The 56782-nt window shown below is 72.1% G+C and carries 55 protein-coding genes (2 of these 55 cut by a window edge); 21 read left to right on the forward strand and 34 right to left on the reverse strand.

Features of this window, described 5'->3' with window-relative positions:
- The 3 genes from AB0878_RS03715 to AB0878_RS03725 form a co-directional block, all read right to left on the reverse strand.
- Positions 1-415, reverse strand: the 5' portion of a protein-coding gene (locus AB0878_RS03715; RefSeq protein ID WP_366576169.1) for a hypothetical protein. The gene continues 212 nt to the left of window position 1, outside the view; only the first 415 of its 627 coding nucleotides appear in the window; the start codon lies at positions 413-415; its stop codon lies off the left edge, out of view.
- A 75-nt stretch (positions 416-490) separates the two neighbouring features.
- Entirely contained in the window at positions 491-1414 is a 924-nt protein-coding gene (locus tag AB0878_RS03720) for an aldo/keto reductase (RefSeq protein ID WP_366576171.1), read from the reverse strand.
- A gap of 92 nt (positions 1415-1506) precedes the next feature.
- Positions 1507-1848 carry a hypothetical protein gene (locus tag AB0878_RS03725; RefSeq protein WP_220240784.1) on the reverse strand — a complete coding sequence of 114 codons (342 nt, stop codon included), beginning with the start codon at positions 1846-1848 and terminating at the stop codon, positions 1507-1509.
- 117 nt (positions 1849-1965) lie between these two features.
- On the opposite strand from AB0878_RS03725, the gene AB0878_RS03730 reads away from it, so the two are divergent.
- The gene (locus AB0878_RS03730) at positions 1966-2898 is read left to right on the forward strand and encodes a DMT family transporter (RefSeq protein ID WP_366576173.1); all 933 of its coding nucleotides are present in this window, start codon (positions 1966-1968) and stop codon (positions 2896-2898) included.
- Between the two features lie 23 nt (positions 2899-2921).
- Here the strand turns inward: AB0878_RS03730 and arc are convergent, their stop codons facing one another.
- Positions 2922-4724, reverse strand: a complete 1803-nt coding sequence (gene arc / locus AB0878_RS03735; protein WP_366576175.1) for a proteasome ATPase — start codon at positions 4722-4724, stop codon at positions 2922-2924.
- A 351-nt stretch (positions 4725-5075) separates the two neighbouring features.
- On the opposite strand from arc, the gene AB0878_RS03740 reads away from it, so the two are divergent.
- Positions 5076-6089, forward strand: a complete 1014-nt coding sequence (locus AB0878_RS03740) for a hypothetical protein (protein ID WP_366576178.1) — start codon at positions 5076-5078, stop codon at positions 6087-6089.
- Positions 6090-6099: 10 nt separating this feature from the next.
- Positions 6100-6552 carry a hypothetical protein gene (locus AB0878_RS03745; protein ID WP_366576180.1) on the forward strand — a complete coding sequence of 151 codons (453 nt, stop codon included), beginning with the start codon at positions 6100-6102 and terminating at the stop codon, positions 6550-6552.
- Between the two features lie 3 nt (positions 6553-6555).
- On the opposite strand, the gene AB0878_RS03750 is transcribed toward AB0878_RS03745, so the two are convergent.
- Together AB0878_RS03750 and AB0878_RS03755 are read right to left on the reverse strand one after the other, a co-directional pair.
- Positions 6556-7386 carry a tRNA (adenine-N1)-methyltransferase gene (locus AB0878_RS03750; RefSeq protein ID WP_366576181.1) on the reverse strand — a complete coding sequence of 277 codons (831 nt, stop codon included), beginning with the start codon at positions 7384-7386 and terminating at the stop codon, positions 6556-6558.
- An 81-nt stretch (positions 7387-7467) separates the two neighbouring features.
- The gene (locus AB0878_RS03755; protein ID WP_366576183.1) at positions 7468-8625 is read right to left on the reverse strand and encodes a M50 family metallopeptidase; all 1158 of its coding nucleotides are present in this window, start codon (positions 8623-8625) and stop codon (positions 7468-7470) included.
- Positions 8626-10268: 1643 nt separating this feature from the next.
- Between AB0878_RS03755 and AB0878_RS03760 the strand changes: the two genes are divergently transcribed.
- The 3 genes from AB0878_RS03760 to AB0878_RS03770 all read left to right on the forward strand — a co-directional run bounded on the left by AB0878_RS03760 (position 10269) and on the right by AB0878_RS03770 (position 12952).
- Complete coding sequence (locus tag AB0878_RS03760) at positions 10269-11162, forward strand: RecB family exonuclease (protein ID WP_366576185.1); 894 nt, start codon at positions 10269-10271, stop codon at positions 11160-11162.
- On the forward strand, positions 11162-11953 hold the full coding sequence (locus AB0878_RS03765; protein WP_366576187.1) for a thioesterase family protein: 792 nt from the start codon (positions 11162-11164) through the stop codon (positions 11951-11953). Before AB0878_RS03760 ends, AB0878_RS03765 begins: the two co-directional genes overlap by 1 nt.
- 63 nt (positions 11954-12016) lie before the next feature.
- A complete protein-coding gene (locus AB0878_RS03770; RefSeq protein ID WP_366576189.1) occupies positions 12017-12952 on the forward strand; it encodes a ParA family protein in 936 nt (311 codons plus the stop codon).
- 71 nt (positions 12953-13023) lie between these two features.
- Here AB0878_RS03770 and hisG read toward each other — a convergent pair whose 3' ends face one another.
- From hisG to AB0878_RS03785, 3 genes are all read right to left on the reverse strand, one after another.
- On the reverse strand, positions 13024-13869 hold the full coding sequence (hisG, locus tag AB0878_RS03775) for an ATP phosphoribosyltransferase (RefSeq protein WP_366576191.1): 846 nt from the start codon (positions 13867-13869) through the stop codon (positions 13024-13026).
- A 35-nt stretch (positions 13870-13904) separates the two neighbouring features.
- The gene (locus tag AB0878_RS03780; RefSeq protein WP_184778231.1) at positions 13905-14168 is read right to left on the reverse strand and encodes a phosphoribosyl-ATP diphosphatase; all 264 of its coding nucleotides are present in this window, start codon (positions 14166-14168) and stop codon (positions 13905-13907) included.
- A 65-nt stretch (positions 14169-14233) separates the two neighbouring features.
- Positions 14234-14920 (reverse strand): HAD family phosphatase, encoded by a 687-nt coding sequence (locus AB0878_RS03785; protein ID WP_366576193.1) that lies wholly within the window; start codon positions 14918-14920, stop codon positions 14234-14236.
- Positions 14921-15261: 341 nt separating this feature from the next.
- Between AB0878_RS03785 and AB0878_RS03790 the strand changes: the two genes are divergently transcribed.
- Positions 15262-16176, forward strand: coding sequence for a PAC2 family protein (locus AB0878_RS03790; protein WP_366576194.1), 915 nt, complete (start codon positions 15262-15264; stop codon positions 16174-16176).
- Between the two features lie 69 nt (positions 16177-16245).
- On the opposite strand, the gene AB0878_RS03795 is transcribed toward AB0878_RS03790, so the two are convergent.
- Genes AB0878_RS03795 through AB0878_RS03810 form a run of 4 tightly spaced genes read right to left on the reverse strand, consistent with a single transcriptional unit; the run spans position 16246 to position 19842 of the window.
- Positions 16246-17193 (reverse strand): phosphotriesterase, encoded by a 948-nt coding sequence (locus AB0878_RS03795; protein WP_366576196.1) that lies wholly within the window; start codon positions 17191-17193, stop codon positions 16246-16248.
- Positions 17190-18020: a metallophosphoesterase gene (locus AB0878_RS03800; RefSeq protein ID WP_366576197.1), complete on the reverse strand. Its 831-nt coding sequence runs from the start codon at positions 18018-18020 to the stop codon at positions 17190-17192. Before AB0878_RS03800 ends, AB0878_RS03795 begins: the two co-directional genes overlap by 4 nt.
- Positions 17984-19258, reverse strand: coding sequence for an MFS transporter (locus AB0878_RS03805; RefSeq protein WP_366576198.1), 1275 nt, complete (start codon positions 19256-19258; stop codon positions 17984-17986). The genes AB0878_RS03800 and AB0878_RS03805 overlap by 37 nt, the downstream gene beginning before the upstream one ends.
- Entirely contained in the window at positions 19255-19842 is a 588-nt protein-coding gene (locus AB0878_RS03810; RefSeq protein WP_366576200.1) for a helix-turn-helix domain-containing protein, read from the reverse strand. The genes AB0878_RS03805 and AB0878_RS03810 overlap by 4 nt, the downstream gene beginning before the upstream one ends.
- Positions 19843-19998: 156 nt before the next feature.
- On the opposite strand from AB0878_RS03810, the gene AB0878_RS03815 reads away from it, so the two are divergent.
- A complete protein-coding gene (locus AB0878_RS03815) occupies positions 19999-20484 on the forward strand; it encodes a MarR family transcriptional regulator (protein ID WP_366576202.1) in 486 nt (161 codons plus the stop codon).
- 154 nt (positions 20485-20638) lie between these two features.
- Positions 20639-22264, forward strand: a complete 1626-nt coding sequence (locus AB0878_RS03820) for an ABC-F family ATP-binding cassette domain-containing protein (protein ID WP_366576204.1) — start codon at positions 20639-20641, stop codon at positions 22262-22264.
- Positions 22265-22330: 66 nt separating this feature from the next.
- Here AB0878_RS03820 and mshC read toward each other — a convergent pair whose 3' ends face one another.
- The 3 genes from mshC to AB0878_RS03835 form a co-directional block, all read right to left on the reverse strand.
- Complete coding sequence (mshC, locus tag AB0878_RS03825; RefSeq protein ID WP_366576205.1) at positions 22331-23569, reverse strand: cysteine--1-D-myo-inosityl 2-amino-2-deoxy-alpha-D-glucopyranoside ligase; 1239 nt, start codon at positions 23567-23569, stop codon at positions 22331-22333.
- Between the two features lie 126 nt (positions 23570-23695).
- On the reverse strand, positions 23696-25654 hold the full coding sequence (locus tag AB0878_RS03830; protein ID WP_366576206.1) for a VWA domain-containing protein: 1959 nt from the start codon (positions 25652-25654) through the stop codon (positions 23696-23698).
- Entirely contained in the window at positions 25654-27051 is a 1398-nt protein-coding gene (locus AB0878_RS03835; protein ID WP_366576208.1) for an ATP-binding protein, read from the reverse strand. Before AB0878_RS03835 ends, AB0878_RS03830 begins: the two co-directional genes overlap by 1 nt.
- Before the next feature lie 100 nt (positions 27052-27151).
- On the opposite strand from AB0878_RS03835, the gene AB0878_RS03840 reads away from it, so the two are divergent.
- The gene (locus tag AB0878_RS03840) at positions 27152-27949 is read left to right on the forward strand and encodes a hypothetical protein (protein WP_366576210.1); all 798 of its coding nucleotides are present in this window, start codon (positions 27152-27154) and stop codon (positions 27947-27949) included.
- Positions 27950-28056: 107 nt separating this feature from the next.
- Here AB0878_RS03840 and AB0878_RS03845 read toward each other — a convergent pair whose 3' ends face one another.
- On the reverse strand, positions 28057-29100 hold the full coding sequence (locus tag AB0878_RS03845) for a ferrochelatase (RefSeq protein ID WP_366576985.1): 1044 nt from the start codon (positions 29098-29100) through the stop codon (positions 28057-28059).
- An 86-nt stretch (positions 29101-29186) separates the two neighbouring features.
- On the opposite strand from AB0878_RS03845, the gene AB0878_RS03850 reads away from it, so the two are divergent.
- Both AB0878_RS03850 and AB0878_RS03855 read left to right on the forward strand, forming a co-directional pair.
- Positions 29187-29771: a TetR family transcriptional regulator gene (locus tag AB0878_RS03850; RefSeq protein ID WP_366576212.1), complete on the forward strand. Its 585-nt coding sequence runs from the start codon at positions 29187-29189 to the stop codon at positions 29769-29771.
- Positions 29772-29892: 121 nt separating this feature from the next.
- The gene (locus tag AB0878_RS03855) at positions 29893-31104 is read left to right on the forward strand and encodes a Cmx/CmrA family chloramphenicol efflux MFS transporter (protein WP_366576214.1); all 1212 of its coding nucleotides are present in this window, start codon (positions 29893-29895) and stop codon (positions 31102-31104) included.
- A 58-nt stretch (positions 31105-31162) separates the two neighbouring features.
- Here AB0878_RS03855 and fabI read toward each other — a convergent pair whose 3' ends face one another.
- Positions 31163-31930, reverse strand: a complete 768-nt coding sequence (fabI, locus tag AB0878_RS03860) for an enoyl-ACP reductase FabI (RefSeq protein WP_360601602.1) — start codon at positions 31928-31930, stop codon at positions 31163-31165.
- Between the two features lie 57 nt (positions 31931-31987).
- The gene (locus AB0878_RS03865) at positions 31988-32692 is read right to left on the reverse strand and encodes a beta-ketoacyl-ACP reductase (protein ID WP_285966883.1); all 705 of its coding nucleotides are present in this window, start codon (positions 32690-32692) and stop codon (positions 31988-31990) included.
- Positions 32693-33040: 348 nt separating this feature from the next.
- Here AB0878_RS03865 and AB0878_RS03870 point away from each other — a divergent pair, with 348 nt between their 5' ends.
- From AB0878_RS03870 to AB0878_RS03895, 6 genes are read left to right on the forward strand one after another with little or no spacing between them, the layout of a single operon-like run.
- A complete protein-coding gene (locus tag AB0878_RS03870) occupies positions 33041-34375 on the forward strand; it encodes an MFS transporter (RefSeq protein WP_366576217.1) in 1335 nt (444 codons plus the stop codon).
- 14 nt (positions 34376-34389) lie between these two features.
- A complete protein-coding gene (locus tag AB0878_RS03875; protein WP_366576219.1) occupies positions 34390-35055 on the forward strand; it encodes a response regulator transcription factor in 666 nt (221 codons plus the stop codon).
- Positions 35056-35058: 3 nt separating this feature from the next.
- Complete coding sequence (locus tag AB0878_RS03880; RefSeq protein WP_366576221.1) at positions 35059-36444, forward strand: HAMP domain-containing sensor histidine kinase; 1386 nt, start codon at positions 35059-35061, stop codon at positions 36442-36444.
- A complete protein-coding gene (locus AB0878_RS03885) occupies positions 36441-37382 on the forward strand; it encodes a TAXI family TRAP transporter solute-binding subunit (RefSeq protein ID WP_366576223.1) in 942 nt (313 codons plus the stop codon). The genes AB0878_RS03880 and AB0878_RS03885 overlap by 4 nt, the downstream gene beginning before the upstream one ends.
- A 23-nt stretch (positions 37383-37405) precedes the next feature.
- Positions 37406-37840, forward strand: coding sequence for a thioesterase family protein (locus tag AB0878_RS03890; protein ID WP_366576225.1), 435 nt, complete (start codon positions 37406-37408; stop codon positions 37838-37840).
- A 16-nt stretch (positions 37841-37856) separates the two neighbouring features.
- A complete protein-coding gene (locus tag AB0878_RS03895) occupies positions 37857-38324 on the forward strand; it encodes a tRNA (cytidine(34)-2'-O)-methyltransferase (protein WP_366576227.1) in 468 nt (155 codons plus the stop codon).
- A 6-nt stretch (positions 38325-38330) separates the two neighbouring features.
- On the opposite strand, the gene AB0878_RS03900 is transcribed toward AB0878_RS03895, so the two are convergent.
- The 3 genes from AB0878_RS03900 to AB0878_RS03910 are packed head-to-tail and all read right to left on the reverse strand — an operon-like array spanning position 38331 to position 41325.
- Entirely contained in the window at positions 38331-39311 is a 981-nt protein-coding gene (locus tag AB0878_RS03900) for a VWA domain-containing protein (RefSeq protein WP_366576229.1), read from the reverse strand.
- Positions 39308-40255 (reverse strand): DUF58 domain-containing protein, encoded by a 948-nt coding sequence (locus AB0878_RS03905; RefSeq protein ID WP_366576231.1) that lies wholly within the window; start codon positions 40253-40255, stop codon positions 39308-39310. Before AB0878_RS03905 ends, AB0878_RS03900 begins: the two co-directional genes overlap by 4 nt.
- A gap of 5 nt (positions 40256-40260) precedes the next feature.
- Positions 40261-41325 carry a MoxR family ATPase gene (locus AB0878_RS03910; RefSeq protein ID WP_366576233.1) on the reverse strand — a complete coding sequence of 355 codons (1065 nt, stop codon included), beginning with the start codon at positions 41323-41325 and terminating at the stop codon, positions 40261-40263.
- Between the two features lie 379 nt (positions 41326-41704).
- Between AB0878_RS03910 and AB0878_RS03915 the strand changes: the two genes are divergently transcribed.
- Complete coding sequence (locus tag AB0878_RS03915; protein ID WP_366576234.1) at positions 41705-42487, forward strand: GNAT family N-acetyltransferase; 783 nt, start codon at positions 41705-41707, stop codon at positions 42485-42487.
- Here AB0878_RS03915 and AB0878_RS03920 read toward each other — a convergent pair.
- Positions 42441-43106 carry a hypothetical protein gene (locus AB0878_RS03920; RefSeq protein ID WP_366576236.1) on the reverse strand — a complete coding sequence of 222 codons (666 nt, stop codon included), beginning with the start codon at positions 43104-43106 and terminating at the stop codon, positions 42441-42443. The genes AB0878_RS03915 and AB0878_RS03920 overlap by 47 nt on opposite strands.
- A gap of 19 nt (positions 43107-43125) precedes the next feature.
- Positions 43126-44400 (reverse strand): NlpC/P60 family protein, encoded by a 1275-nt coding sequence (locus AB0878_RS03925; RefSeq protein ID WP_366576237.1) that lies wholly within the window; start codon positions 44398-44400, stop codon positions 43126-43128.
- Between the two features lie 424 nt (positions 44401-44824).
- Between AB0878_RS03925 and acnA the strand changes: the two genes are divergently transcribed.
- A complete protein-coding gene (acnA, locus tag AB0878_RS03930) occupies positions 44825-47635 on the forward strand; it encodes an aconitate hydratase AcnA (RefSeq protein ID WP_366576239.1) in 2811 nt (936 codons plus the stop codon).
- 180 nt (positions 47636-47815) lie between these two features.
- Here acnA and AB0878_RS03935 read toward each other — a convergent pair whose 3' ends face one another.
- The 6 genes from AB0878_RS03935 to AB0878_RS03960 all read right to left on the reverse strand — a co-directional run bounded on the left by AB0878_RS03935 (position 47816) and on the right by AB0878_RS03960 (position 53730).
- Complete coding sequence (locus tag AB0878_RS03935; protein ID WP_364048815.1) at positions 47816-48286, reverse strand: nitroreductase family deazaflavin-dependent oxidoreductase; 471 nt, start codon at positions 48284-48286, stop codon at positions 47816-47818.
- Positions 48279-49250 (reverse strand): L-histidine N(alpha)-methyltransferase, encoded by a 972-nt coding sequence (gene egtD / locus AB0878_RS03940; protein ID WP_366576241.1) that lies wholly within the window; start codon positions 49248-49250, stop codon positions 48279-48281. The genes AB0878_RS03935 and egtD overlap by 8 nt, the downstream gene beginning before the upstream one ends.
- On the reverse strand, positions 49247-50011 hold the full coding sequence (egtC, locus tag AB0878_RS03945) for an ergothioneine biosynthesis protein EgtC (RefSeq protein WP_366576243.1): 765 nt from the start codon (positions 50009-50011) through the stop codon (positions 49247-49249). Before egtC ends, egtD begins: the two co-directional genes overlap by 4 nt.
- 5 nt (positions 50012-50016) lie before the next feature.
- Positions 50017-51366 carry an ergothioneine biosynthesis protein EgtB gene (gene egtB / locus AB0878_RS03950; RefSeq protein WP_366576245.1) on the reverse strand — a complete coding sequence of 450 codons (1350 nt, stop codon included), beginning with the start codon at positions 51364-51366 and terminating at the stop codon, positions 50017-50019.
- A complete protein-coding gene (locus AB0878_RS03955; protein ID WP_366576247.1) occupies positions 51363-52625 on the reverse strand; it encodes a glutamate-cysteine ligase family protein in 1263 nt (420 codons plus the stop codon). The genes egtB and AB0878_RS03955 overlap by 4 nt, the downstream gene beginning before the upstream one ends.
- A gap of 178 nt (positions 52626-52803) precedes the next feature.
- A complete protein-coding gene (locus tag AB0878_RS03960) occupies positions 52804-53730 on the reverse strand; it encodes a LysR family transcriptional regulator (protein WP_285966861.1) in 927 nt (308 codons plus the stop codon).
- A 120-nt stretch (positions 53731-53850) separates the two neighbouring features.
- Here AB0878_RS03960 and AB0878_RS03965 point away from each other — a divergent pair, with 120 nt between their 5' ends.
- On the forward strand, positions 53851-55050 hold the full coding sequence (locus AB0878_RS03965; RefSeq protein WP_366576249.1) for a Glu/Leu/Phe/Val dehydrogenase dimerization domain-containing protein: 1200 nt from the start codon (positions 53851-53853) through the stop codon (positions 55048-55050).
- Between the two features lie 96 nt (positions 55051-55146).
- Here AB0878_RS03965 and pip read toward each other — a convergent pair whose 3' ends face one another.
- The 4 genes in view from pip to AB0878_RS03985 are tightly spaced (at most 35 nt apart) and all read right to left on the reverse strand, a layout consistent with a single transcriptional unit that may run on beyond the window.
- Positions 55147-56088, reverse strand: coding sequence for a prolyl aminopeptidase (gene pip / locus AB0878_RS03970; protein WP_366576251.1), 942 nt, complete (start codon positions 56086-56088; stop codon positions 55147-55149).
- A gap of 35 nt (positions 56089-56123) precedes the next feature.
- Positions 56124-56255, reverse strand: coding sequence for a hypothetical protein (locus AB0878_RS03975; protein ID WP_366576253.1), 132 nt, complete (start codon positions 56253-56255; stop codon positions 56124-56126).
- 35 nt (positions 56256-56290) lie between these two features.
- Positions 56291-56422 (reverse strand): hypothetical protein, encoded by a 132-nt coding sequence (locus AB0878_RS03980; RefSeq protein ID WP_366576255.1) that lies wholly within the window; start codon positions 56420-56422, stop codon positions 56291-56293.
- 35 nt (positions 56423-56457) lie between these two features.
- Positions 56458-56782, reverse strand: the 3' portion of a protein-coding gene (locus AB0878_RS03985; protein WP_366576257.1) for an ESX secretion-associated protein EspG. It continues 425 nt past the right edge of the window; the window shows 325 of its 750 coding nt (coding positions 426-750); the start codon falls outside the window, past its right edge — the gene reads right to left on this strand; the stop codon is at positions 56458-56460.

Here is a 56782-nt window from a genome sequence, read left to right on the forward strand (position 1 = left end):
CACCGGACACCACCTCCGCGCCCGACCCACCCGCGTACGCCGTGACCTCGTGCGTGATCCCCGAACCACTCGGGTACACCCAGCTCGCCGAGCGCCGCTCCCCCTGAGCCAGCCCCGACAGGCACCCCGACGCCTTGCCCGGCCCCGGAGCCACGCCCTCCTCCGCAACGTCCTCATCGGACAGCAGCGCGGCCGAAGCCGCCGCAGCGGCCAGGATCCGGGGATCGGGCGAGGGAGACGCGGGAGTGCTCGGCGGCGCGGCAGGCGGCGGAGTCACCGCCGCGGACGACGTCGCGTCACTCGTCGGCGTCGGATCGTCGTAGTACGTCTCGAGGTTGTTGGGCCGGTTGCCACACGCGGTCGTGAGCCCTACGAGCGCGACCGCCGCCACCGCGAGCACCTGCCGATGACGCACCTGCCGCCCCTCCGGAAGATCCGAGAACCGCGGCCCACCCACGGGCCCGCGCTGCAGCGAGGGTAGTGCAGGCCCTCAGTCCCACCCGAGGTGGGACCGGTGCCGCCAGTACTCCTCCGGCGCCTCGGCCAGACCCGCCAGCTCGGCCACCTGGTCCGCGGTCAGCGAAACCCGCGGGGCGGCCAGGTTCGACGCCAGCTGCGCCGTGCTCGACGGACCCACCAGAGCCACCGAAACCCAGTCGTTCGCCAGCACCGCGGCCACCGCGACCGCGTCCGCACCCACGCCGTGCGCGGCAGCGATGCGCGCGAGGGACTCCGGCGCCTCCACGACCAGACGGCCGTTGGCCAGCGTCTCCTTGACCAGCACCCGTTTCCCCGCCGCATCGGCCTCCGCCAGCGCCTCACCGACCGACGGCTCCAGGACGTTCCAAGTGGACTGCACCGACGAGAACACCGGCCGCCCCGCCGCTTCCAGCTCGAACGCCCGCCGCACGGCGTCGGCCTGCGCCGGCCCGGATGTCGAGAACCCGACCTCGACGCCCTGGTCGGCCAATCCCGCCAGCGCATCGATCAGCGCCGCGTCGGAGAACAGCGGACTGTCCACAGTGAGCGAATGCACCTGGTACAGGTTCACGTGGTCGCCCAGCAACGCCCGCGTCTCGGCCCACTGCTCGGCGAACCGCGCGGCCGAGTGCTCCTTCACCTCGTGCACGGGCGCGTCGAGCCGCCACTCGCCGACGTAGCGGTAGCCCCACTTGCTCGACACCGTCACGTCCGTGTGGCCGGTCTCCGCGAGCCAGCTCGCGAGGAAGTCCTCCGCCAACCCGTAGGACCGCGCGACGTCGACCCAGCGCGCCCCCGCCGCGTAGGCCGCGTCGAGCACCTCGTGGGTCGCGGCGCGCATCGCCGGGACGTCCCGCGTCCCCGGCAGCTCCCGGCCCAGGTTGATGTACGCGGGCCGGCCGAGAGCGGCGAGCCCGACCGCGATGCGCTCCATTCGGTGTCCTTGTCTGTGCTGTTTCTCGGGTGGTGAGTGAAATGCGTTGCCGGCCGCGGATTTTTTCGACCCCAGGCCAGCTGTATAGGTCGTTATACAGTTTGTTTGTGCCGGAGGATGGCCAGCCATTGTCCGGAGTTCTGGGCTTGTCGGTGGAGTTTTTCCAGGCGGGCGGCGGGTGCCCGGACGTAGCCTTTGCCGAAGACGGGGGCGATCTGGCGGAGGCTGGCGCCCTCCTCTCGGGCGGCGAGCAGGGCCCAGTCGGACGCGTCGGCGCAGGCGGCGGACGCGCGGCGCAGCTCCCCCAGCAGGTCGATGAGGTCGTTGGCGTTCAGCTCCCCCGCTTGGACGGCGGCCGCGGTCGTCTCCAGCCAGGTGAGGACGTCGGCTTCGGTGATCGGGGCGCGCGGGCGCGGGGTGTCGTCGGTGCTCACAGCCGGGAAGTATAGGGCGTTATACACCGAACTTCAGTGACATGACCGAAAACCGCTGGCCTCGCGGCGTGGCGGGCCCGTTGACTGGCCCCCGGGAGTCAGTCGATCAGGAGGGTCATGACCGGGCGGTTCGGTATCGGTGCGCGATTCGTCGCGCTGGCGGTGGTGTGGGGCGCGAGTTTCCTCTTCATCAAGGTGGGCCTCCAGGGCCTCTCCCCCGCTCAAGTCGCGCTGGCGCGCGTCGGCTTCGGCGCGCTGGCGCTCGCCGTGGTCCTGGCGGTGCGGCGCCGGCCCCTCCCCCGTGATCCCGCGCTGTGGGGCCATCTCGCGGTGGTGTCGGTGCTGCTGTGCACTGCACCGTTCCTGCTCTTCTCCTGGGCCGAGCAGTACATCCCCTCCGGCCTGGCCAGCATCTTCAACGCGACCACGCCGTTGCTGACGATGGTGTTCGCCGCGGCGGCGCTGCCCGCGGAGCGCCTGACCGCGCCACGCGTGGCGGGGCTGCTGCTCGGGTTCGCCGGCGTGCTGACGCTCGTCGGCGTGTGGCAGGGCGTGGACCTCTCGCACGAGCTCACGGCTCAGCTGGCCTGCCTGGGCGCCACGACGTGCTACGGCGCGGCTTTCGTGTACCTGCGCCGGTTCGTGTCCCCGAAAGGCGCCGATCCCGTGGTCGTTGCTTTCGGGCAGGTCGGGTTCGCCACGGTGCTGCTCCTGGTGCTGGCGCCCGTGGTGGCGAGCCAGCCGATGCACCTGAGCGCCGCCGTGGTGGTCAGCATGCTCGCGCTCGGCGTGCTGGGAACGGGGATCGCGTACGTGTGGAACACACGCGTAGTAGCGGCCTGGGGCGCCGCCCACGCTTCGTCGGTGACTTACCTCACACCGGTGGTGGGAGTGGCGCTCGGCGTGCTCGTGCTGAACGAACCCGTGCACTGGAACGAACCCGTCGGTGCGCTCCTCGTCGTGCTCGGAATCCTCGCCTCACACGGGAAACTCGCACGTCGCGCGGTGCGGGTTTCAGACGAGAACGTGGGGCCACCGGCGAACCGGTAGCCCCACGTTCCGAATCGGATCCCTTACAGGTACTGACCCGTGTTCGTGGCGGTGTCGATCGCCCGCCCCGAATCCTGGTTCTTGCCGGTGACGAGCGTGCGGATGTAGACGATCCGCTCGCCCTTCTTGCCGGAGATCCGGGCCCAGTCGTCCGGGTTCGTGGTGTTCGGCAGGTCCTCGTTCTCCGCGAACTCGTCGACGATCGCGTCCAGCAGGTGCTGCACGCGCAAGCCGGGCTGCTGGGTCTCCAGCACCGACTTGATGGCCGACTTCTTCGCCCGGTCCACGATGTTCTGGATCATCGCGCCCGAGTTGAAGTCGCGGAAGTACAGGACTTCCTTGTCCCCGTTGGCGTAGGTCACCTCGAGGAACCGGTTTTCGTCGCTCTCCTCGTACATGCGCTCGACGGTGTGCTGGATCATCGCGTCGAACGTGGCCTTCTGGTCCCCGCCGAACTCCGCCAGGTCGTCGGCGTGGATCGGCAGGCCTTCGGCCAGGTACTTGGAGAAGATGTCCTTCGCGCCTTCGGCGTCCGGACGCTCGATCTTGATCTTCACGTCGAGCCGGCCCGGCCGCAGGATCGCCGGGTCGATCATGTCCTCACGGTTGGAGGCGCCGATGACGATGACGTTCTCCAGCCCTTCCACACCGTCGATCTCCGACAGCAGCTGCGGCACGATCGTGGTCTCCACGTCGGAGGACACGCCCGAGCCACGGGTGCGGAAGATGGAGTCCATCTCGTCGAAGAACACGATGACGGGAGTGCCCTCGGAGGCCTTCTCCCGAGCCCGCTGGAAGATCAGGCGGATGGACCGCTCGGTCTCGCCGACGAACTTGTTGAGCAGCTCGGGACCCTTGATGTTCAGGAAGTAGGACTTCCCGTCCGCCTTGTCGCCCCGCGCCTGCGCGACCTTCTTGGCCAGGGAGTTGGCCACCGCCTTGGCGATGAGCGTCTTCCCGCAGCCCGGAGGCCCGTAGAGCAGCACGCCCTTCGGCGGCCGCAGCTGGTACTCCTGGTAGAGATCGGCGTGCAGGAACGGCAGCTCCACCGCGTCGCGGATCTGCTCGATCTGCCTGCTCAGGCCACCGATGTCCTCGTAGCGGACGTCGGGCACCTCCTCCAGCACCAGGTCCTCGACCTCGGCCTTCGGCACGCGCTCGTACGCGTACCCGACCTTCGAGTCGACGAGCAGCGAGTCGCCCGGCTTGAGCGGCTGCTCGGCCAGCGGTTCGGAGAGCAGGACGACCCGCTCCTCGTCCGCGTGCCCCACCACGAGAGCGCGGGGAATGCCGCCCTCGTCCTCGGGTGCGAGCACCTCACGCAGTGCGCACACCTCACCGGTGCGCTCGAAATCGCCGCCTTCGACGACGGTGAGTGCCTCGTTGAGACGCAGCGCCTGACCACGGCGCAGCGACGAGATCTCCACGGCCGGCGACACCGAGACCCGCATTTTGCGGCCCGCGGTGAAGACGTCCACCGTGTTGTCCTCGTACGAGGTGACGAAGACCCCGTAGCCGCTCGGCGGCTGGGCCAGCCTGTCGACCTCTTCGCGGAGGGCGAGCAGCTGACCACGCGCCTCGCGCAGGGTCTCGACCAGTTTCGTGTTGCGCTCGGTGAGCTGGCTCACCCGTTCGGACGCCTCGGCGAGGCGCTGTTCGAGAACTCGGTTCTGCCGCGGCGAATCGGTGAGTTTGCGACGCAAGAGCGCCACTTCCTCCTCGAGAAAACGGATCTGCCGGGCTTGTTGTTCCGCCGTAAGCCCAGCTCCGCCTGTTGCTGAAGGGTCGGCCTCCTCGCGCCGACCTCCGGGAAGGTCATGATGCATCGGGCACCTCCTCGGAGTGCTTTTCATTCCACGGTACCGGCGATCACCGACAAGAAAAGGCCTTTCCGCATCACAAGATCGGCGCGTCGCGATTTCCGTACCCGCTCAGCACGGTCGTCACAGATGCGCAAGCGGCCGATTCGGTGCCCGGACACCGGAGGCCGTCACGCCGTGTTCCACCAGGCGAAAGCGAGCACGGGGCAGGTACCCCGGGGACCCCGCCACCAACCCTCGTTTCGCCGGATTCCGGCCTGAGCGCACGGATCCCGGGCGGCCTGGCTAGCATCCCCCGGGGTTCACCTCACCCGGTGGCCAGGTCGGCACGCGAAGGAACGCTAGGGGGCACCACACATGACCTACCCGCCGCAGCAGCCCGGTGGTCACGGCCAGCAGGGCGGTGGCTACGGAGGTTACGGGCAGCAGCCGAATCCCTACGGACAGTCCCCGCAGGGCCCAGGTCAGCCCCAGTCCGGCCCCCAGCAGCAGCCCGGCTACCCCGGCGGGCAGCCCTACGGCGGGCAGCAGCCGAGCACCTGGCCGCCGCAGAGCGGGTACCCGCAGTCCGGTCCGCAGCAGCAGCCGGGCTACCCGGCGCAGCAGCCCCCGTCCTTCGGCCGGCAAGATCCGTATGCCCAGCCGGCGCAGTTCGGACAGCAAGATCCCTATCAGCAGCAGGGCGGGCCCCAGCAGTACGGGCAGCAAGATCCGTACCAGCAGGGCGGAACGCAGCAGTTCGGGCAGCCCGAGAGCTTCTCGCAGGGCGGTTTCGGCGATCAGTACGGCCAACCGGGTGGTTATCAGTCCTTCGGCAGCTACACCGAGCAGCCTCCGAAGAAAAAGAAGACCGGCCTGATCGTCGGGATCGCCGTCGGCGTGGTGGTCGTGGTGGGTGCCGCGATCGGTCTCGTCATCGGGCTTTCGGGTGGCGACAAGGGCAAAACCGACACCGCGGCTCCGCCGGCGCCCCCGGCCGTGACCGGCCAGGGTGGCGGCGCGCCGAACACCGGCACCCCGAGCCTCCCCCGCAGCTCCGCCCCGTCCACCGGCTCGTCGGGCGGCACCGACGCGCCTGCGCCGGGCGGCACGCAGAGCGCGCAGGAGCTGTTCCAGGCCGCCGCGGCCGACTTCAGCAGCGGCGACGGCTCGGCGCTGGCCGGACTGGCGTGCCGCAGCCTCTACAACGGCGGCGCCGTGGACATCCCGAAGACCGACGTCCAGCTCACGGGCGCCGCACAGGAGAACGGCGACACTGCGTCCGTGCGGTACAAGGCCACGCAGGGTACGAAGACGGCCAACGGGACGATGACCTCCAAGCGCGAGGCCGGCGTCTGGTGCCTGGTCGACGCCCAGGCGGACAAGCAGTGAGACCCCGGCGGTGAGTGGCAGACTCACCGCCGGGCTCGTCGTGCTCGGCGCTCTCGTGGCCGGCGCGGTGCTCGGCCTGGTGCTGGTCGCACCGGCCGGGCCGTCGGCGCCACCGCCGCCCGTGACTTCGCCGCCGACGCGCGTTCCCACCGCTTCCCCACCAGCGAGCGACGCGGACGTCGCCGCCACGGACGTGCTCGCCAACGCGATCGTCGACGCCATCAAGCGCGGCGACGCCACGGAGTTCGGCCGGCTCACGTGCGAACCACAGACTTCCCAGGCCCTCGCCGACCTGCAGGCCAAGTGGGACGCCGCGGGACCGCTCACTGTGACCCTGGCAGGGCCGCCGGACGTGGCCGGCGATTCGGCCGGCGTCACCGTGCACGTGGAAGGCGCGGGCGGGCGCAAGGACACGCCGTTCCCGATGCACCGCGAAAACGGCCGGTGGTGCGTGCCGGGCTAGACCTCAGCCCTTGCCCTTCGCGGGCCGGCGCGACACGCGCGGGGACACCGTTCCGTTGGCGAGGCGGCGAGCGGTGAGCAGGAAGGCCGTGTGCGCCACCATCCGGTGGTCCGGCCGCACCGCGAGGCCGACGACGTGCCACGGGCGCATCAGCGTCTCCCACGACTCCGGCTCGGTCCAGCACTGCTGTTCCCGCAACGACTCCGTCACCCGGGAAAGCTGTGTGACGGTCGCCACGTACACCGTGAGCACGCCGCCCGGCACGAGGTGCGCGGCGACGTTCGGCAGCTGGTCCCACGGTGCGAGCATGTCGAGCACGACCCGGTCGACCTCACCGGTGTGCGTGGCCAGGTCGGCGACGGTGAGCGTCCAGTTGTCCGGCTTCTCGCCGAAGAACTTCACGACGTTGCGCTCGGCGTGCTCCGCGTGGTCGTCGCGGATCTCGTAGGACGACACGTGCCCAGCCGGGCCGACGGCGCGCAGCAGCGAGAGCGTCAGGGCGCCCGAGCCGGCGCCGGCTTCGAGCACGCGGGCGCCCGGGAAGATGTCGCCCCACATGACGATCTGCGACGCGTCCTTGGGGTAGATCACCTGGGCGCCGCGCGGCATGGAGAGCACGTAGTCGGGCAGCAGGGGGCGCAGCGCGAGGTAGTTGCTGCCGCCGGCCGAGGTGACCACGGAGCCCTCGGGGAGCCCGATCAGCTCGTCGTGCGCGAGCGCGCCGCGGTGGGTGTGGTACTCCCCGCCCTCGGCGAGCGTGAGGGTGTAGTGCCGGCCCTTCGAGTCCGTCAACTGAACCCGGTCTCCTGCGCGAAACGGTCCGCTGACCGACAACTTCTTCCTCCACCTCACACGCGAAACGCTGGCGTCAGATCCTCGCAGGTCGTCCGCGTGGGTCGCCGGTCGGGTGCACTCTCAGTGAGCGTGGCGGCCGCGCACGAGCGCGGCCCGGAGGTCTTCGCGGCGTAGCACCCCGGCGGGGCGGCCCTCGTCGTCGACCACGAGGAACTGCCACGCGGGGGTTTCGCGCACGCGTTCGGCGATCTCCTCCCCCGGCTCCGAGGCCAGGAGCACCGTCTCGGCGCGGATCGGCTCGGCCGCGAGCTCCGCCGGGGCGTGCGGGTGGGTTCCGGCCAGCTGCTCGGCGGCCTGTTCGTCGAGCAGCCCCGCGGCGACCCCGTCGGCTCGGACGAGGACGACCCCGCGGCCGGCCGAGGCGGCGAGCGCGTCGGACACCGGGCTTTCCGCGGGCAGCTGCAGCACGGGCCGGACCAGCTCGGTCAGCTCGAGGCCGTCGGGCCAGCTGCGCCGGGCTTCCGCCGCGAGCTCTCCGCGGGCACCGAGGATCACGAACCACGCCGTGACCACGCAGACTCCGAGCCGCAGCCAGCGGTCCTCGCTCTGGGTCGCCAGGCCCCACAGCGCCCACACGATCAGGCCGGTCGCCACCACCGCGCCCCCGGCCACGGCGGCGCGCGTGCCCTTGGCACGCAACCCCGTCGCGGCCCACACGCCCGCGCGCACGAGACGGCCGCCGTCGAGCGGCAGCCCGGGGAGCAGGTTGAACACACCCACCGCCAAGTTCGCCACGGCGCACTCCGCGACCAGCAGCCACACGGCCCCGTCCGGCGGCACGGCCAGCATCAGCAGGGCGCAGAACCCACCCAGCACCAGCGACACGGCCGGCCCCGCCGCGGCCACCAACCCCTCCTGCCCGGGCCGGCGCGGCGTCCGCGCGACCTCGGACAGCCCACCGAGCAGGAACAGCCGCAACCGCCGCACGGGAATCCCCAACCGCAGCGCCACCAGGCAATGCCCCAGCTCGTGCGCGAGCACCGACAACCCCAGCAGCACCGCGAACGCGGCCGCCAGCAACCACGACGTGGGCGTCGACGCCTCCGGCAGCAACCGCCCCACCAGCGGCGCGTACAGCACCACGATGATCAACGACCCGATCCACCACGACGGCGCCAGCAACACCGGCACCCCGGCCACCCGGAACAGCAACAGCCCGCCGTCGCCGGGCGTGACGCGCCGGGACGGCCCGGCACCGTGCTGTCGGGTCGCGGCCATGCGGGCAAGAGTAAAGGGCAGGGTGTGGGAAGCGGGTGATCTGTGTTGTTTGCCCCGGCTCCGCCGGGGCGTGCGAGATCGCCTGGAAGCCGGCTTCCCGATTGTGCGGTCGGATCGGCCGGGGGCCGATCGCACCGCACAATCGGGAAGCCGGCGCGATCTCGCTGGTGGGTCGACTGGGCGTGGTGAGCTGGGTGGGAACGTGCGCTTGGTCGGGGGCCGGGAGTGTCGGGGTTGGTGGTGACACCGGGCGCGTCCGGTGCGTCGGGCTCGGCGGCACCGGGTGCGGTGGGGCGGTGATGAGGCAAGGGTGGCGGGCCTGGTCGCGAGATCGGGTGAGTCGGTCTTGGGTGCGAGGCCCGGGCGTGTCGGCCTCGTCGCGAGTCCCAGGCAGGTGAGGTTTGGTCGCGGGCCGGGGGTGTCGGACATCGCCGCAACGCCACGCATGTCGCACTGCGCCGCGAGACCCAGGCAGGTCGGCCTCGTGTCGAGCCCCAGCCATGTCGGGTTTGGCCGCGGGCCGGCCATGTCGGACTTCGTCGCAAGGCCACGCATATCGGACGGCGCCGTGAGTCCCGAGCATGGCGGGCTTCATGGCAGGGGCCAGCCGTGCGGGACTTCGTCACAAAGCCATGCGCGCCGGACGGCGCCACGAGATCGAGGCATGTGAGCTCCGTCGCGAAACCCGCCGTGCCGGACTTTGTCGCGAGACCCGCCGGGCTCCGTCGCCGGGGCGGCCGTGCCGGAATTGGTTTCGAGACCCGGACGGGTCGGGCCTGTTCGCGCGACCGCGTGGGTCGGGTTTCGGCGCAAGGCCCACTCGTCGCGAGGGTCGTCGTGAGACCCGGGTGTGTCGGGATTGATGGGGAGGGCCGGGCGTGTCGGGCTTCGTCCCGAGGCCGTGCAGGTGGGGCTTCGGCGCCGGGCCGCCGTGTCGGACTTGGTCAGGGGGCCCGACATGGCGGGCTTGGTCGCGATGCCCGGATGTCGGACTTGCACGTGGGGTCAACCGAGTCGGACCTCGTCGCGAGGCCGGCGTGGTCGGTTCGGTCGTGGGCTGGGCGTGTCGCAGTTGGTCCTCGGGCCGGCGTGCCGGAATTGGCACTCGGCCCGCGAGTCGGATCTCGTCACGGGGCCGGGCGTGTCGGGATTGATGTGAAGGCTCGGGCGTGTCGGGCTTCGTCGCGAGGCCGCGTATGGCGGGCTCGGTCATGGGACCGGGCGAGTCGGCCCTGATCAGAAGGTCCGGCGTGGACATGGTCGTGGGTTCGGGCATGGCGGGCTCGGTCGGAGGATCCGGCGCGGCGGGTCTAGTCGTGGGGCGGCGCGCGGGGCTTCGTCGCCGGGGAAGGCGAAACACGCCTTGCGCTCGGAACCAGCCGTGGTGCCCCCGCGCAGCCAACCTGATCACGTCAACCCACCTCCTCCGCGGCGACCACCTCGCGACCGCACCGTCCCCACCCATGGTCACCCCGGCAGCGGGGACCCGGCCGCGAGATCGCGCCGGTGTTTCGACTGGGCGGTGCGATCGGCGCCCGGCCGATCAGACCGCCCAGTCGAAACACCGGCTTCACGGCGATCTCGCCGCCTCGGCGGAGCCGAGGCAATCAAATCCTGTCGGTGCCCGGCGTTACGCTCTGACCATGCCCGACACCGCTACGGTCACCACCCCACCGGGAAACGGTGACGCGCCCGTCCGCAGGCGGCCGGCGCTGTCGCCGTCACGTGCCAGCGATTTCAAACAGTGTCCGCTCCTCTACCGATTCCGGGCCGTCGACCGGCTGCCCGAGGTGCCTACGAAGGCCCAGGTGCGCGGGACGCTCGTGCACGCCGTGCTGGAACGGCTGTTCGGTCTGCCCGCGGGTGAGCGCGTGGCGCCGCGGGCGAAGGATCTGCTGGCGCCCACGTGGGCGGAGCTGTCGGCCGCGAGTCCGGAGTGGACCGAGCTGTTCACGGACGCCGAGGAGGGCGAAACCGACAAATGGCTGGCGTCCGCGGAGAAGCTGCTCGACGCGTACTTCGAGCTGGAGGACCCGCGCCGGCTGGAGCCGGAGGCGTGTGAGCTGCACGTGGAGATCGAGCTGGGCTCGGGGGTGCTGCTGCGCGGGTACATCGACCGCGTGGACGTGGCGCCGACGGGCGAGATCCGCGTGGTGGACTACAAGACCGGGGCCGCGCCGCGTGAGATCGGCGAGGCCAAGGCGATGTTCCAGATGAAGTTCTACGCCGTGGTGCTGTGGCGGCTGCGCGGCATCGTGCCGCGACAGCTGAAGCTGATGTACCTCACCGACGGCCAGTCGCTCGCCTACACGCCCGACGAAGCGGAACTGGTGCGGTTCGAGCGCACGCTGGAAGCCATCTGGCAGGCGATCCTCAAGGCGGGCAAGACCGGCGACTTCCGGCCCAACCCCGGCAAGCTGTGCTCGTGGTGCGACCACCAGGCCCACTGCCCGGAGTTCGGCGGCACGCCGCCGGAGTACCCCGGCTGGCCGGAACCCGACGCGGGTGAAGAGACCGCGCTGGACCGGGCGGACTGATGGCCGACGCGTTCTACGTCCCGCTCGGCGACGAGCGGTACGCCGCGACCGAGCACACCAGCGGCCCCTGGGCGCCCGGCGCGCAGCACTTCGGCCCGCCGTCGGCTCTGCTCGCGCGCGGGCTGGAGCGGCTCCAAGCGCCGCACCCGGCGCTGATCGCGCGCGTCACCATCGAGATCCTCGGGCCGGCGCCGGTCGCGGAGCTGGACCAGCGGTCGTGGATCGAGCGGCCGGGCCGGTCGGTCGAGCTGCTGCAGTCGGAGCTGTCCGCGGACGGCAAGCTGATCGCGCGGGCCAGCGCGTGGCGCATCGCGACCACCGACACCACGACCGTCGCGACCGACGCCGGTCCCCTGCTGCCCCCGGCGGATGCGGGCACGGAGACGACGTTCCCCGCCGACTGGCGCGGCGGTTACCTCAACGCCGTCGAGTGGCGGGCCGTGCGCGGCAGCATCTCGGCGCCGGGCCCGGCCGCGGTGTGGGGCCGGCAGCGGGTCCCGCTCGTCGACGGCGAGGAGCCCACCGGGCTGCAGCGGCTGTTCGCGGTCGCGGACTCGGCCAACGGCGTGTCCCACTTCCTACCCACCGATGACTGGTGGTTCATCAACTCGGAGCTCACCGTCCACCTGCGCCGGGCGCCGGAGGGCGAGTGGATCGGACTCGACGCGGTGACCCTGGTCGGGCCGCACGGCGTCGGCACCGCCACGAGTACCCTGCACGACGGCTCCGGTCCGGTCGGCACCGGCGCGCAGGCTCTGCTCGTCCGGCCACGACAGGCCGGGGGCGGATAACCGCGCGCCCACGCCCCGGATCCAATAACCTTCGCGGAACGACCGACAAGGGAGCGCTCCGGCATGCAGATCACCTCGGTGGTCAACCAGAAAGGCGGGGTCGGCAAGACCTCACTCAGCGTGGGCACGGCTGCGGCGTTGGCCGAACGCGGCCGGCGCGTGCTGCTGATCGACCTCGACCCGCAGGGGCACGCCACCACCGAGATGCTCGGCCTGGCCGAGGTGTCCGGTGACGCACCCACGCTCGCGAAGGCGCTCACGAAGCTCTGGAAGGGCCCGATCGAAGAGCTCGCGGTGCCGCATCCGCGCAGCAACCTCGGCCGCGGCGGCGCGTTCGACGTGATCCCGACGTCGCCGGGCATGTTCGACCTGATCCGCCGGCTGGACTCGTTCCGGGTGCCCGGCTGGCAGCTCGCGCGCGTGATCCAGTTCGCGAACTACGACCACGTCGTCATCGACTGCCCGCCCGCGCTCGACGTGCTGACCAACAACGCACTCGCGGCGTCCCACGGGATCCTGGTGCCGGTGCAGCCGGACAAAACGAGCATCCGCGCGCTGCGGCTGCTCGCCGACCAGGTGCGCTACGTGGAACAGACCACCGGCCGCACGCCCATCGCGTGGTACGGGATCGTGCCGGGGCTCTACCGTCGCCCGATCTCCCACTACGCGGCCGCGGCTCTGCAGGAGATGTACAACTTCGGCGTGCCGATGCTCTCGCACGTGCCCCTCGGCGTCGTGATGAACGAGGCCGCGGCCAACGGCGTACCCGTCACCACCTACGCGCCGGAAACCCTGCAGGCCCTGTCGTTCCGCGAAATCGCCGGAACCCTCGACGGCTACCTCGCTCAGAACCTCGGCCCCACCGAGGTCCCGGCCGACGACGAGTTCGTCTTCGAGGACTTCATCTCCGAAGTCGCGATGACCCGCAACGCCAACGACAACGGCGCCCGCAAAAAACTGTATGACCTGATGCCGAAGCGTCCAAACAGGCCGCGGTGAGCCGCAGCATCCAGTGTAGACAGACAAGAGGGCGCCTCCCGCAACGGGAAGCGCCCTCGTCCGTCGTTCGGTTACAAGCGGCAGGAGCGGATGTCGGAGGCGAGGATCGCCTTGGCACCGACCTCGGCCAGTTCGTCCATGATCTGGTTGACCTTCTTGCGCGGCACCATCGCGCGCACGGCGACCCAGTCCTCGTCGGCCAGCGGGGCGACCGTCGGCGACTCCAGGCCCGGGGTGATGGCGATGGCCTGCTCCAGCAGGGTGCGCGGGCAGTCGTAGTCGAGCATCATGTACTGCTGCGCGAACACCACCCCCCGCAGCCGGGCGGCCAGCTGGCTCTTCGCCTTCGCCGAGTCGCTGCCCGCGCGCTGCAGCAGCACGGCTTCCGACACGCAGATCGGGTCGCCGAAGGCCACCAGGTTGTGCTGGCGCAGCGAGCGGCCGGACTCGACCACGTCGGCGATCGCGTCGGCGACGCCGAGCTGGATCGAGATCTCGACGGCGCCGTCGAGGCGGATCACCTCGGCCTCGACGCCGTGGCGGGCCAGGTCCTCGCGCACGAGCCGCGGGTACGAGGTCGCCAGGCGCTTGCCCTGCAGGTCGGCCGGCTTCCAGTCCTGGCCGGCCGGGGCGGCGTAGCGGAACGTGGACCCGCCGAAGCCCAGCGCGAGCATCTCGTCGACCGGCGCGCCCGAGTCGAGCGCGAGGTCGCGGCCGGTGATGCCGAGGTCGAGCTCGCCGGAGCCGACGTAGATCGCGATGTCCTTGGGACGCAGGAAGAAGAACTCGACCTCGTTGACCGGGTCGAGCACGGTCAGGTCCTTCGAGTCATGTCGCTTGCGGTAGCCCGCCTCGGAAAGCATCTCCGCCGCCGCCGCGGCGAGGGCTCCCTTGTTAGGCACGGCAACACGCAGCATTTCGCTCTCTCCTCGATCTCCGGTGCGCGAACGCGTCACAGGTAGCGGTACACGTCCTCGGTCGAGATCCCCCGGCCGAGCATGAGCACCTGGACCCGGTACAGCAGTTGCGAGATCTCCTCCGCGAGGCGGTCGTCGGACTCGTGCTCGGCGGCGATCCACACCTCGCCGGCTTCCTCGAGCACCTTCTTGCCCTGGGCGTGCACCCCGTCGTCGAGGGCGACGACGGTGCCGGACCCGTCGGGACGGGTGCGGGCGCGCTCGGCAAGCTCCGCGAACAGCTCATCGAAGGTCTTCACGGTCTGCAGATCCTTCCATCCCGCACGGGCGGGCGCTGCCCCGGGTGACCCCGATGCCGCAGGGGTCACACTCCCGGCAGCAACGCGGCCAGCGCGGCCACGTCGACGCCGGCGAGCGACTCGCGGAACACCCGCCGCGTCCCGGCCGGGACCGCCACGTCGTTCGGGATCACGAGCACCGCGCAGCCGGCGCTCTCGGCCGACTGCGCGCCCGGCGGCGAGTCCTCCACCGCGACGCACCGCTCCGGCGGCACGCCGAGCAGCTCGGCGGCCTTGAGGTAGGGCCTCGGGTGCGGCTTGTTCAGCCCGTCGACCTCGTCACCGCACACCGTGACGTCGAAGAACTCGCGGCCGATCGTCTGCAGCGCCAGCTCGGTCAGCGCGCGCTCGGTCGAGGTGACCAGCGCCGACGGGATGCCGGCGGCCTTCACCGCGGCCAGCGTTTCGCGCGCACCAGGGCGCCACGGCAGCGCGTCGTCGAACAGGCCCGCCGTGCGCCGACGGATCCACGCGCCGGTCTCGGCCACCGACTCCGGCGTGACCTCCCGTGCGGTGACCTCCAGCAGGTAGGTGGCCGTGGCGTCCATGTTGGACCCCACGAGCGTCATCCGCTGCTCCTCCGACAGCGTGCCGCCGAGCGCTTCCGCGCACTCGTACAGCGCGACGTCCCAGAGCTTCTCGGAGTCGACGAGCGTGCCGTCCATGTCCCACAGGACGGCGCCCAGTCCGTCCGAAGAGGACGGTGCAGTCACGGTTTTCTCCTTGTCGGTGCTTCGGCGGGTGGCCGGACGGACGGCCGCGGAGCACCGGGCACGAATCCGCCCCGAAAGTGTGGGCTTGCGCCGCGCCGGCGACGGCCCCGGACCGTCCACCGGGGGGACCGGGCACGACGACGGGCCGGATCGTCTCCAGTATCCCATTCGCATCGCACCGCCGGGCGCGGGCGCCGCGCCCCGCCCGCAGGGCTGTGAGCTGCGACTCCCCGGCGCGTCCCGCACACCGGGACCCGGCCGCCGCGCGCGGGCGGCGATGGTGACGGCGCGCGGTCGGACATGCTGCACAGGTTACGGGCGAAGGGTCGTAGGCTGGGAAGGTGAGTGAGCCAGTCGAGGAGACCCAGCGACCCGGAGACCCGGATCGCGCCCGCCCGGAATCGAAGCGCCCCCTGATGGTGGTGGCCTTCGAAGGCTGGAACGACGCTGGTGACGCGGCCAGCCGCGCGATCGAGCATCTGCAGCTCAACTGGGACGCCACCCCGCTGGCGGAGCTGGAGCCGGACGACTACTACGACTTCCAGGTCAGCAGGCCGACCATCAGCATGGTCGACGGCGTGACGCGGCAGGTGGAGTGGCCGACCACGCGCCTGTCCATCTGCCGGCCCGAGGGCCTCGACCGCGACGTGGTGCTGGTCCAGGGCCCCGAGCCGAACATGCGCTGGCGCGCGTTCTGCGCGGAGCTGCTGGAGCACATCATGCAGCTCGACGTGGACACGGTCGTCGCGCTCGGCGCGCTGCTGGCCGACACCGCGCACACGCGGCCCGTCCCGGTCACCGGGACCGCCTACGACAAGGACACCGCGAGCCGGTTCCGCCTCGAGCTGAACAACTACCAGGGGCCGACCGGGATCGTGGGCGTGCTGCAGGACTACTGCGTGCAGGCCGGCATCCCCGCCGTGTCGATCTGGGCGGCCGTGCCGCACTACGTGTCGCACCCGCCGTCCCCCAAGGCGACGCTGGCGCTGCTGCACAAGCTCGAAGACGTCCTCGACGTCGAGATCCCGCTGGGCGCGCTGCCCGAGCAGGCCGAGGAGTGGCAGCGGACCGTCAGCGAGATGGCCGACGAGGACGAGGAGATCAGCGAGTACGTCCGCAGCCTCGAAGAGCGCGGCGACGCCGAAACCGACTTCACCATGGAGGAGGTCTCCGGCGACAAGATCGCGGCCGAGTTCGAGCGGTACCTGCGCCGGCGGCGTCCGGGCCAGGAGGGCGGGGGCTTCGGCCTCCGCTGAGCCGCCATCCGGCCGGAGGAGGCCCTTGCCGCACTCGCGGTCGGGGCCTTTCCCGTCTCGAGGCTCGGTTCAGCGACGCCAGCGGGCCGCGAACGCGCGGGCCGGGTTCGAGACCAGCATCGCCTGCACCACGTCTTCGCCGAGAGCTCGGACGAGCCGGGGTCGCAGCGTCGTGAGCAGGTACGGGATGCCGGGGCCGCCGCCGGAGGACAGCCTCGCCGCGGCGGTGGTCGTGTCGCCGCCGAGGAGCAGCTGGCCGGTGTGACCGGAGGTCGCGAGCTCGTACAGCAGGTCGGTGAGGCGCCAGTCGGTGGCGTGGTTGGCGCGCGACGGGCCGTCGAAGCCCAGGAAGACGCCGGTGTCGGCGACCTCGCGCAGCACCCGCAGGTCGGGGTTGCGGTTGAGGTGGCCCAGGATCACGCGCGACGGCGGCACGGCCAGCTCGCCGCACAGCAGGTCGGCGACCTCCCGGGCCGCGGTGCCCAGCTCCAGGTGCACGGCGATCGGCGCGCCCGTCTCCTGGTGTGCCTGCGCGGCCGCGACCATCGTCCAGCGGGCGTGCCGGTCGACGACGTGGAACGCGCCCGCCACCTTGATCAGGCCGGCGCGGGGTCCGGTCCGCCCGGCGTCCGGGTCGTCACCGGCCGGGATGCCTTCGAGCAGGTCGGCCACGAAGATCTCGGCCAGTCGGTCGGAGACGCGGTCGAGGACTTCGGCCGGGTAGTGCTCGGCGCGGTGGAAGCCCGTCGCGGCGACGACGTGCACGCCGGTCGCCTCCGAAAGCGCGGCCAGGTCGGCCGCGCGACGGTTGAGGCCGAACGGTGTCCACTGGACCACCGCGCGCCCGCCCGCCGCCGCGAAGGCGCGCAGCTCGGCGTTGGCGGCCGCCGCGTCGTCGAGCTCCTGCCCGGCGAGCTGCCGGGAGGCGAAGAACAGGTGGTCGTGCGCGTCGCACACCTCGAGCGACGAGGGCGTGATGTCACCGAGGACGGTGCGGACCCGCGGTTCCCCGGTCACGCCGTCAGCAGCTTCCGCAGCGGCACGGCCCCGCGGGCGCGGCGGCTCCACTCGCGCGGGTAGCCGAGCGACACCTCCTCGAACCGCACGCCGTCGGCCGACGTCGTGCGCGGGATGTGCAGGTGGCCGTACACGGCGAGCTCGGCACGGTAGCGCAGGTGCCAGTCCTCGGTCTCCGTCGTGCCGCACCACAGCGCGAAGTCCGGGTAGTGCAGCGGCGCGGTCGGGTGGCGGTGCAGCGGCCAGTGCGACACGAGGATCGTGCTGTGCCCGGCCGGGATGGCGTCGAGGCGGTCGGTGCTGACCTTGAGGCGGTCGGCGCACCAGGCCTGGCGGCTGGGGAACGGGTCGGGGTGCAGGAAGTACTCGTCCGTGCACACCACGCCGTTCTCGCGGGAGATCGCGAGCGCCTCCTCGATCGTCTTGCCCTCGGCGGCCGGGGTGCGCCAGCTGTAGTCGTAGAGCACGAACAGCGGCGCGATCGTCAGCGGCTTGGCGGCGTGGTCCCACACGGGGAACTCGTCCTCGGGGGTCAGCACGTCGATCTCCCGGCACTGCTCCACGAGGAACTCGTAGCGGGCCTGGCCGCGCAGCTGGGACTCGTCCTTCGGCGTGGTCCACAGCTCGTGGTTGCCCGGCACCCACACGACCTTGGCGAACCGCTCGCGCAGCGTGGCGAGCGTGTCGCGGATGACGGACGAGCGTTCGGCGACGTCACCGACCACGAGCAGCCAGTCTTCCGGCGAATCCGGCACGACGCGGTCGAGGATCGGCCCGTTGCCCTCGTGGGTCACGTGGAGGTCGCTGGTGGCGAAGAGAGACGGCACTCCTCCACCGTAGCCATTTCCCGACCGGCAGATCGCCAGAACCGCCCCTTACGCCACCCCAGCAGCACCAGCCCGGCCACGACGTAGATGCCGGCCTGCACGTCGAGCAGCACCGCAGGACCGGACACGGCCACCAGCGCCCCAGCGAGCAGCGCCCCGGCGGCCTGGGCCGCCGCGACCACGGCGAACACCGTGCTCAGCACCCGGCCCGCGCGGTCGGGCGCCGCCACGCTCTGGACGTGCGCCAGCAGCCCGGCGCCGGTGACCACGGCGGGCCCGCCGGCCGCCGCGAACAGGCCCACGTAGAGCCCGAGCGCGGTCGTGAGGGCCGCGGCGTTCCAGATCAGCGCCGACACCAGTCCGGTCGCGAGCGAGCCCCACGCGAGCAGCGTCGCGCCCGCCACGCGCCGGGCGAGCGTCGCCACGGCGAAGCCCGCCGCTAGCCCCCCGATCGCCTGCACGCCGCGCAGCAGCCCCGCGTCGGCCTCGCTGCCACCGAGCACGTCCAGCACGAAGACGACGAACAGCACGAGGAACATCCCCTGGGCCACGGACACGAGCACGGTCGCGATCCCGGTGGCCCGCAGCCGCGGGTCCCGCGTGAGCTCCCGCAGCCCGGCCAGCCACGCGGCGACGACCGGCTCCCGGCGCGGCTTCCGGGCCCGCGGCGCCGCCGGACCCGGGAACGGGCGCGCGAGCAGCACCGCCGCGACGGCCAGCGCGCCGAGGTACCCGAGCACCACGCGGTCCAGCCCACCCCAGCCGAGCAGCACGCCGCCGGCCCAGCCGCCCGCGAGCCGGGCGACGCTGCCGTTGACGCTCATCAGGCCGTTGGCGCCGGTCACCTCGGCGACCCCGACCAGCTCCGGCACCAGCGCGTTGCGCGCCGGTTCGAATACCGACGCCAGCCCCGCCTGCGCGGCCATCACCAGGTACACGAGTGCGACGGGGATGCGGTCGCCCGCGAGCAGCGGCAGCGCGACCACCGCCTGGCCGACGCACACGGCGGCGAGCACGACCCGGCGGTCCCACCGGTCCGCGACGACCCCGGCGACCGGGCTCAGCAGCACCGCCGGCAGCAGGCCGAGCACCACGCTGAGCGCCGTCGTCGCGGCCGAGCCGGTGGTCGCGAAGAGGAACACCGGCAGCGCGACCTGCAGCATCCACTCGGCGGACTCGCCGAAGAACGCGGCCAGCCACAGCCGCACGAACGCGGGCACGCCCAGCAGCTGTCTCACGACACCGGCTCCCCGTCCAGCCCGAGCCGCAGGAACGAGCGCAGGCCGACGTGTACCGGCAGCGCCCCGTCCGGCGCGTCTTCGCGGATGGCGCCGACGTACGGGCGGACCAGCGCGTCGACCGCCTGCAGCAGCCGGTCGAGCTCCGCCGGCGTGACCTGCAGCGTGTACGAGCTGAACCCACCCACCGCGCGCCAGGCCGGGTCGAGCGTTTCGAGGGAGTCCAGGTAGCGCCGGGTGAGGTCCTGTTCCTCCGCGAGCTGGGTGCCCACGACGGCGAGCTGCGCCCGGTTGAGCGCCGGGTCGTCCCCCAGGTCGCCGAAGTCGAGGCCGACCTGGAGGGCGCGCCAGGGCCGCTCGCGTCCGTCGGTGGCGTCGGCGCGTTCCACGAGGCCGTGCTGCGCGAGCCGGCGCAGGTGCCAGCTGCAGTTGGACGCGGTGGAGCCGACGGCTTCGGCGCATTCGCTCGCCGTGCGGGGCCCGACGGCCATCAGGTGGTGCAGCAGCGCCGAACGCAGCGGGTGCGCCAGCGCGCGCAGCAGCTCGGCGTCGTCGACGCGTTTGCGCGGCGGCAGCTCGGCCATCGGTCCTCCGATTATCTAAAAGGCTTCTTTCGAAACTCCCCTTTCAGAGTTGCAGCCGCCTGACCTGCTGTCAACGGGCTTCGCTACCATCACGGACAGTTACTGCTTCGTGCAGTCGTTGTCTCCACCAGCCACTCCCGCGCCGAGGACGGTCCGTTGCCCCACCAGCGAGAACTCGCCACCGCCGCCGCGCTGGCCCTCCCCCGGTTCGTGAGCGCGACGGTCCGCTTCCACACCGCGGTCGCCGACCGGCTCGGCGTGACCCCGGCCGAGCTGCACTGCCTGCAGCTCGTGCACAGCGGCGCCACCGACTCCCCCACGGAGCTGGCGCGGCTGCTCGGGATGACCACCGGCGCGTTCACGCGGATGCTCGACCGGATGGAGCGCGCCCGGCTCGTGGAGCGCGCACCCGACCCGGCCGACCGCCGGCGGCTGCGCGTGCGGGCACTGCCCGACCGCATGGCGGAGCTGACCGAGCTCTACGCCCCGCTCGCCCAGCGGTTCGGCGAGCGCCTGGCCGGGTTCGACCGCCGCCAGCTCACCGCCCTGGTGTCGTTCCTGACCGACGGCGAGACCGCCGCCGACCTGGCCACACAGCAGGTCGAGGAGGCCGCGCGGCCGCCCCGCGAAATTCGGGGTTGACTAACCCTACTGGTGTTGCGTTAACCTCCTCCCATCATGGACAACTGAGCCCAGCCCTTTCCCGCACCGAGGCAGCTCCCGGTCGAGCCCCGCTCCCGCGAGCCACGAGTCCCGTCGGGGAACCCGCTTCACCCACCAGGGCCGGTGATCCCTCATGTCTTTGTCCCTCATAGCCACCGACGTCGTGTTCGGCTACGGCGCCAGGACCGTCCTCGACGGCGTCTCCCTCACCGCGTCGGCCGGGCGCCGCCTCGGGCTCGTCGGCGAGAACGGCACCGGCAAGTCCACGCTGCTGCGCCTGCTCGCGGGCCTCGAACAGCCGCGCTCGGGCGAGATCGTGCGCGGCGACGACGTCGGCTTCCTGCTGCAGGAGCTGCCGTTCCCGGCGTCGGCGACCTTCGCCGATGTCCTCGACCACGCGCTGGCCGACATCCGCGCGGCCGCCGCGCGGCTCGACGCGCTCACCGCGGCGATGACCGACCGGCCCGACGACGCGGGCGTGCTCGACGAGTACGGGAAGCTCCTGGAGTGGGCGCAGGTCCACGACCTCTGGGACGCCGACCGCCGCGCCGAGCTGGTGTGCGACGGGCTGGGTCTCGGCGCGCTCGGGCGCGACCGGCGTCTCGGCGAGATGTCGGGCGGGCAGCGGTCGCGGCTCGGGCTGGCGGCGCTGCTCATCCGCCGCCCCGCCACGCTGCTGCTCGACGAGCCGACCAACCACCTCGACGACACCGCGATGGAGTTCCTGGAGCACCACCTCGCGGAGCTATCCGGCATCGTCGTGCTGTCGTCGCACGACCGCGTGTTCCTCGACGCGGTGTGCACCGACATCGTCGACCTCGACCCGGCGCCGGCCGACCGGCTCGTGGGCGGGGCGACGCGCTACGGCGGCACCTACAGCGACTACCTCGACCACAAGCGGGCCGAACGCGCGCGGTGGGAACAGCGCTTCGCCGAAGAGCAGGACGAGCTGAAGGAGCTGCGGGAGTCGGTCGCGGTCACGGCGCGGCGGGTCGCGCACAACCGCGCGCAGTCCGACGGCGACAAGAGCCTCTACAACTTCAAGGGAGGGCGGGTGCAGAAACAGGTGTCCCGCCGCGTCCGCAACGCCCAGTTGCGGCTCGACGAGCTCGAACAGGACCAGGTGCGCAAACCGCCCGCGCCGCTGCGGTTCCGGGCGCGCCTCACGGCCGCCGCGTCAGGCGAAGGACCGGCGATCTCGGTGCGGGACCTGGACGTGCCGGGCCGGCTGGCCCTCGACCGGCTGGACGTGAGCGGCACGGCGCGGCTGCTCGTGACCGGCGGCAACGGCGCGGGCAAGTCCACGCTCCTGTCGGTGCTGGCCGGCCGCCTCACCCCCACCGGCGGGTCCGTCCACTTCGGACCCGGGCTGCGGGTGGGGCTCCTGGAGCAGGACGTGGTGTTCCCCGATCCGCAGCGCGTCGCCCACGAGGTCTACCGCGCCGCGCTAGGGGACGACGCGCCACCGTTGTCCCGCTCGGGCCTGCTGTCCTCGCGCGACCTCGGCCGGCCCGTCGGCGAGCTGTCCGTGGGCCAGCGGCGGCGCCTCGCGCTGGCCGTGCTGCTCGCGGACCCGCCGGACGTGCTCCTGCTCGACGAGCCGACCAACCACATCTCGCTCACCCTCGCCGAGGAGCTCTTCGCCGCCCTCGACGACGCCCCGGGCGCCGTCGTCGTCGCTTCTCATGATCGATGGCTGCGCCGTCACTGGCACGGTGACCACCTGGAGCTGATGGCCGCCGAAACCGTCGCTGTATAGGTCGTTATACAGATGCTGCCGGCCCGGGAAAGTCCCGGGCCGGCAGCGTTGGTCAGCGGTTGACCGTCAAAGGGAGATGCCCAGCAAGGCATCGACGGCGAGCTTGATCAATCCGGGAGCCGCGGTGTCCTTGCCGTCTCGGCGAAGGGCTTCGGTGGCCCAGGCGTCGATGGCCGTGAGGGCCTGAGGGGTGTCGAGGTCGTCGGAGAGGTGGTCGCGCAGGCGGGCGAGGGTTTCCGTCGCGTCGGGGCCCGCGGGGAGCGCCACGGCTTCGCGCCAGCGGGCCAGGCGTTCCTGCGCCTCGGTCAGCAGCGCGTCGGTCCAGGGCCGGTCGTCGCGGTAGTGGCCGGCGAACAGAGCGAGCCGGATGGCCGAGGGGTCCACGCCGTCGGCGCGCAGCCGGGAGACGAACACCAGGTTGCCTCGCGACTTGGACATCTTCTCGCCGTCGAGGCCGATCATCCCGGCGTGCACGTAGTGGCGCGCGAACGGGTGCTCCCCCGCCGCCGCCTCGGCGTGCGCGGCGCTGTACTCGTGGTGCGGGAACCGCAGGTCCGAACCACCGCCCTGCAGGTCGAACCCGAATCCGAGCCGGTTCACCGAGATCGCGCTGCACTCGATGTGCCAGCCCGGCCGCCCGGCGCCCAGCTCCGACTCCCACGACGGCTCGCCCTCCCGCGCGACCCGCCACAGCAGCGCGTCGAGCGGGTGCCGCTTGCCCACACGGTCGGGGTCACCGCCGCGCTCGGCGAAGAACTTCGCCATCGTCTCTTCGTCGTAGCGCGACTCGTACCCGAACCGGCCGCTCGCCGCGTGGTCGAAGTACACGTCCGGATACTCCGGGTCGTCCACCCGGTAGGCGCTGCCGTTGGCCACCAGCTTCGCCACGACCTCCACGATCTCCGGGATCGCCTCCACCACGCTCACGAACTGCCGCGGCGGCAGCACGCGCAGCGCCTCCATGTCCTCGCGGAACAGCGCCGTCTCGCGCATCGCGAGCACCACCCAGTCGTCGGAGTCACGCTCGGCGCGCTCCAGCAGCGGGTCGTCGATGTCGGTCACGTTCTGCACGTAGTGGACCTCGTGCCCGTTGTCCCGCCAGATGCGGTTGACCAGGTCGAACGCCAGGTAGGTCGCCGCGTGGCCGAGGTGCGTGGCGTCGTAGGGCGTGATGCCGCAGACGTACATCCGGGCGGTGGGACCCGGAGCCGTCGGGCGGATCTGCCCGGTCGACGTGTCGTGGAGCCGAAGCGGGCGGGGCGTGCCCGGCAACCGGGGCACGTCGACGGAGGTCCAAGTCTGCATGACTCGACTGTAAACGGGACGGCCGTCCCCTTTCCCACCCGGTGAGAAATCGAACGTTGTGACCTTGGCCCGGCTCCGCCGGCGCGATCTCGGGTGGTGGTCGCTGCCGGCGGAGCCGGAGCCGGGTCAATCCCTTCGGTTGCGGAGGTAGTCGCCGACGACGGCGGCGCCCAGGCCGTCGAGGTCGGGGGCCACCACGCGGCCGCCGGAGCGGCGGGCGATGGTGTCGACGAACGCTTCCAGCCGCGGGTCCTCGCCGAGGCGGAAGACCGTGACCGAGGCGCCCATCTTGGCGATCCGGTCCACTTCGGACAGTGTCTTGTAGATCGTGCGCGGGTCCGGCGGGTAGTCGAACACCGCTTCACCGTCGGGTTCGAGGTGGGCGGTCGGCTCGCCGTCGGTGACCATCAGCACCACGGGCTGCGCGTCGGGGTGGCGGCGCAGGTGCTGGCCGGCCAGCAGGAGCGCGTGGTGGGCGTTGGTGCCCTGCTCCCACGTGCCCTCCAGGCCCACCAGCTCCGGCAGGTCCACCTTCATCGCGTAGCGGCCGAAGGTGATCAGCTGCAGCGCGTCGTTGCGGAAGCGCGTGCTGATCAGCTGGTGCAGTGCGAGCGCGGTGCGCTTCATCGGCAGCCAGCGGTCCTCCTGCACCATCGACCACGACGTGTCCACCAGCAGCGCCACGGCCGCGCGTGAGCGGTGCTCGGTCTCGACGACCTCCACGTCCTCGACGTCGAGCGTCACCGCGCGCGAGCCGAGCGACGTCGAGCGCAGCACCGCGTTGCGGACCGTGCGCGGCACGTCCCACGGCTGCATGTCCCCGAACCGCCACGGCCGGCTCGAGCCCGTGGGCTCCCCCGCGGCTCCGGCGGACTCGGTCTCCCGTTCGCCGGTCTTGCCGCGCAGCGAGTTGACCACATCGGACAGTGCCGTCTCGCCCAGGCGCCGCAACGCCTTGGGCGACAGGCGGAGCGTGCCGTCGGCCGCGCGTTCGAACAGGCCTTGCCGGCGCAGCTCACGCTCCAGTTCGGACAGTCGCTGCGCGTCGACACCGGCGTCGGGACCCAGCTGGCGCTGCAGCGCGTCCATGTCGATGTCCTCGAGCCGGGCGCCCGGGTAGGCCTGGCCCAGCTGCTCGGCCAGCCCGTCGAGCTCCGCGAGGTCCTGCATCGCCTGCGCGCCCTCGCCCATCCCCAGCGGGTCCTGGCCGCGGAAGCGCTCCGAGCCCTGCCAGTCCTCCCCCGGCCGCAGCGCCTGCAGCGCCGCGTCGAGCGCGGACAGCTGCTGGGCGATGCGCGGGTCGCCGAACGCCTGCTGGGACAGCTCCATCAGCTCGGCACGCTGCTCGGCCGACATCGAGTTCATCATGCGCTGCGCGGCGGCCGACCGGGCGGCCAGCGCGTCGATCAGCTCCTCGACGTTGCGCGGGTTCTCCGGGAAGAACTCGCCGTGGCGGTTCATGAACTCCGCGAACCGCTCGTCGATGTCGTCGGCACCCTGCGCGTGGGCCTGCAGCAGCGCGTTGAGGTCGGACAGCATCTGGTTGACCTGCTCGACGTCCTCGGGCCCGGCGTTCTGCAGCGCCTGCTTCATGCCCTGGAACCGCGCGTCGAGCGCCTCGCGGCCGAGCAGGTCGCGGATCTGCTCGTACTTCTGCCGGCCCTCCGACGAGCGCCAGTCGTACTCGCTCAGCTCACGCACGGCCGCGGCGGTGCCCGGCGGGAGGGCGTCGAGCTGCGCCTCGCGGAAGCGCGCCTCGTCGTCCGGGTCCGGGAACAGCTCACGGCGCTCGGCGGTCAGCGCCTCGCTCAGCAGCTGCTGCACCTCCTGCAGCGTGCCGTCGAGCCGGTGGCGGCGCTGGATCTCCGAACGCCGCTGCCACAACCGCCGCGTGAGCTCGTCGAGCCCCGACGTGCGCTCGGTGCCGCGGCGCAGCAGCTCCTCCAGTGCCGAGCGCGGCGACGCGCCGGCCATCACCTCGCGGCCGATCTCGTCGAGCGCGTCGCGCAGGTCCGCCGGCGGCGCCAGCGGGTCCGGCCCGTCGTGCCACGGGCCGTAGGAGTACCCCTCGGGAATGAGCGGCATTACTGGCCGTACACCGTGGTGTTCTCGTCGGAGTCCTTCGCCAGCCGACGGGCGAGGAACAGCGACTCCAGGGCCAGCTCCACCGCGGCCGCGATGCGACCGGCCGGCTCGTCGGAGGACACCCCGGCACGCTGGGCGACCTCGTGCAGCACCGGCAGTTCCGGCAGGGCCGCGAGCACGTCTCGGGCCGGCACGCGCTCGCCGGTGGCCACCAGGTGGCCGTCGGCGACGGCGTCGGACAGCGGACGCAGGTCCAGTCCGGCGAAGCGCTCGCGAGCGGTCTCGGCGACGGCCCGGCGCATCAGGTGCACGAGGTGCTCGACCTCGCGGCCCTCTTCGCCCGGCTCGAACTCGATCTTCCCGCGCAGCACGGCGGGCACGGCTTCGAGGTCGACCGGCCGCGCGACGGCCGGGGCCTCCCCCGTGAGCGCGGCGCGGCGCAGCGCCGCGGCGGCGACGGTTTCGGCGGCGGCCACGGCGAAGCGCGCCGACACACCGGAGCGCTGGTCGATCACCGGCGATTCGCGCAGGTTCCGCACGAACCGGGCCAGCACCTCCAGCAGCGGCTCGCCGACCTCGGCGACCAGGTGCGCCTCCTGCTTCACCACGGCCACTTCGGCGTCGACGTCGAGCGGGTAGTGCGTGCGGATCTCCGCGCCGAAGCGGTCCTTCAGGGGCGTGATGATGCGGCCGCGGTTGGTGTAGTCCTCGGGGTTCGCGGTGGCGACCAGCAGCACGTCCAGCGGCAGCCGCAGCGTGTAGCCGCGGACCTGGATGTCGCGCTCCTCCATCACGTTGAGCAGCGCGACCTGGATGCGCTCGGCGAGGTCGGGCAGTTCGTTGATCGCCACGATGCCGCGGTGGGCGCGCGGGACGAGCCCGAAGTGGATCGTCTCCGGGTCGCCCAGGCTGCGGCCCTCGGCCACCTTCACCGGGTCGACGTCGCCGATGAGGTCACCGACGGACGTGTCCGGCGTCGCGAGCTTCTCGGTGTAGCGCTCGCTGCGGTGGCGCCACGCCACGGGCAGGTCGTCGCCCAGCTCCGCCGCGCGGCGGATCGAAGCGGGGGTGATGGGGTCGAGGGGGTGCTCGCCGAGCTCGGAGCCCTCGATGACGGGGGTCCACTCGTCGAGCAGGCCGGCGAGGGTGCGCAGCAGGCGGGTCTTGCCCTGACCTCGTTCGCCGAGCAGGACGACGTCGTGGCCGGCGAGCAGCGCGCGCTCGAGCTGCGGCAGGACGGTGCGGGAGAAGCCGACGATGCCGGGCCACGCGTCGCGGCCTTCACGAAGGGCGGCCAGCAGGTTGTCGTGGATCTCCTGCGCGATGGGGCGCGGGGTGTACCCGGCGGCGCGGAGCTCGCCTGCGGTACGGGGAAGTGAGTCTGGGACAACGGTCACGGCATCGACGCTACTTACCGTTTCGGCGTACGTCGACGTGGAGCGACTCCAGCGTGGGCGATCGTCCACGAAGTGTGGGCTACCGGTAAAATAGGGCGTCGTGTGCCGTCCCAGTGCGACCCTCGCCGTCTGGTCCTCCGCGTGGCTCAACGGAGCCGCGGCTTCCGATGATGTGCTCGACGCCCTCGCTGCCTGGGGCGAAGCGCACGACGTCGTCGCGGCCGACGCCCCCGCCGCCGAAGCTTTCGAGCTCCCGCTGGCGTTCCACCGCGCCGCCACCCCGGTCCAGCTCCTCATGGCGCTGCGCGCGCAGGGCGTGAAAATGGCCCAGCTCGTGCTCCCCGTGCCCGGCGACGTCCGCGGGCTCGGCGGCGGCGGCCCGTTCGCCGAAGCGGCGCTGCGCTGCGGTGACGCGGTGGTGCTGACCGAGCTCGGCTTCGGCCTCGTGCCCGAGCCGATCGCCGAGGGGCTCATGCGCTGGACGGTCTACTCGGTGCCCACCCCGGTTCCGCTGGAGTACCAGTCGCTGCCCGACGCCGAACACGGGCTCACGGACGCGATCCGCGCGAGCGCGGGTGCCTTGCAGGCCCTCGACGTGGCCAGCGACCGCCCCGGCGTGCGCGCCGAGCTGTCGGCGCACCTGCGGTCGCGGCCGCAGGTCGAGTGGCCGGCCGGCACGCCCGCGCGGGCGCTGCGAGTGTTGCAGCGCGCGGAGGAGATCTCGGCGATCCTGGCCATCGCACGCACCGACGACCCTGGTGGCGCGCTGTCCGCTTCGGCCGCCAGCCGCCGGGCCGAAGCGCTGCGGCCGCTGTCCGACGCCGTGCGCACGGCTCGGACGGCGTCGGTCAACGAAGCGGTGCGGGTGTTCGCGGAGCAGGCCGACCGGCAGCCGTGAGGTTCCCGGCGGTGAGTCGATCGCCAGGAACCTCGGCTCAGCCGAGAGCGAACAGCGAGGTTTTGCCCGCGTTGCCCGGTTTTCCCGGGCAACGCGGGCTTTTCAGCTCAGCGGGCGGGACGCTTCGCGGGCTCGCAGCACCCGATCGAACAGGGCGCGCCGTTGACCGAGCAGCCGCCGGCCGGGAAGGGCGAGAGCTTGCGGGCCGGGGCGCCGGAAACGTGCTCGCGCACCAGTTCCACGACCAGCTCGGCGAAGCGCGGGTCCACGTCGGGCGTCGCGGCACGGGCGAAGGCCATGCCGTGTTCGGCGGCGCGCTCGGCGGCTTCGTTGTCGAGGTCCCAGATCACCTCGAGGTGGTCCGAGACGAAACCGATCGGGCTGACGACCACGGACTTCACACCGTCGGCGTGCAGCGCGTCGAGGTGGTCGACGATGTCCGGCTCCAGCCACGGCACCTGCGGCGGCCCCGAGCGCGACTGCCAGACCACGTCGTACTCCGCGATGCCCGCCTCGGCGGCCACGAGCCGCGCCGCCTCGGCGATCTGGCGGGAGTAGCGCCGTCCCCCTTCCGCGGGCGGGCCGGACGCGACGTCGGCGCTCACGGGCACGGAGTGCGCGGTGAAGACCGTGCGCGTGCCGGGCCGGTCGCCGAGGCTCGCGTGGGCGGCGCGCACCGCGTCGGCGACGGCGGAGACGAACAGCGGGTGATCGAAGAACTGGCGCAGCTTCACGATCTCCGGGGCATCCGGACCCACGGCTTCGCGGGCGCGCACGATGTCCTCGTCGTACTGACGGCACGCGGAGTAACCGCCGTAGGCACTGGTGGGGAACGCGAGCACGCGCCGCACGCCGTCGGCCTTCATCCGCGCCACGGTGTCCTCCACCATGGGCTGCCAGTTGCGGTTGCCGAAGTACACCGGCAGGTCGAGCCCCTCGGCCGCCAGCTGCTTCTCGACGGCCGCGATGGCCGCACGGTTGAGCCGGTTGATCGGCGACACCCCGCCGAAGTGCTGGTAGTGCTCGGCGACCTCCAGCAGCCGCTCGCGCGGCACCCCGCGGCCCCGGGTGACGTTCTCGAGGAACGGCATCACCTCGTCGGGCCCCTCCGGACCGCCGAACGAAAGCCATAACAACGCGTCGTAACCCACGGTGTCCATCTTGCCCCTGTGGCGGCGCCCACGACGGAGCGGGCTCATTGTGTACCGAGCTATCCAAAACCTGGTACGGTGTGCTCATGCCCAGGCCACGCGAGTTCGACGAGACCGAAGCCCTCGAAGGCGCCATGAACGCCTTCTGGGCCCACGGTTACGAGGCGACCTCGACGCAGGACCTCTGCGCCGCGACCGGGCTCGGGCGCAGCAGCGTGTACAACACCTTCACCAGCAAGGAAATCCTGTTCCGGCGCGCGCTCGAGCACTACATCGAGCTCGGTGTCCGCAGCCGGGCCGCCGTACTGGAAGAAGCCGACGACGGGCTCGACGCGATCCGGCGGCTCCTGGCGTCGGTGATCGACGACGAGCTCACCCACGGCCGCCGCGGCTGCCTGGTGGTGAACACCGTGGCCGAGTTCGGCACCGCGGACCCCGAGATCGCGGCGCGCGTCGAGGCCGACACTGCCGCACACCTGGCCTCACTCGCCGAATGCGCCCGCGTCGGCCAGGCCGACGGCAGCATCACCCGCGACCGGGATCCGCGCGACATCGCGGAGTTCGTGCACAGCACCGTGAGCGGGCTGCGGCTGATGTCGCGCCGCGGCGCGCAACGCCCGGCCATGACGGCGGTGGCCGACATCGCCGTCGCCGCGCTCGCCCGCCGCTGACCTCACCCCCGACCGCGCCACCCTCTCCCCCTTTTTCACCCTGGCATCAGCGCCGATGCGTCACGGGCCAGTTTTGTACCAGACGATCCAATACCAGACGATCCTCAAGGAGAGACGAACCGTGCCTTTGGCCGTCTTCGTGCTCGGGCTCAGCATCTTCGCCCTCGGCACCTCGGAGTTCATGATCACCGGCCTGCTGCCCGGGATGGCGGCCGACCTCGGCGTCAGCATCCCCGACGCCGGCCTGCTCATCTCGGCGTTCGCCGTCGGCATGGTGGTCGGCGCACCGCTGCTGGCCGTCGGCACGCTCAAGCTGCCCCGCCGCACGACCCTGCTCGCGCTGCTCGTGGTGTTCGCCGGCTCGCACGTCGTCGGTGCGCTCGCCCCGGGCTACGGGCTGCTCTTCGCGACCCGCATCGTGAGCGCATTGGCCTGCGCCGGATTCTGGGCCGTCGCCGCGGCGACCACGGTCTCGCTCGTCCCCGCCGCGCGCCGCGGCCGTGCGCTCGCGGTGCTGGTCGGCGGCCTGACGCTGGCGAACATCGCCGGCGTCCCCGCCGGCACCCTCCTCGGCCAGCACGCCGGCTGGCGCACCGCGTTCTGGGCCGTCGCGGCGCTGACCGTGCTGGCCGTCGTCGGCGTGCTCGCGTTCGTGCCGCGCACGGTCTCGGACTCCTCGGCGCTGCGGGTGCGGACCGAGCTGCGGGTCTTCCGCAACGGACGCGTGTGGCTGGCACTGGGCGTGATCGCGCTGACGCAGGCCATGGTCTTCGCGACGTTCAGCTACCTCGCGCCGTTGCTCACGACGACCGACGGCCTGCCGTCTTCGTGGGTCCCGCTCGTGCTGGTGCTCTTCGGCGCCGGCGCGCTGATCGGCATCCTCGCGGGCGGCAAGCTCGCCGACGCCCACCCGTTCGCGACGCTCTACGGCAGCCTGGCGCTGGCCGTCGTCGCGCTCGTCGCGCTGGCGGTCACCTCGGACGTGGCGGTGGCCGTGACCGCGGTCCTCGTGCTCGGCGCCGCGGCGTTCGCGGCCAATCCGGCCCTCAACGTCCGCGCCTACTCGGTCGCGGGCGGATCGTCCACTTTGGTCGGCGCCAGCACGACGTCGGGCTTCAACGTCGGCAACACCACGGGCCCGTGGGTCGGCGGGGTCGCGATCAACGCGGGTCTCGGCTTCCCCAGCGTCGCCTGGGTGAGCGTGGGCCTCGGCGGGCTGGCGCTGGCCGCCCTGACGTTCGCGCTGCGCCTGCAGCGTTCGGACGACGCCCGCTCGCCACGCCGTCCGGCGCTCTCCCCCGACGAGCCGGTGGCCCAACCCGCCGCGCAGTGAAACGGTGAACGGCTCCCGCGAACACATCGCGGGAGCCGTTCACCGTAAGGGAAGAAACTCAGATGCCGAGCGCGTGCACGCCGCCGTCGACCATGATCATCGAGCCGGTGGTGGCGGGCAGCCAGTCCGACAGCGCGACGCAGACGGTCTTGGCCGTCGGGTCCGGGTCGGAGCTGTCCCAGCCGAGCGGGGCGCGGTCGTTCCAGCCGTCTTCGAGCTCGTTGAAGCCCGGGATCGACTTCGCGGCCATGGTCTTCATCGGGCCGGCGCTGACCAGGTTCACGCGGATGCCGCGCGGGCCGAGGTCGCGCGCGAGGTAGCGGTTCACCGACTCCAGGGCCGCCTTCGCGACGCCCATCCAGTTGTAGGCCGGCCACGCCACGCGCGCGTCGAAGTCCATGCCGACGATCGACGAGCCGCGCGAGAGCAGCGGCAATGTCGCCACGGCCAGCGACTTGAACGAGAACGCCGACACGTCCACGGCGATCTTCACGTCGTCGCTCGGCGCGTCCAGGAACGGCGCGCCCAGGCAGGTCTGCGGGGCGAAGCCGATGGAGTGCAGCACGCCGTCGAGGCCGTCGACGTGCTCGCGCACGCGGTCGGCCAGCGAGTCCAGGTGCTCGGAGTTGGTCACGTCGAGCTCGAGCACCGGCGCCGGCTTCGGGAGGCGCTTGGCGATCGTCTTCACCAGCGAGAGGCGGCCGAAGCCGGTGAGCACGACCTCAGCGCCCTCTTGCTGCGCGATCTTGGCCGCGTGGAACGCGAGCGAGGCGTCGGTGATGACACCGGTGATCAGCAGCCGCTTGCCTTCGAGCAGTCCGGGCAACGGGTTCCTCCAGGTCTCGGGTGATGTCGCTAGGGGTGGTCGCGAAAAGTCGGCAGGTCAGTGGCCGAGGCCGAGGCCGCCGTCGACCGGCAGCACCGCGCCGTTGACGTAGGCGGCGTCGTCCGAGGCGAGGTAGCGCACGGCCGCGGCGATCTCGGCCGGCTCGGCGTAGCGGCCGGTGGGCACGTTGGCGAGGATCTCCTTCTTGCGGTCCTCGCCGAGCGCGTCGGTCATGTCGGTGCGCACGAAGCCGGGCGCGATCACGTTGGACGTGATGTTGCGCGAGCCGAGCTCCCGCGCGAGCGAGCGCGAGAACCCGACGAGGCCGGCCTTCGACGCGGCGTAGTTCGCCTGGCCCGCCGAGCCGGAGAGCCCGACGACCGACGAGATGAAGATGAACCGGCCCCAGCGGGCGCGCAGCATGCCGCGCGACGCGCGCTTGGCGACCCGGAACGCGCCGGTGAGGTTCGCGTTCACCACGCGCTCGAACTGCTCCTCGCTCATGCGCATCAGCAGCGTGTCGTCGGTGAGCCCGGCGTTGGACACCAGCACCTCGACGGGGCCCTGGTGCTCCTCGACCAGCTTGAACGCGGCGTCGATCTGCTCGGCGTCCGTGACGTCCGCTTCGACCCCGAAGAGCCCTTCCGGCGCGCCGGAGCCGCGGTGGGTGACCGCCACCTGGTGGCCCTGCTCGGCGAGGTCCCGGGCGATCGCCAGACCGATACCCCGGTTGCCGCCGGTGACCAAGACCGACCGTCCCACTGCACGTCTCCCTCTGCTCGGTGTCCCTGTCGCGAACGCGTGGGGACGAGGCTATCGGCCGCGCGCGGCGTCGCCGCACCCGGCGCCACCTCCGCGTCCGGGCCGGGCGCGGAAGTCCAGAGCGGAGGTTAGGGCGCGGCGCGCCGGTCCGTTTGCGCTGACCAGAGGGTTCCTACAAACCGGGGGAAGGCCGGGCGTGCGATCCGCACAAAACGTGATCAGGATCGCCGGTCCCCGGGCCCTCCGAGACGCTCGGAACTCGCCTAAGGACAGGTAAGGAACAGCGCCGCGACCTTGCCGCGCGCGTGCTCCGGTGGTCACCGTGTGTCGCGACACAGGAGGTCAACGATGACTACCCGGATCCCCACCCCGGCGACCCGCGAGGGCGAGCGGCGAGTCGTCGGCAACGTGCTGCGCGGCTCCATCGGCAACCTCGTCGAGTGGTACGACTGGTACGCCTACTCGGCGTTCACGATCTACTTCGCCAAAGCGTTCTTCCCCGGCGGCGACGCGACGGCCCAGTTCCTCAACACCGCGGCCGTGTTCGCCGTCGGGTTCCTGATGCGCCCGCTGGGCGGCTGGCTGCTCGGCCGCTTCGCCGACCGGTTCGGGCGCCGCAGCGCGCTCGTGCTCTCGGTTTCGATGATGGCGTTCGGCTCGCTGCTCATCGCGGCGACGCCGGGTTACGCGGCCATCGGCGTCGCGGCGCCGATCCTGCTCGTGCTCGCGCGGCTGCTGCAGGGCCTCTCCGTGGGTGGTGAGTACTCGACGTCGGCAACGTATCTGTCCGAAGTGGCCACTCCCGGCAAACGCGGGTTCTACTCCAGCTTCCAGTACGTGACGCTCGTCGGCGGGCAGCTGCTCGCGCTCGGGCTGCAGCTGATCCTGCAGAGCGTGCTCACCGAGGCGCAGATGGGCGACTGGGGCTGGCGCATCGCGTTCGTCGTCGGCGCCGTCGCGGCCGTGGTGGTGATGGCGCTGCGGCGCAGCATGGACGAGTCGGCCAGCTACGAGCGCGTGGCCGCGGAGTCCGGATCAGGGTCCGGCAGGCAGGCCGGCGAACGCGGCACGCTGCGCACGCTCGTGAAGTACCCCAAGGAGATCGCGCTCGTCGTCGGCCTCACGCTCGGCGGCACGGTCGCCTTCTACACCTACGCGACCTACACGCAGAAGTTCCTCGAGAACACCGCCGGCATCCCGCGCCGCACGGTGACGTGGATCCTGTTCGTCGCGTTGCTCGTGTTCGCGCTCCTGCAGCCGGTGGCCGGGCGGCTGTCGGACCGGATCGGCCGGCGGAAGCTGCTGATGTTCTTCGGCATCGCGGGCACCGTTCTCACCGTCCCGATCATGACTACGATGGCACACACCAAACAGCCGGTGCTCGCCTTCCTGCTGCTGCTCGGCGCGCTCGTGATCGTCACGGGCTACACGTCCATCAACGCGATCGTGAAGGCCGAGCTGTTCCCCACGCGGATCCGCGCGCTCGGCGTCGGCCTGCCGTACGCGCTGACGGTGGCGATCTTCGGTGGCACGGCCGAGCTCATCGCGCAGGCGCTGAAGAAGGCGGGGCACGAATCCCTGTTCTTCTGGTACGTCGCGGGCTGCATCCTCGTCTCGCTCGTCGTGTACGGGACAATGCGCGAAACGTCGCGTTCGTCCGCACTGGAGCGGGACGAAGACTGACCGGGAGGACGGCCGTGCGCGTGCTGCTCGTGGAGGACGACACCGGGGTCGCCGGTGCGCTCGCCGAGACGCTGGACGCGCGCGGCCACACCGTGACCAGCGTCGGCCGCGGTGCCGACGCGCTGCACCGGCACCGCGAGGCCGACCTGCTGCTGCTCGACCTCGGCCTGCCGGACCTCGACGGGCTCGACGTGCTGCGCAAGATCCGCCAGGTCTCGGGCGTGCCCGTGATCGTGCTGACCGCGCGCGGCGACGAGCGCTCCGTCGTCCGCGGGCTGCGCCTGGGTGCCGACGACTACCTCACGAAACCCGTGCGGCTGGCCGAACTGCTCGCGCGGATGGACGCCGTCGTGCGCCGGGCGGGCGGGCGCGACACCCCGGCCGACGACGCCGTGGTGCGGCTCGAAGACGTCGAGATCGACCTCGGCGGGCGCCGCGTCCTCGTGGCGGGCCGGGACATCGGGCTGACGACGAAGGAGTTCGCGGTGCTGGCCGTGCTCGCCGCGCGGCCCGGCACCGCCGTGAGCCGCCAGCAGCTGATGGACGAGGTGTGGGGCGACGCGTACCTCGCCATCTCGCGGTCGCTGGACGTCCACATGACACAGCTGCGCGCCAAGCTCGACCGCCCGGGCCTGCTCACCACGATCCGCGGCTTCGGCTACCGGCTGGGCCGGGGCTGAGCGGTGCGCACCCGCCTGCTCGTCGTGCTGGTCGCGCTCGCGCTGCTCGTGGTGGCCGCGTTCGCCGTGCCGCTGCTGGCGAGCACCGCGGAGCAGCGCACGCAGCAGCTGGTGATCTCCCGCAGCAGCGACGTCGACCGGTTCGGCGTGCTGGCACAGCAGGCGGTCGACGCCCACGACCCGGCGGCCCTCGACGCCGAGGCCGAGCGGTACTCGGCGCTCTACGGCGAGGCCGTGGTGGTGGTCGACGCGCAGCGCGCGCCGCTGGTGCAGACGGGTGGGCTCACGGCCGCAGCGCCGGAGGTGCGTGCGCTCGTGGAGGCGACCATGCGCAACGAGCCGGCGCCGCGCGTCGAACGGCTGAGCCCGTGGTCGGCCGGGCCGGTGCTGTTCGCGCGGCCGGTGGGTTCGGGCACGCGGGTGGCCGGCGTGGTGGTGCTGCGCGCTTCCGTGGCCGCGGCGGCCGCCGACGTCGCCGCCCGCTGGAGCGCGATCGCGGCCGGGGCGCTGCTCGTGGCCACCGTGTTCGTCCTGCTGGCGGTGCTGCTGGCCCGGTGGATGGTGCGGCCGCTGGTGGAGCTCGAGACGGGTGTGCTGGCCGTCGCGGGCGGCCACCGCGCACAGGTGCCGGAAAGCTCCGGGCCGCGCGAGCTGCGGTCGCTGGCGGCTTCGGTGAACCGCATGTCCGATGCCGTGGCCGAGGCCGCCGACCAGCAGCACCGGCTCGTCGCGGACACCTCCCACCAGCTGCGCAACCCGATGGCCGCGCTGCGGCTGCGCGTCGACTCCCTCGCCTCGGCCGAGGCCGACCAGCCCGCGTACCGCGCGATCGTCGCGGAGGTCGAGCGACTCGAACGCATCCTCGACGGGCTCCTGGCGCTCGCCACCGCGGAGTCCACCGCCACCCGCATCGCCGCCGGCGCGGCGGACGAACCGGCCGACCTCGCCGCCGTCCTCGCCGAACGCGTCGACGCCTGGCGCCCCGCCGCCGACGACGTCGGGGCCACCCTGCTCCCCGGCTCTGGCCACGACGAACCGGTCCTCGTCCACACTCCCGAGGGCGAGCTCGCGCAGATCCTCGACGTGCTCCTCGACAACGCGGTCCACCACGCCGGCCGCGGCGCCACCATCTCAGCCGCGTGGGAGACCTCGCCGGGCGCCGCCACCCTCGTCGTCACCGACGACGGCCCCGGTCTGCCCGCCGCCGACCTGGCCCGCGCGACGGACCGCTTCTGGCGCGCCGGCGGCGACGGCGCGCCCCGCGGCACGGGCCTCGGCCTCGCCATCGCGCGCGAGCAGACCCGGGCCCGCGGGGGCACCCTCGAACTGCGCGCCAACGCCCCGCACGGGTTGCAGGTTCGCGTGACCCTGCCGGCGGTGACACCGTGACGATCACGCGCCGCACCGCGTTGCTCGGCGGACTCGGCCTCGCGCTGGCCGGGTGCGCGCCCGCGTATCGCGGCCCCGAGCGGTCCGTCACGATCGCCGCCGGGGAGGAGGGCGGGTTCTACCTGGCGTTCGCGGAGGTGCTCGCGGGCGAGGTGAGCCGGGCGGAGCCGCGCTTGCACTGCACGGCCGTGCCGACCGAGGCGAGTGTCGTGAACGTCGAGCGCGTCCGAGACGGAAAGGCCGACCTGGGACTGGTGCTCGCGGACGTCGCGCAGTCGGCGCTCGCGGGCCGGGCGCCCTTCCCCGCGCCGGTGCCGGTGCAGGCGCTGGGCCGGGTCTACGAGAACTACCTGCAGCTCGTGGTGCGCGCGGACGATCACCTCGCGCAGCTGCGGGACCTGGCCGGACGGCCGGTGTCCGTCGGCGCGGGCGGATCGGGCGCCGCGCAGCTGGGCGAGCGCGTGTTCGCGGCGGCGGGCGTGTCGGTGGTGGCGCAGCACTTGCCGCTGGCGGACGCCATCGCCGCGCTGCAGAGCCAGCGCATCGACGCGCTCCTGTGGTCCGGCGGTCTCCCCACCCCGGCGCTCGCCGAGCTCAACCGCACGACGCCGCTCGCCCTGCTGCCGCTCGCATCGGTGATCCCCGCGCTGCGCGCGAAGCACGGGCCGGTCTACGAACAGGTCCAGGTCCCCGCCGGCGCGTACGCGGGTGTCGGGGCGCCGGCGACGATCGGCGTGGCGAACCTGCTCGTCTGCGCCCCGCGGCTGCCTTCGGACGTCGCCGCGGCGGTGGTGCGGGTGCTCGCCGGGCGCGCGGCCGATCTGGTCCCGGCACAAGCCGTCGGGACGCAGTTCCTCGACGTGCGCACGCTCATCGGCACCCAGCCCGTGCCGCTGCACCCCGGGGCCGCCGACACGTACCGGGCGCTCCACGGCTGATCCGCGCTCGCTAGATTGGTCGCGTGACCCCACCGCGCCGACCGCTGGTCGAGATGCCCTTGCGCGTGCGCTACCACGAGTGCGACGGCCAGGGGATCGTCTTCAACGCGCACTACCTGGCCTACGTCGACATGGCCTCCTTCGAGGTCGAGAAGGCGCTGTTCGGCTCGCACGAGGCGTTCCTGGCCACGGGGATCGACGTGGTGGTCGCGGAGTCGAACCTGCGCTACCGCGCGCCGTGCCGCTACGACGACGACCTCGTGGTGTCGGTGTTCCTCACCCATCTCGGGACCACGTCGATGGTCTACGAGTCGGAGATCCGCCGCGGCGGCAAGCTCACCACCGAGGCGAAGATCCGCTACGTGTTCATCGACCCCGTGACCCTGCGCAAGACCGAGCCGCCCGCCGCCGTGCGCGACGTCTACGCGGCCCACCTGCCCGCACCCACCGCTTCCTGACGTTCGAGGTCCGGCCATGTTCCGCGTGCTCTTCTACCACCCCGAGATCCCGCCGAACACCGGCAACGCCATCCGGCTGGCCGCCAACACCGGCTGCGAGCTGCACCTGGTGGAGCCGCTGGGGTTCACGCTCGAGGACAAGCAGCTGCGCCGCGCCGGGCTCGACTACCACGACCTCGCCCGCGTCCACGTGCACGCGGACCTCGCCGCCGCGTGGCACGCGCTGTTGCCGGCCAAGGTCTACGCGTTCAGCGCCAAGGCCGCGCGCCTCTACACCGACGTGGCCTACGAACCCGGCGACGTGCTGCTGTTCGGCCCGGAGTCCGCCGGCCTGCCCGACGCCGTGCAGCACTCAGCCGAGATCACCGACCGGGTGCGGCTGCCGATGCTGCCCACGAGCCGCTCGCTCAACCTGGCCAACACCGCGGCCATCACGATCTACGAAGCCTGGCGGCAGAACGGGTTCGGCCTGCCGCCAGGCTGACGCCCGCTACGGGAGTCTCTGCCCGATCAGCAACGCGGCCGCCGCCCCGATCATCAGCACCAGGGTGCCGATCACGACCCACGGCTTGCTCGCGTCGGCGTTCTTGAGCTCGTAGCCGATCTGCTCGCCGAGGTCGGCGTAGACCTTCTTCAGCTCGTCGGCGCTGGCGGCCTTGTAGAAGTCGCCGCCGGACAGCCGCGCGATCTCCTTCAGGGAGTCGTCGTCGACCCGCACGTCCTGCGGTTTGCCCTCGATGTCGACCGAACCGTGGGTGGTGCCGAACGAGATCGACGAGATCGGCATCTGCGCCTGCTTCGCCGCCTGCGCCGCGGTGTACGCGCCGCGCGGGGCGTAGAGATCCTCCGGCACGGTCTGCTTGCCGTCGCTCATCAGCACGATGCGCGCGGGCGGCGGACCGTCGGCGCCGCCGACCACGGCCGAGAAGCTCTCGATCGACTGCATGGCCGCGAAGATGCCTTCACCGGTCGCGGTGGACTGCGCGAGCTTCAGGTTGTCGATCGCCTTCACCACGCCGGCGCGGTCGGTGGTCGGGTTGACCAGCACGGTCGCGGTGCCCGCGAAGGAGATCAGCCCGAGGTTCACGCCCGGGGTCATGTTCTCCGCGAACTGCTTGGCCGCGTCCTGTGCCGCCTTCAGGCGGTTGGGCGTGACGTCGGTGGCCTCCATCGACAGCGACACGTCGATCACCAGCACGACCGTGGCGCGGTTGCGCGGCACCTTCTGCTCGGCCGTCGGCCCGGCCAGGGCCACTGTCAGCACGAGTAGCGACAGCACGATCAGCACCGCCGGCAGGTGCCGGATCCAGCCCTGCGTCTTCGGCGCGACCTTGTCGAGCAGTTCCAGGTTCGCGAACCGCATCACGCGCTTGCGCCGCGCGCGCTGGGCGAGCACGTAGGCGACGGCGACGGCCGCCACCAGGATCAGCAGCAGGAACCACCACGGCGACGTGAACCCGGCCAAGCTCATGCGACACCTCCCGACCAGCGGCGCTTGCGGGCGACCACGAACCGCACCATGTCGGCGATCCAGTCGGAGTCGGTGCGCAGCACCAGGTGCGCCGCACCCGCGCGGCGCAGCCCGGCCGCGACGTCCTGCCGGTGGGCGTGCGCCGCGGCGCCGAACTCCTTGCGCAGCAAGGCGGAAGCGTGCACTTCGCGCTGTTTCCCTGTCTCCGGGTCGGCCAGGACGACGGTGCCCACGTCGGGCAGGTCCACGTCGCGCGGGTCGAGGACTTCGATGGCGATGAGCTCGTGGTGCCCGCCGAGCGCGCGCAACGGCCGCTGCCAGTCGGTGGGTCCCAGGAAGTCCGAGATCACCACGCCCAGGCCCCGCCGCCGCGGCGGACGGCGAAGCTGCTCCAGCGCGTCGGCGAGATCTCCCCGGACGCCTTCGGGCGCCCGCGGGGTCTCGGCCAGCCGCCGGATCAGGCCGCGCGCGTGGGCGAGCCCGCCGCGCGCGGGGATGCGGTTCACACCCTGGCCGTTGGACACGAGCGCGCCGATGCGGTTGCCGCCCCCGCCGGTGAGGTGGGCGACGGCGGCCGTCGCGCACACCACCAGGTCGCGTTTCTCGCACAGCGCGGTGCCGAAGTCGAGGCTCGCGGACATGTCCGCGACCACCCACGTCTCCAGCTCGCGGTCGGCCACCGTCTCGCGGATGTGCGGGGTGGTCGTGCGGGCCGTGACGGCCCAGTCCATCCGCCGCACGTCGTCGCCCGGCTGGTACGGCCGCGCCTCACCCGGCTCGGAGCCGGGACCCGGCACGAGGCCGAGGTGGTTGCCCTGCAGCAGGCCGTCGAGCCGGCGGCGGACGTCGAGCTCCAGCGTGCGCAGCCCCGCCTCCAGGCGGTCGCCGCGCAGCACCGGGGGCGCCCACCCGGGACGCTCGTCTTTCTGCGCCTTCCCTGCCACGCCGACTACCTGACGGGCGCGCCCGCCGGCACCGGCCCGGTCCCGCCCTGCGGCCGGGCCGAGACCTGCGGCAGGGGCACCGTCTGCAGCACGCGGGTGATGATGTGGTCCACGGGCACGCCGTCGGCCAGCGCGTCGTAGGACAGGACGAGGCGGTGGCGCAGCACGTCGGGCACCACGTCGACGACGTCCTGCGGCAGCACGTAGTCACGGCCGCGCACCAGCGCGAGCGCGCGGGCGGCGGCGATGATGCCGAGGCTCGCGCGCGGCGACGCGCCGTAGGACACCCAGCCCGCGACGTCGGCCAGGCCGTGGTCGTTGGGCGTGCGGGTGGTGAGCACGAGGCGGACCACGTAGTCGACCAGCGCGTGGTGCACGAACACCTGCGACGCGACGCCCTGCAGGCGCACGAGCTCGCTGGGGCTGAGCACCTCGTGGGGCACCGGCGGCGTGACGCCCATCCGGTAGATGATCTCGCGCTCTTCCTCGGCCGTGGGGTACTCGACCACGATCTTGAACAGGAAGCGGTCGCGCTGCGCCTCGGGCAGCGGGTACACGCCCTCGTTCTCGATCGGGTTCTGCGTGGCGAGCACGAGGAACGGGTCGGGCATCGGGAAGGTCTGGCCGCCGATCGACACGTGCCGCTCGGCCATCACCTCCAGCATCGCCGACTGCACCTTCGCGGGCGCGCGGTTGATCTCGTCGGCGAGCACGAAGTTGGCCACGACCGGGCCCAGCTCCACGTCGAAGCGCTCGGCGCCCTGGCGGTAGATGCGCGTGCCGAGGATGTCGGCCGGCACGAGGTCGGGCGTGAACTGCACCCGGGAGAACGACCCGCCGACCACCCGCGCGAAGGTCTCCACGGCCAGCGTCTTCGCGACACCGGGCACGCCTTCCAGCAGCAGGTGCCCCTTCGCCAGCAACCCGACGAGCATGCGCTCCACCAGCCGGTCCTGGCCGACGATGATGCGCTTGACCTCGAACACGGTGCGTTCCAGCAACTGGGCGTCCCGCGCCGGCGCGCCGGGCTGCTGCCCGTTCCCGCCCTCGGCGTAGCCGGGCTCGGTCACTCTGCCTCCTGTGGTTCTGCTTCCTCCGGGCTCGCCCGCGACCGTACTGCTTCCCGGTGGTCGAAGTCCGCGCGGCACGCTGGCCGTCACGGTAGCCAAGCGCATCAGCGGTGTGACAGCTGTGAAGACCGTGTCAGCGACGCCGGCGCAGGTCGCGCGGCGTGTCGTGATCGTCGGTTTTGACCGGTTCGACCTGCGGTTCGATGCAGCCGCGACCCTCCCCTGCCGCGGCGCGGGCGCGGGCAGTTGGTCCACAGTGGACTCCACCACGGCTTCCCCTGCACGTCAGCTCCGGCTTGTCCACACCGGACAGTCAATGGACGGCCCGCCGGCGAACGCGATCCCCCGCGTACTCCCCCGCCCACGCTAGCGTTCTCTCATGACCGACCCCCTGCTGGCCGCCTACGACGCCGAAGTGCGCACCGCCGAGCTGACCACACCGGAACCGGGCACGACCCTGGACCGCGACGCTCCCGTCACCCGCATCCTCGGCGCCCGGCGCGGTTTCGTGGCGGGGCCGCCGGACCTCGGCGTGGCCGGCGCTTCGCTGGACGCCCTCATCGCCCGCCAGGTCCGCTTCTTCGCCGCACGCGGTGAAGCTTTCGAATGGAAAACCCGCGCCCACGACCGTCCCGCCGATCTGCCCGACCGCCTGCTCGCCGCCGGATTCGCACCGGAGGAAACGGAAACGGTCCTCATCGCGCCCCTCGACGCGATTTCCCCCTCGGCTCCGCCCCCGCCCGACGTCACCATCCGCGAAGCCTCCGGCGACGCCGATCTGCGCCGCATCGCCCACCTCAGCGCCACCGTCTTCGGCAGTGACGAGGCCGCCGTCGCCCGCGACCTCCTCGCGCGCGCCCGCGCCGACCACGGCACGACGGTCCACGTCGTCGCCGAGTCCGCCGGGCACTTCGTCTCCGCCGCCCGCCTGGAACTCGTCGGCGGCACCACCTTCGCCGGCCTCTGGGGCGGCGCCACCCTCCCGGCCTTCCGGGGCCGCGGCCTCTACCGCGCGCTCGTCGCCCACCGCGCCGCCACCGCCCGCACCCGCGGCGCCCGCTACCTCCAGGTCGACGCCCTCCCGCCGAGCCGCCCGATCCTGCAGCGCCTCGGCTTCACCGCCGTGACCACGACCACGCCGTACGTCTGGAGCCCGGCCTAGGCCGGCCCACCGCGGCCTCGACCTCGGCCGGCCGGCCGAGGTACCAGCGGTCGAACGTCATCCGGCCGTGGCCGTCGGCCTGCGGTCCGATCCGGCCGTCGCAGGCCTCGCCGTCGAACCACAGTGCGCCGCGGTCGGGGCCCGTCACCACGAGGAGGTCGTAGTGGCCGCAGCCCTGGTGGCTGAGCGGCAGGGTGCCGTGGGTGTCGGCCTCGTCGCGGGCATCGAGCGAGCGGGACAGCTGCGGCCATCGCTCCTGCGGGATCTTCGTGAAGTCCGGCCATTCGGCGTGGTGGAAGAGCTCCCATTGCGGAAACTCCGCCCGCAGGTCCACGGAGGCGCCACGCCGGTCGCCTGCGGCGAACTCCCAGCGCCGGCCGGACCGGCCGAAGCCCAGCAGCCCGTAACCCGGACCCGCCCCGCCGGCGCCGACCTCCACGAGGAAGCTGCGGTACGGCTCCGGCGAAAGTGCCCCGAACTGCTCCTCGATCGCCTCGACGTCGCGTTCGCTCAGCGGTGGAGCCGGCCGGAACCCGTGGGCGGTCGCGCCGAACACCGAGCGCGCTGCGCGCCGCTTCGCCAGGCGCGCCAGCCGGTCGCGGACGCCGTCCCAGGTCACGAGGGACGAGCGTAGGGCCTCAGCCGATCAGCCGGGTCGCGTACGGCATGATCCCGCCGTAGCGCACGGCCGTCACGCGGACGTACGAGCCGGACTGCGGGGCCTCCACCATCTGGCCGCCGCCGAGGTACAGGGCGACGTGGTGGATGCCGCCGGCGCCGCCCCAGAAGAGCATGTCACCGCGGCGCATCTGGGACAGCGGGACGCGGCGGCCGGAGGTGTACTGGTAGCCGCTGTAGTGCGGCAGGGCGCGCACGCCGGCGAAGGCGTAGATCATCAGGCCGGAGCAGTCGAAGCCGATCTTGCGGTAGTCGCCGTACATGTCGGCGACGCCGCCGTCGTGGATGCCGCGAGTGGGGCCGCTGCCGTTGCCGCCGCCCCAGGCGTACGGACGGCCCAGCTGCGAGAGCGCGCGGGCGATCACGGACTCGATCGACGAGCCCGCCGCGGGCGAAGGCCGGCCACCGCCGCCGGAGGAGGGACGGCCGCCGCCGCCCGAAGAATTCAACGCCGCCTGGCGGGCGCGTTCCTCGTCCTCGCGCTGCTTCTGCGCGAGCCAGTCCTGGTAGCGCTGGCGCTGGCCCTGCAGGCCGTTGACCTTCGACTGCGCCGCGTAGAGCTGCTGCTCGACCGAGCTCTTGCTCGCCTGCAGCTGCTGGTTCTGCGACGCCTGGGTCTGCTGCGCCTGCACGGCGTCGGCCTGGGCGGCGTCGGCGCCGCTCTTCGCCTGGCGCGCGGCTTCCTGCTTCTGCTGCGCGACGTCGAGGGCCTTGCGGGCGGCGGCGTCCTTGTTGGACTTGTCCGTCTGCGCCTGTTGGAGGCGGTCGAGCGCGTTGAGGCGCGAGCCGCCGATGGAGTCGAGGATCTGGGCGCGGGCCAGCAGGTCCTTGGGGCTGTCGGAGGTCAGGTACGCCGAGATGGAGCCGACCGTGCTGCCCTGCTCGAAGCTGGCCGCCGCGAACTCCTTGAGGTCCTGGCGCGCCTTCTCGATGGCGCCCGCCGCGGCATCGGCCTGCGTGCGCGCGGACTTCGCGGCGTCCTCGGCCTGGCTCGCGGCGTCCTGCGCCGACTGCAGGTCGACCAGAGCCTTCATGGCCTGTTCCTGCTTCAGCTCCACGTCGTCCTGCAGCGAGCTGAGCTTCTGCTCGGCCTGCGCGAGCTGGTTGGTGAGCTTGCCGACCTCGCCGGCCTTCTCGTTGGCCGCGGCCTTCGACGAGTTCAGCTCGGAGTCGCTCGGGTTGGGCGGGGGCGGCGGCACCGCCAGACCCGTGCCCGTTGCTCCGAACAGGACCACGAGAGCGAAGGAGCCGACAGTGAGACCACGCCGCAAGACCCGTCCACGCCGGACCACCACGACCCGCCACCTCCCGCTCACCAGCGCCTGCCAGCAGTGATCACACCGCGTGCCACTGCAGTCACACCACTATCACAAGCCTCAGGCGGAACTCACACACCGTAGACACCAATTCCCCTCATCGGGGGACCCCCGACGTTCGGCGTGTCCGAATGGCCCAGCTCACTCCGCGTGTCGTCTTGAAGTGAATACAGGACACGCGTACTGTTTGGGGCGACGGACGAGGTGTGCCATCCCGATTCCGGTCCTACGGTGGGGGTGCGCAAGACTCGGTCGCGGTCTTCCCGAGGACCGCGAAACACACACCGAACTGACCCGGGGCCCGCACCCGCGACGGCGCGGGTCCCCGCCACTGGAGTTAGACGTGACTGCACCTGCCAGCAAGGACAGCTTCGGCGCCAAAGACACGCTGAAGGTCGGAGACAACTCGTACGAGGTCTTCCGCCTGAACAAGGTCGAGGGCGCCGAGCGCCTGCCGTACAGCCTGAAGATCCTGCTCGAGAACCTGCTGCGCACCGAGGACGGCGCGAACATCACCGCCGACCACATCCGCGCGCTCGGCAGCTGGGACCCCAGCGCCGACCCGTCCATCGAGATCCAGTTCACGCCCGCGCGCGTGATCATGCAGGACTTCACCGGCGTTCCTTGCGTCGTGGACCTCGCCACCATGCGCGAGGCCGTCACCGACCTCGGCGGCGACCCCGACAAGGTGAACCCGCTGGCGCCGGCCGAGCTGGTCATCGACCACTCCGTGATCATCGACGTGTTCGGCCGCGCCGACGCGTTCGAGCGCAACGTCGAGATCGAGTACGAGCGCAACCGCGAGCGCTACCAGTTCCTGCGCTGGGGCCAGGGCGCCTTCGACGAGTTCAAGGTCGTCCCGCCGGGCACCGGCATCGTGCACCAGGTCAACATCGAGCACCTCGCGCGCACGGTCATGGCCCGCAACGGCCAGGCCTACCCCGACTCCTGCGTCGGCACCGACTCGCACACCACGATGGTCAACGGCCTGGGCGTGCTGGGCTGGGGCGTCGGCGGCATCGAGGCCGAGGCCGCCATGCTGGGCCAGCCGGTGTCGATGCTCATCCCGCGCGTGGTCGGCTTCAAGCTGACCGGCGAGATCCCGACCGGCGTGACCGCCACCGACGTGGTGCTCACCATCACCGAGATGCTGCGCAAGCACGGTGTGGTCAGCAAGTTCGTCGAGTTCTACGGCGACGGCGTCGCCTCGGTGCCGCTGGCCAACCGCGCCACCATCGGCAACATGAGCCCCGAGTTCGGCTCCACCGCGGCGATCTTCCCGATCGACGACGAGACCATGCGCTACCTCAAGCTCACCGGCCGCTCGGCCGAGCAGGTCGCACTCGTCGAGGCCTACGCCAAGGAGCAGGGCCTCTGGCACGACGCGTCCCACGAGCCGGTCTACTCCGAGTACATCGAGCTGGACCTCTCCACGGTCGTCCCGTCGATCGCCGGCCCGAAGCGCCCGCAGGACCGCATCGAGCTGTCCGACGCCAAGGAGTCGTTCCGCAAGTCGGTGCACGACTACGTGGAGGAGCAGCACCCGGCGCCGCACACCAAGGTCGACGAGACCATCGAGGAGACCTTCCCCGCGAGCGACCCGGCTTCGCTGTCGTTCGCCGACGAGGACGCCGTGCCGGTGGCCTCGGCCGCCAACGGCGCGTCGGGCCGCCCGTCCAAGCCGGTCACGGTGAAGTCGGACGAGCGCGGCGAGTTCGTGCTCGACCACGGCGCCGTGGTGATCGCCTCGATCACCTCGTGCACCAACACCTCGAACCCGTCCGTGATGCTGGGCGCGGCACTGCTCGCCCGCAACGCGGTGGACAAGGGCCTCACGGTCAAGCCGTGGGTCAAGACGTCGATGGCGCCGGGCTCGCAGGTCGTGACCGACTACTACAACAAGGCCGGCCTGTGGCCGTACCTGGAGAAGCTGGGCTACCACCTGGTCGGCTACGGCTGCACCACCTGCATCGGCAACTCCGGCCCGCTGTCGGACGAGATCTCGGCCGCGATCCAGGAGAACGACCTCACCGCCGTCTCCGTGCTCTCGGGCAACCGGAACTTCGAAGGCCGCATCAACCCCGACGTGAAGATGAACTACCTCGCGTCGCCGCCGCTGGTCATCGCCTACGCGCTCGCCGGCACGATGGACTTCGACTTCGAGCGCCAGCCGCTGGGCCAGGACACCGACGGCAACGACGTCTTCCTGAAGGACATCTGGCCGACGCCGCAGGAGATCCAGGAGACCATCGACTCCTCGATCACGCAGGAGATGTTCACCAAGGACTACGCCGACGTCTTCGACGGTGGCGAGCGCTGGAAGGCGCTGCCCACGCCCGAGGGCAAGACCTTCGAGTGGGACTCCGAGTCCACCTACGTCCGCAAGCCCCCGTACTTCGAGGGCATGCAGGCCGAGCCGGCGCCGGTCACCGACATCTCCGGCGCGCGCGTGCTGGCGAAGCTGGGCGACTCGGTCACGACCGACCACATCTCCCCCGCCGGTGCGATCAAGGCCGACACCCCGGCCGGCAAGTACCTCACCGAGCACGGCATCGATCGCAAGGACTTCAACTCCTACGGCTCGCGCCGCGGCAACCACGAGGTCATGATCCGCGGCACCTTCGCGAACATCCGGCTGCGCAACCAGCTGCTGGACGACGTGCAGGGCGGCTACACCCGTGACTTCACCCAGGACGGCGCCCCGCAGGCGTTCATCTACGACGCTGCGCAGAACTACGCCGCGCAGGGCACCCCGCTGGTCGTGCTGGGCGGCAAGGAGTACGGCTCGGGCTCGTCGCGTGACTGGGCGGCCAAGGGCACCTCGCTGCTGGGCGTGCGCGCGGTGATCACCGAGTCGTTCGAGCGCATCCACCGCTCGAACCTCATCGGCATGGGCGTCATCCCGCTGCAGTTCCCGGCCGGCGAGTCGGCCGCGTCGCTGAAGCTGGACGGCACGGAGACCTTCGACATCTCCGGCATCACCAAGCTGAACGACGGGGAGACCCCGCGCACGGTGCACGTCACCGCCACCAAGGAAGACGGCACCAAGGTGGAGTTCGAAGCCGACGTCCGCATCGACACCCCGGGCGAGGCCGACTACTACCGCAACGGCGGCATCCTGCAGTACGTGCTGCGCAAGATGACCAACGCCTGATCTAGCACTGCCTGACCAGTCTGGTCGGAACACACGCGAAGGCCGCTCCGGGACTCCCCCGGGGCGGCCTTCGCCGTTCGTGCGTCAAACCTGCGCGGCTTCCCAGCACGCCCTCGTCACCGACGATTCCGTCGGCAGGGCGCGACACCGCCTACTCCGTCTTGGTGAGCACCGCCTTCGCTAGCGCCGCGACAGCACGAACACCGGCAGCGGCCGCCCGGCCGCGACGCGTTCCATCTCGTAGCCCGGCCAGAACGCGAGCAGCTCGGACCACATCCGGTCGTACTCGGCGCCTTCGAGCTCGCGGGCCTTGACTTCCACGACCCGCGCGCGGATCCCGACTGTCGCTTTGGGATCCGCGCGCAGGTTGTAGGTCCAGGCCGGGTTGTTCGGCCGGCCCCAGTTCGAGCCGGTGAGCACGAAGTCGTCGCCGTGCGGGAAGTACAGCAGGTTCGTGCTGCGGGGCAGCCCGCTCTTGCGCCCGGTCGTGGTCAGCCGCAGGGACGGCAGGCCCGCGATGCCGACGAGGCTCACCCGCCCGCCGAAGAAGCGGTGCAGCTTCTGGTCGGTCCAGATGATGCCGCGCGAGAGCGTCATCACGAAGGGCCGGGTACCGAGCTTGCGAGCGAAGGGCTCGAGGGGGTTACGCACGAACAGATCTTGCCAAACTCACCCCGAACCGCTCCTGGGAGTCCGTCCACCAGCGCTCGACGGCGAACCCGGCGGCGGCCAGCTCCGCCTCGACGCCGGTACGGCGGAACTTCGCGGAGATCTCCGTGCGGATGTGCTCGCCCGCCGCGAAGCGCACCTGCAGGTCGGCGCCCGGGATGTCGACGGTGACCTCGCGCCGGGCCCGCAGCCACATCTCGATCCACTCGTCCTCGGCGTTCCAGTACGAGACGTGCTCGAAGGTGTCGAGGTCGAAGTTCGCCCCCAGCTGAGAGTTGATCACCCGCAGCACGTTGCTGTTGAAGGCGGCGGTGACCCCGGCCGCGTCGTCGTAGGCGCGCTCCAGCGTCTCGCGGTCCTTCACCAGGTCCGTGCCCAGCAGCAGCCACTCGCCCTCGTCGAGTACCTCGCGCACCGACCGCAGGAACGTGGCGCGTTCGGCGGGCAGGAAGTTGCCGATCGTCCCGCCGAGGAACGCCACCACGCGCGGCGAGGTGCCCGGCAGCAGGTTCAGGTGCTGGGTGAAGTCGCCGACGACACCGCGCACCTCCAGCTTCGGGTAGTCCGCCGCGATCGCCTCGGCGGCCTCGGCCAGCGCCGACTCCGACACGTCGAGGGGCACGAACGACTCGAGCGTGCCGTGCTCGGTCAGCGCGTCGAGCAGCAACCGCGTCTTCTCGCTCGACCCGGACCCGAGCTCGACGAGCGTGTGCGCGTCGGTGAGCCGCGCGACGTCACCGGCCCGCGCGGCGAGCACCTCACGCTCGCTGCGGGTCGGGTAGTACTCGGGCAGCTCGGTGATCTTCTCGAACAGCTCGCTGCCCTCGGCGTCGTAGAACCACTTGGGCGGCAACCACTTCTGCTCCGCCGTCAGGCCCGTTCGCACGTCCGCGCGAAGCTCGCCCGCGACGTCGCGGCGATGGCTTTCGAGATCCACATCCGTCATGAGGTGGTGCTCCGATCCAGGGTCAGGGGAAGCAGTTCGACGCCGGCCTCGGTGACGCGCACGGCGTGGTGCTCGGGAACGGGGGTCCAGGCCGGGTCCGGGTCGCACGGCTCCGACGCCAGCACCACACCGCCGGCCACGGACCGCACCGACAGCGCATGCGTCCACGTGGTGCCGATCAGTGTGGTGCCGTCGGTCAGCAGGAAGTTCAGCCGCGAACCCGGAGCCGCGGCCTCGACCTCGGCGATCAGGTCGGTGACCGCGGCCAGCGGGTCGGCTCCGTCGCGGAGCCGGGCGCGCAGCAGCGCCCACAGCAGCGCCGCGTCGGTGGGCGCCTCGAGCGTGAGCAGTTCGGTCACGTCGAGCGACCTCGCCAGCCCGGCCATCGAACCGGGCCAGCCGCGGACCACGCCGTTGTGGCTGAACAGCCACCGCCCGTCGTTGAACGGCGCCGCGGCCGCCTCGGTCACCGGCATCCCGGTGGTGCCGTTGCGGACCGCGGCGACGAACGCCGTGGTCGAGACCGCGGCGGCCAGCGCGGGCAGCGTCTGGTCCGTCCACAGTGGAGACGCACGCCGGTAGCGCTGCGGCGCACCACCGGGCTCGGGGTACCAGCCGAGGCCGAAGCCGTCGGCGTTGACCGAGCCGCCGCCGCGCATGTCCTGCGGCGCGTAGGACTGCACGAGCAGCGCGTGGGGCGCCGCGAACACGAGCTCGGCGGGCGAGACGGGCGCGCCGAAGTACGCGAGGTGCCGGCACATGCCGCTCAGCTCACCTCGCCGGGCCGGGGGTCACGGGCGCAGCGGAAGCCGGAGAAGATCTGCCGCCGGATCGGGTAGTCCCAGTTGCGGAACGTGCCGCGGATCGCCGCCGAGTCGGTGCCGAACGAACCCCCGCGCAGCACCTTGTACTCCGGGCCGAAGAACACCTCGGAGTACTCGCGGTACGGGAAGGACGCGAAGCCCGGGTAGCCGTGGAAGTCGGTGCTGGTCCACTCCCACACGTCACCGATCAGCTGGTGCACACCGAGCGGCGACGCCCCGGCCGGATACGCGCCTGCCTCGGCCGCGCGCAGGTGGCGCTGGCCGAGGTTGGCGTGGTCGGCCGTCGGTTCCTCGTCGCCCCAGGGAAAACGCCGCGACCGGCCCGTCTCCGGGTCGTGGCGCGCGGCCTTCTCCCACTCCGCCTCGGTGGGCAGCCGCTTGCCCGCCCACGCGGCGTACGCCTCGGCCTCGTAGTACGACACGTGCACCACGGGCTCGTTCACCGGCACCGGCTCGTGGACGCTGAACCGCGTGCGCCACCAGCCACCCGGCTCGCGGTGCCAGAACCGCGGCGCCGTGATGTCGTGGTCCTGCCGGTAGGCCCAGCCGGGCTCGCTCCAGAACCGCCGCTCGTCGTAGCCCCCGGACTCGAGGAACTCGACGTAGGCCCCACACGTGACCGCGCCGGTGTCGAGGAAGTACGCCGGCACGTCGATCTCGTGCGCCGGGCGCTCGTTGTCCAGCGCCCACGGCTCGGCCGTGGTCCCCATGGTGAAGCGGCCGGCCGGCACGAAGACCTCGGCGGGCAGCCGGCCCGCCCGCGCGGCCGGCGGCTCCGGCGCGTGCAGCACCGGCTCGCCCTTGCGCAGCTGGTGGGTGGCCAGCATCGTCTCGTCGTGCTGCTGCTCGTGCTGGGTGATCATGCCGAACGCGAACGCGCTCTCGGTGAGCCGGCTGCCCTCCAGCGGCGCGGTCTCCAGCACGTCGAACGCCTTCTCTCGGACCTCGCGCACGTACGCGCGGGCCTCGGCCGGGCCGAGCAGCGGCAGGGCCGGCCGGTCGGCGCGCGCGTGCTGGAACGCGTCGTAGAGGTCGTCGATGTCGGGGCGCAGCGGCTCACGCCCGCCCACGTCGCGGACCAGCCACAGCTCTTCCTGGCTGCCGATGTGCGCGAGGTCCCAGACCAGCGGCGACATCAGCTTCGAGTGCTGGCGGACCAGATCCTCGTCGTCGACGGCATCGGTGAGGACGACGCTGCGCGCCCGCGCCCGGGTGAGGGCCTCGGCCGCGTGGGCCCGCAGGTTCTGCGGGCTCAGGTCCAGCAGCGGGTTGTGCTCCGGGGTAACGCTCATCGCTCCTGACTCCTCGATCCGTTCACGCGTGTGCGCACGCTCTCGGTGATCTCAGTGATGGTTCCGGCCGGCAGGCCCGTGGTCGGCAGCTCGGCGATGCCGAGCTCCACGAGCTTGCGCGCGACGGCGGCGATGGCCTCGTCGCCCAGGCCCCGCGTCGCGGCCTCGACCCAGCGGCCCGCCACGGGCGCGCACAAGCGGCGCACCTCGTCCACTGTGGACGGACGGGCGAGCAGGGCCGAGACGACGGCGACCGGCGCCAGCCACTCGCCGGGTGGCTGGGCGTCGAGGTACCGGATCTCCAGGTACCCGTGGGGCCGCACCGGGGTGAACATCGTGGTGAGGTGGTAGTCGAGGTCCTCCGCCGTCGGACGGCGCAGCACCCCGGCCGCACCGCGGCCGTCGATCCAGTCGGCGAACGTGAGCCCGTCCGGCGCGTCCCACGGCCGCTCGCCGCGGGGCAGCACCATCAACGGCGTGTCCATCATCCGCCGCCCCCAGTCGGCGGCAGGGTCTGGACCGGGCTCGGCCGAACGGGTCCGGACCGGTTCGGTCTCGAGCACCGCGAGCCAGCGCGCGGACTCGAGGCCGGTGTCGCGACCGGCGTGCACCCGGGAGTTGGCGAACGCGGCGAGCAGCGGCGGCCCCATCACGTGGGCCGCCTCCCAGCGCGCGGCGACCTGGTCGGCTTCTCCTGTGTCCACGCAGATCTGCAGCCCGGCGGTGCTGCACATCATGGTGATCCCGCCTTCGCCGATCGGCTCGAACCGGCGCTCCATCGCGGCGTAGCGAGGAGTGCGCAGGGCGCGCCGGGGCGGGCGGTGGGCGTCGATGCCCGACTCGCCGAGCACGAGTCCGTGCCGGGCCAGCAGGCTGACGAGGTGGGAGAGGTCGGCCGAGACGGCTGCGTGCAGATCGGGCAGCGAGGCCTGAGGAAGAGCGGAGATCTCCACCTGGCACCCGGGCTCGAGGCTCACGGGAGAGCCTGCCGGAAGCGGGGTGGCCGGACTGTCGGGGCGCAGTGTCCGCGGGGTGTGCGGGCCGAGCGCCGTGGCCAGGACATCGGGGTCGAGGGGGCGGGCCGGGTCCTCGGCGTGGTGCACCGTGAACTCGAGTTCCACGCCCAGCAGTCTCGGTGGGCCGTGCTTGAAACACACCGAGGCGACGTACGCCTCCCCGGCCGCGCGGTCCGAAAGCACCCGCGCGGTGAGGTTCGACGCACTTCCGGACTTCTCCGGAAAATCGTGCACCGCAGTCATCGTTCGCCGTCCGAGTCAAGGAGGTCCGCGGGGTGGGACCTCTCGTCTTCGGACGCTACACGGAGGGTCTGACAAAATCAGGTGCACGCGAGCGCGCGCGAGATTCACAACACTCTCGTAAGGTCTCCTGACCTGGGTGTTTGTCCTGAAGTTCCCGCACGTTGCTCCGTCCGGATGATCACGGCAGGGCAGGTTCGGTGCCCAAACCGAGCTCCGCGGCGGCGGACTGCACGGCTCCGATCACGAGGTGCAAAGCCGGGCGCCGGATCTCCGTGCGCCGGTAGGCGATCGACACCGTGCGCAGCAGCGGCGTCGTCAACGTGACCACGTCGATGCCGGGCGGCCGCAGCAGCCGCAGCCCGAGGTCCGACACGAGCGTGACCCCGAGACCGGCGCCCACCATGGCCATGGCCGTGGACTGCTCTTCGACCTCGTGGTTGATCTTCGGCGAGAACCCGTGGCGGTGGCACGCCATCCGCATCGCCCGGCCGAAGTGCGACTTCGGGCTCGCGAGGATCCACGGGTGCTCGGCCAGCTCGTCGAGCGACACCGAACCGGCGGGGAACGCACCGGCGGGCACGGCCGCGTGCAGCCGTTCGATGGCCACCACCGCGCGCTCCAGCCCGTTGTCCCACCGCGTCGGCGCGTCGGAGTAGTCGATGACGAACGACAGGTCGAGCGTGCCGTCGCGCACCGCCTCCGCGGTGTCCTCGGGGGCCAGCTCACGCGTCTTCAGCTGGATCCCCGGGTACTCGGCGGCCAGCGCGGTCAGCGCCGAAGGCAGCAGCCCGGAGGCCACCGACGCCCACACCCCCGCGGTCAGGCGCGCGGACATCGAGCCCTGCGCCTCCTCGAGGGCGAGCGTGGCTCGCTCGACCGAGCCCAGGATCTCCTCGGCGTGCTCGGTCAGCAGCACGCCGAGCTCGGTCAGCTGCACGCGCCGGCCGAGCCGTTCGAACAACTTCGCGCCCACGTCCCGTTCGAGCTGCGCCAGCTGCTGCGACACGGCCGAAGCCGTGTAGTGCAGCGACACCGCGGCAGCTGTCACCGTCCCCCGGCGCCGCAGCTCCCGGAGCATCCGCAGGCGGTGCAACGAAAGCTCCATACAGGAACCCTAAACAACTTCGTGCAGCTTCGTTAACTGGACGCGAAGGCGGTCTCGACCGCACCCTCGAAAGCGGCGGCCGACGAGGGCCGCTCCTGACTCTTGGAGGTGAGTGGCCCGATGCTTCCGCAGAACGCCGAACCGTTGATGAGGCTGACGTGGACCGACCCCGTCACCGGCGCGCACGGTTACCTGGTCGTGCACAGCCTGGTGTCCGGCGTCGCCACGGGCGGCACGCGGATGCGGGCGGGCTGCACCATGGGCGAGGTCGAGGACCTCGCCCGCGGGATGGCGAACAAGACGGCCACGTTCAACCTCCCCGTCGGCGGTGCCAAGGGCGGCATCGACTTCGACCCCAAGGACCCCCAGGCCTTCGGCGTGCTCACGCGGTTCTGCGAGTTCCTGCGGCCGTGGCTCGACGCCAGCTGGGTGACCGCCGAGGACCTGGGCGTGCCGCAGCACCTCATCGACTCCGTCTTCGAGAAGCTCGGGCTGGAGCAGTCGTACCACGCCGCGATCCACCGTTCGGCCGATCCCGAGCGCACGCTGCGGCGGGTGCAGGCCGGGCTCAACGCGCCGGTGCCCGGCGGGCTGCTGCTGGGCGACGTGATCGGCGGCTACGGCGTGGCGCAGGCCTGCCTGGGCGCCGCCTCGGCGTGGGGTTGGGACGCGGCGGAGACGACCGTCGCGATCCAGGGCATCGGCACCATGGGCGGCGGCGCCGCGTGGTACCTGCACGAAGCCGGCGTGAAGGTCGTCGCCGTGGCCGACGCGGCGGGCACGCTCTACGACCCCGAGGGCCTCGACGTGCCGGCGCTGCTCGACCTGCGCGACCGCTTCGGCGAGGTGGACCGCTCCCGGCTGCCCGAGGGCGTCCGCACGCTGCCGCGCGAGGCGGTCGTGGCGACCGACGCCGACATCCTCGTGCCGGCCGCGATCTCCTACGCGCTGCGCGTGGACAACGAGAACCTCGTGAAGGCCAAGGTCGTGGTGGAGGCCGCGAACGCGGCGACGACACCCGAGGCCGAGGCGTCGCTGTCCGCTCGGGGGGTCGCGGTGATCCCGGACTTCGTCGCGAACGCGGGTGCCGCCGCGTGGGCGTGGTGGCTGCTGCTCGGCGAGGTGGGCGCCGACCCGGCGGACTCGTTCCTGCGGCTGCGCACGGAAATGCAGGCGAAGGTGGCGCTGCTGCTCGCCGAGTGGAACCTCGACCGCGTGCCGCCGCGGGTGACCGGCCTGCAGCTGGCCGAGACCACTCGCGCCGCCCGGGCGGCGGAGGCGCAGGCGAACGAGGGTGCGCCTGCCCTGCTCATCCCGTAACCGGCCGGAAGCCCGCAGGACCGGGGGTCGCGCGGTGTCCCGAGACGGGGCGGGGCACCGCGCGGGACTTCCCCGTGTCACACGGTTTCCGGAGGCTCAGGCCCGGTCGAGCACGCCGACGAGGACCTTGCCGATCGAGCCGGTGGCCGTCGTGTGCCCGGAGTCGCCGACGAGCAGCAGCTGCGCACCCGGCAGCGCCCGTTCCAGCAGCCACGGCGTGCCGACCAGGTTGCCGAGGTCGAGCGCGCCCTGGACCAGTGTCGCCGGGATCCCGGCGAGCCGGTGGGCGTCGCGCAGGATCGCGCCGTCCTCGCTGAAGCAGCCGTTGGCGAAGTAGTGCGTGACGAGCCGCGCGAACGCCAGCCGGTACGCGGGATCGGTGAACTGCGACGCCGCCGGTTCGATCGAGAGCATCGCGTCCTCCCACTCACACCAGCGGCGGGCGGCGGCTTCGTGGACGGCGGGGTCGGGATCCATCAGCAACCGGTGGTAGGCCCGGGCGAGGTCACCGTCGCGCTCGGCCGCCAGCACGCCGTCGCGGAACTTCGCGAACGCCGCCGGGAACACCGCGCCGAGCCCGCGCGTGAGCAGGTCCAGCTCGGCCTGCCGGTCGGTGGCCAGGCCGAGGAGCACGAGCTCGCTGACGCGCTCCGGGTATCGCTCCGCGTAGAGGAGTGAGAGCGCCGAACCCCAGGACCCGCCGAACAGCAGCCAGGCGTCGATGCCGAGCGTGGTCCGCAGCAGTTCCATGTCCGCGAGCAGGTGCGGGGTGGTGTTGGCCGACAGGTCGGCGACGGGCTCGCCCGCGTGCGGCGTGCTGCGCCCGCAGCCGCGCTGGTCGAACAGCACCACGCGGTAGCGAGCCGGGTCGAAGTACCGGCGGTGCGCCGGCAGGCAGCCACTGCCGGGACCGCCGTGCACGACGAGGGCGGGCTTCCCGGCGGGGTTGCCGCACTCCTCCCAGTACACGGAATGGCCGTCGCCGACGTCCAGCATGCCGGTGCGGTACGGGCTGATCTCGGGGTGCAGTCCAGGCACGGCACCTCCTTTCCTCGACGAAGCGTTCCGGCGAGTCAGAGCAGATCCGCGGCCGGCTCCCGCAGCGCGCGGCACAGCTGAGCGGGGGTGGCGGGGCCGAGATGGATCACACCGACGTCCAGCATGCCGGTGCGGTACGGGCTGATCTCGGGGTGCAGTCCAGGCACGGCACCTCCTTTCCTCGACGAAGCGTTCCGGCGAGTCAGAGCAGATTCGCGGCCGGCTCCCGCAGCGCGCGACACAGCTGAGCGGGGGTGGCGGGGCCGAGGCGGATCACACCGACGTCCAGCATGCCGGTGCGGTACGGGCTGATCTCGGGGTGCAGTCCAGGCACGGCACCTCCTTTCCTCGACGAAGCGTTCCGGCGAGTCAGAGCAGATCCGCGGCCAGCTCCCGCAGCGCGCGACACAACTCCGCGGGAGTGGCGGGGCCGAGGCGGATCACGGCGTCCGCGCCGGTGCCGGCGGTGTGGCTGAGGTAGCGGCCCCAGTCGGTGTCGGCGTAGTGCAGGGGTTCCGCCACGCACAGGCGGCGGCCGACCTCGTCGCGGCGGGCCGCGTAAAGCTCGCCGCTGCCGTGGACCGGGCGCTGCACGAGGCCGACGACGTCGGCCAGCTCGGGCTCCAGCGGGTAGGCGTCCTCGCCGCGGCGCGCGGCGTCGGCGAGGTCGGAGACGCGGACCGACCGAGGGACG

The sequence above is a fragment of the Amycolatopsis sp. NPDC047767 genome (genome assembly GCF_040704195.1).
Taxonomy (GTDB): Bacteria; Actinomycetota; Actinomycetes; order Mycobacteriales; family Pseudonocardiaceae; genus Amycolatopsis.

Coding starts and splice junctions, on each gene's coding strand:
- AB0878_RS03870 (WP_366576217.1), top strand. CDS start 33,041: ATGACTACCCGGATCCCCACCCCGGCGACCCGCGAGGGCGAGCGGCGA.
- egtB (WP_366576245.1), bottom strand. CDS start 51,366: ATGAGCGTTACCCCGGAGCACAACCCGCTGCTGGACCTGAGCCCGCAG.
- AB0878_RS03770 (WP_366576189.1), top strand. CDS start 12,017: ATGCAGATCACCTCGGTGGTCAACCAGAAAGGCGGGGTCGGCAAGACC.
- AB0878_RS03740 (WP_366576178.1), top strand. CDS start 5,076: ATGACCTACCCGCCGCAGCAGCCCGGTGGTCACGGCCAGCAGGGCGGT.
- AB0878_RS03850 (WP_366576212.1), top strand. CDS start 29,187: ATGCCCAGGCCACGCGAGTTCGACGAGACCGAAGCCCTCGAAGGCGCC.
- AB0878_RS03720 (WP_366576171.1), bottom strand. CDS start 1,414: ATGGAGCGCATCGCGGTCGGGCTCGCCGCTCTCGGCCGGCCCGCGTAC.
- AB0878_RS03730 (WP_366576173.1), top strand. CDS start 1,966: ATGACCGGGCGGTTCGGTATCGGTGCGCGATTCGTCGCGCTGGCGGTG.
- egtD (WP_366576241.1), bottom strand. CDS start 49,250: ATGACGGATGTGGATCTCGAAAGCCATCGCCGCGACGTCGCGGGCGAG.
- AB0878_RS03955 (WP_366576247.1), bottom strand. CDS start 52,625: ATGACTGCGGTGCACGATTTTCCGGAGAAGTCCGGAAGTGCGTCGAAC.
- AB0878_RS03820 (WP_366576204.1), top strand. CDS start 20,639: ATGTCTTTGTCCCTCATAGCCACCGACGTCGTGTTCGGCTACGGCGCC.
- egtC (WP_366576243.1), bottom strand. CDS start 50,011: ATGTGCCGGCACCTCGCGTACTTCGGCGCGCCCGTCTCGCCCGCCGAG.
- AB0878_RS03765 (WP_366576187.1), top strand. CDS start 11,162: ATGGCCGACGCGTTCTACGTCCCGCTCGGCGACGAGCGGTACGCCGCG.
- AB0878_RS03830 (WP_366576206.1), bottom strand. CDS start 25,654: ATGCCGCTCATTCCCGAGGGGTACTCCTACGGCCCGTGGCACGACGGG.
- arc (WP_366576175.1), bottom strand. CDS start 4,724: ATGCATCATGACCTTCCCGGAGGTCGGCGCGAGGAGGCCGACCCTTCA.
- mshC (WP_366576205.1), bottom strand. CDS start 23,569: ATGCAGACTTGGACCTCCGTCGACGTGCCCCGGTTGCCGGGCACGCCC.
- AB0878_RS03755 (WP_366576183.1), bottom strand. CDS start 8,625: ATGGCCGCGACCCGACAGCACGGTGCCGGGCCGTCCCGGCGCGTCACG.
- AB0878_RS03965 (WP_366576249.1), top strand. CDS start 53,851: ATGCTTCCGCAGAACGCCGAACCGTTGATGAGGCTGACGTGGACCGAC.
- AB0878_RS03960 (WP_285966861.1), bottom strand. CDS start 53,730: ATGGAGCTTTCGTTGCACCGCCTGCGGATGCTCCGGGAGCTGCGGCGC.
- hisG (WP_366576191.1), bottom strand. CDS start 13,869: ATGCTGCGTGTTGCCGTGCCTAACAAGGGAGCCCTCGCCGCGGCGGCG.
- AB0878_RS03915 (WP_366576234.1), top strand. CDS start 41,705: ATGACCGACCCCCTGCTGGCCGCCTACGACGCCGAAGTGCGCACCGCC.
- AB0878_RS03760 (WP_366576185.1), top strand. CDS start 10,269: ATGCCCGACACCGCTACGGTCACCACCCCACCGGGAAACGGTGACGCG.
- AB0878_RS03810 (WP_366576200.1), bottom strand. CDS start 19,842: ATGGCCGAGCTGCCGCCGCGCAAACGCGTCGACGACGCCGAGCTGCTG.
- AB0878_RS03895 (WP_366576227.1), top strand. CDS start 37,857: ATGTTCCGCGTGCTCTTCTACCACCCCGAGATCCCGCCGAACACCGGC.
- AB0878_RS03900 (WP_366576229.1), bottom strand. CDS start 39,311: ATGAGCTTGGCCGGGTTCACGTCGCCGTGGTGGTTCCTGCTGCTGATC.